Genomic DNA, 53,542 nt, shown 5'->3' on the forward strand with positions numbered 1-53,542 from the left:
GGTGAACCAGGGCGCCAACCCGATGACGTTCCTCGGGCTTGCCGGCGTGGGTGACCTGATCGTCACCTGCTCTTCACCCAAGAGCCGTAACTACCAGGTCGGGTTCGCACTCGGACAGGGCCTGAGCCTGGAAGAGGCGGTCACGCGCCTGGGCGAAGTCGCCGAGGGGGTCAACACCCTCAAGGTGCTCAAGGCCAAGGCCCAGGAAGTCGGTGTGTACATGCCGCTGGTCGCCGGGTTGCACGCGATTCTGTTCGAAGGGCGCACGTTGGAGCAGGTCATTGGTCTGTTAATGCGTGGCGAGCCGAAAACCGACGTCGATTTCATTTCCACCAGTGGTTTCAACTAAGCATCAGGGAGCTCGCATGAACGATCCGAAAATAGAAGCCCGGTACGAATCCATCCTGCTGCGGGTGTTGTGGATGGTCGTCTATGTAGTGATCTGGCAAGTGGCGCAGTTCATCCTGGGCGGCGTCGTGCTGGTGCAGTTGATCTATCGTTTGGTCTATGGCGCTCCGAGCGCCAGCTTGATGAACTTCGGCGACAGCCTGAGCCAGTTCCTGGCACAGATCGGTCGTTTCGGCACTTTTCACAGCGACCAGAAGCCCTGGCCGTTCGCCGACTGGCCGACGCCACGCACACTGGAGGGTGAAGCACCGCATGCCGTGGCGCCCGCACCGCATCCGGTACGAGATGAGGAACCCAAACTATGAAACTCTGGGTATTGCGTCATGGTGAAGCCGTGCCACACGGTTCGCGCGTCCACGATTCGGAGCGGGAGCTGACGGAGCGGGGGCGCGAGGAAGTGCTTCACAGCGCCGCGTTGTTGATGGGGCAGCCGCTGACTGCGATCTATGCCAGCCCTTACCTGCGCGCACAGCAGACCGCGCAACTGGTGCGCGAGACGTTGGGCTTCGAACCGGAAATCCGCACCGTCGACTGGCTGACCCCGGACTCCGATTCGGACAAAGTGGCCGAGCAACTGGTGTCGGTGAGTGACGTCCTGCTGGTCAGTCACAACCCGCTGGTGGGCAACTTGTTGAGCTACCTGCAACACGGTGCGGGATACCCGCCGGAAAAGGTGAGCACCGCCGGGTTGGCAGAAATCAAGGGTGATGAGCTTCTGGTCGGGTCGATGACGCTCGACAGCATCAAGCATCCTTAAAAAAATAACCAAGCACTTGCTTGGTTGACTACGCTTGCTCCAGAACAAAAAACACTGGAGCGAGTCGCATGTCTGCTGCTTTTCGTTTGCCACTGGACGTTTTCTACGAGCGTGAGGCCCGTCATCCCCGGCAGCGCTTCCTGGTGCAGCCTGTCGGAGGCGGCCAGGTCGAGACATTGACCTGGGCGGACGTCGGTCATCAGGCCCGTTGCGCAGCCCACTGGTTGCGCGCGCGGGAACTGCCCCAGGGCAGCCACATCGCCCTGATATCGAAAAACTGCGCGCACTGGATCATCGCCGACCTGGCGATCTGGATGGCCGGGCACGTGTCAGTGCCGCTGTACCCGAACCTCACCGCAGAGTCAGTTGCCCAGGTACTTGAGCATTCCGAAGCGGCGCTGGCGTTCATCGGCAAACTCGACGACTGGCCGGGGATGTCCCGCGGGGTCAACCCGCAACTGCCGACCATCAGCCTGCCGTTGCATCCGCCTGGCACCTTTGATTTCGCCTGGAGCGATCTGCTACGCAGCTCACCGATCCAGGACAACCCAAAGCCCGCTGCCGATCAACTGGCAACCATCATCTACACCTCTGGCACCACCGGCGTGCCCAAAGGGGTGATGCACAGCTTCGGCAACCTGGGGTTTGCGACCACTCGCGGCACCGGACTGTTCGGCCTCAATGAATCGGACCGGCTTCTGTCGTATCTGCCGCTGTGCCACGTGGCCGAGCGGATGTTCGTCGAGATGGCGTCGATCTATACGGGGCAAACGGTATTCTTTGCCGAGAGCCTCGACACCTTTTTGACTGACCTGCAAAGGGCGCGGCCAACGGCACTGTTTGGCGTGCCACGCATCTGGACCAAATTCCAGATGGGCGTCTACGGCAAAATCCCGGCCAAACGTCTCGACTTCCTGCTTGGCCTGCCATTTATCGGCAAGCGGGTCGGGCACAAGGTCCTGGTCGGGCTTGGGCTCGATGCCTTGCGAGTAGCCCTGTCCGGTGCTGCGCCGGTGCCGCAGACCTTGCTCCTGTGGTACCGCAAGTTGGGGCTGGATGTGCTGGAGGTCTACGGCATGACCGAAAGCTGCGGTTATTCGCATATCTGTTTGCCGGGGCAGAACAAGCCGGGCTGGATCGGCAAGCCTTGCCCGGATGTCGAAGTGCGGATTGACGACACGGGGGAGGTTTTGGTGCGCAGTGGCGCCACCATGCTCGGGTATTACAAGGAACCGGAAAAAACTGCCGACACCCTCACCGTAGACGGCTTTTTACGCACTGGCGACAAGGGCGAGGAGGACGCCGAAGGCAACCTGCGCCTGACCGGGCGCCTGAAAGAAATCTTCAAGACCAGCAAAGGCAAGTACGTGGCCCCGGCACCGATTGAAAATCGCCTGGCGGTGCATTCGCGCATTGAACAGGTCTGTGTGGTCGGCGATGGCTTGAGTGCGCCACTGGGGTTGTGCGTGTTGTCCGCGGTTGGTCAACAGGATGCCGGCGGGTCTGCGCGCGCCGGTTTGCATTCGAGCCTGGAAAAACTTCTGGAAGAGGTCAACAGCGCCCTCGACAAGCACGAACGTTTGCGCCGCCTGGTGGTGGTCAAGGACAGTTGGGCGGTGGAAAACGGCTTTCTCACGCCGACCTTGAAGATCAAGCGCAACGTGATCGAAGCGGCTTACGGCGGGCGCTTCGAAGAGTGGAGCGAGCGCAGCGAAGCCGTGTTGTGGCAGGATTGATGGACGAACAAAACCAATAAGGGAAATCTGCGATGAGCCTGTGGCGTACCACTCCCAACATCGAACAGTTGAACGCAATCCAGAAAAACACCATTGGCGAAGTGCTGGATATCCGTTTCGAAGCCTTCGACGAAGAGTCCCTGACCGCGAGCATGGTCATCGATCACCGCACTCACCAGCCTTACGGCTTGCTGCACGGTGGCGCCTCGGTGGTATTGGCCGAAACGGTGGGCTCAATGGCCAGCTACCTGTGTATCGACGCCAGCAAGTTCTATTGCGTGGGCCTTGAAATCAACGCCAATCATCTGCGTGGGCTGCGCAGCGGGCGGGTGACGGCGGTGGCCAAGCCGATTCACATCGGGCGCACGACCCATGTCTGGGATATTCGCTTGACCAGCGACGAAGGCAAGGCCAGTTGCGTGTCGCGCTTGACCATGGCGGTGGTGCCGCTGGGTGAGCAGCCGCCGGCACGTTGAGATCGGGTTCGCGCAGTTGGATCGATCCCTCACTGTAGAGACCGGTACATCCTTTACACATGAACCGGGGACATCGTTTACACCTTTTACAGGGGGAGAGGGGACTGATCGTGGGTTTCTTTAGAAATAATGCGACCTGACAGTGCTGGGGTGAATCCGTAATCAGCTCGACTCTTGGGTTAGCTCCCTCACCCTAACCCTCTCCCGGAGGGAGAGGGGACTGATCGTGGGTTTCTTTAGAAATACTGCGATCTGACAGTGCTGTGCGAATCCATAATCGACTCGATTTCTCAGGTCGATGTATGACACCAGACACCTCGGTCGGCCCCCTCTCCCTCTGGGAGAGGGCTGGGGTGAGGGGCAAACGATTCAACAGCCCCCCATGATTGATCTGACCTGACTGTCATCATTCCTGTCAGTTACGGTCATTGCTGCAAGATGTTTCCTTGCGGACAATGAACCCCTGTTCTCGCTCATGGATTTGCAGGTATGTCGCAACAGATATTTTTCGCCCACGCCAATGGTTTTCCTTCCGGGACCTACGGCAAGTTGTTTGCGGCGCTGGCACCCGAGTTTCAGGTGACGCATCTGGAGCAACACGCCCATGACCCGCGCTTCCCGGCGGACGACAACTGGTACAACCTGGTCGATGAGCTGATTCATCACCTGCAGCAGCAATCACAACCGGTGTGGGGCGTTGGCCACTCCTTCGGTGGCGTGTTGCACCTGCACGCGGCATTGCGTTGTCCCGAGCTGTATCGCGGCGTAGTCATGCTCGATTCACCGGTACTGACCCGCACCGATCAATGGGTCATCCGCGCGGCCAAGCGTTTCGGTTTCATCGACCGCCTGACCCCGGCCGGACGCACCCTGGGACGTCGCGAGGAGTTTTGCGACCTGGAAAGTGCCCGTCGCTATTTCGCCGGTAAAACCCTGTTTCGCGGTTTCGATCCGGAATGCTTTGATGCCTACCTGCAGCATGGCCTGCACCAGGTGGGTGACAAGCTGCGCCTGCGTTTCGACCCGGCCACGGAAATCAGCATCTACCGTGGCGTTCCACACACCAGTCCAGGCAGCACCCGGCAATTGAAAGTGCCCCTGGCGGTGGTGCGCGGGCACAATAGCCGCGTGGTGATGCGTCACCATTCCAGTTCCGTCGGCCGCCTGCCCCAGGGCGAGTCCCTGACCATGCCCGGCGGCCACATGTTTCCCCTTGAGCGACCGCTGGATACCGCCTCGTTGTTGAAAGATCTGTTCAACCGCTGGGATGGCCGCCAACAACAGGATTGCGCATGAACCACGTCTTCGAAGAAGTCCGCCTGAGCCTGCCGCACATCGAGCTGGCGGCGCACTTGTTCGGCCCGCAAGACGGTTTGCCGGTCATTGCCCTGCACGGCTGGCTGGACAACGCCAACAGCTTCGCGCGCCTGGCGCCCAAGCTCAAAGGCCTGCGCATCATCGCCCTGGACATGGCCGGCCACGGCCATTCCGGACACCGCCCGCCGGGTGCCGGATACGCCATGTGGGATTATGCCCATGACGTACTGCAGGTCGCCGAACAACTGGGCTTGCAGCGTTTTGCCCTGCTGGGGCACTCCATGGGTGCCATCGCTTCATTGATCATTGCCGGTTCGATGCCGGAGCGTGTCACTCACCTGGCGTTGATCGATGGAATCATTCCTCCTACCGACAAAGGCGAAAACGCCGCCGAACGCATGGGCATGGCCCTGCAGGCGCAGCTGGATCTGCGGGAAAAGCGCAAACCGGTCTATGACACACTCGATCGGGCCATCGAGGTGCGCATGAAAGGTCTGGTGGCAGTCAGTCGTGAAGCCGCCGGACTGCTGGCGCAACGTGGCCTGATGCCGGTGCCGGGCGGTTACACCTGGCGCACTGACAGTCGTCTCACATTGCCATCGCCGCTGCGTCTGACCACCGAGCAGGCCATGGCTTTCGTCCAGCGAGTCAGCTGTCCGGCGAAACTGGTGGTGGCTGCCGACGGCATGCTCGCCAAACATCCCGAGTTGCTGGAACGTCTACCCTTTAGCCATGAACAGCTGCCAGGCGGGCACCATTTGCACCTGAATGACGAAGCCGGTGCGGATCTTGTCGCAGACTGTTTCAATCGGTTCTTCGCCATTCCTTGACTTGCGCCGGGCAACTGTCGAGGCTGGGCGGGTTGAAAAGGGAGACAACCATGATAGATCTCTACACCGCGACCCCGAATGTCGATCGCGCCATCGGTGGAACTGCCTGGGCGCCGCAACGCCCCGATCAAGCCACTGTCGTCAAGGATGCCCAGGCCATGCTGATCCAATGAGTCTATCCGTGCGTTCCATCAGCCTGTTGGCGCTATGCTGTCTCAGCCCCCAGTTGTTTGCCGCCGATGTTCCGGGAAGTCAGGACCTGCCGATCGTGCCGCGCATGGCCGACGCGCAGATCGTCGACTATCGCCCCGCAGCCGAACTGGAGCGGATCTATCCCTTGGGCTCGATCCGCAAGATCAGCGGCCAGTTGCGCTTCGACGGTCAGGTCAGCACCCGTGGCAATGCCACTTCGGTGACCTACGAGCTGCCACCGGAACATTCATCGACCGAAGCCTTCACCGCCGCCCGCGAGGCGTTGCAGAAACAGGACGCGCAATTGCTGTTCTGGTGCCAGGCCCGCGATTGCGGTGAAAGCAGCCTATGGGCCAACGAAGTTTTCGGCAATGCCAAGCTGTATGGCTCCGACGATCAACAAGCCTATTTGCTGCTGCGGCTGGCCGCCCCCCGGGACAATACCCTGGTAGCGCTCTACAGCATCACCCGTGGCAATCGCAAAGCCTATCTGCACGTCGAACAGTTCGACGCCGCAGCGCCATTGGGCGATTTGCTGCCGACGTCGGCGACCTTGTTGCGTGAACTCAAGAGCACCGGCGAACTCGATTTCCCCAAACTGACTTCAGCACCTGATGACGCTTGGCTGCGTCTGATTTCTCGCGGACTGAACCTGGACACCACCCTGCGGGTCAGTGTTTCCGGAGCCAATGCCGAGGCCTGGCGTCAGGCGCTGATCGGCCAGGGCGTACGCGCGGCGCGCCTGGAAACCGGCAGTGTCGAAGGCTCTGGCCTGCACATCGTACTATTGCGGTAGGCTTTACCCGGCGAACGTGGGCGACACGTTCGCCTACTCTTTTGCTGACTGACTTTTTCGAGATTGCAGATGATCAATAACGATCGCCTTTTGGTGCAGATCCTGCTCGTGGTGCTGTTTGGCGCGAGCCTGTGGGTGATGGCGCCGTTCTGGTCGGCGATGTTCTGGGGCGCGGTCCTGGCCTTTGCCAGTTGGCCATTGATGCGTCTGCTGACCCGCTGGCTCAATGGCCGCGAATCCCTGGCGGCGGCATTGCTGACGCTGGGCTGGATGGTGCTGGTAGCAGCTCCCCTGGTATGGCTGGGTTTCAACCTTGCCGATCATGTGCGCGATGCCACGGCGTTCATCAAGGATGCACAGGTCGAAGGCCTGCCTGAAGCTCCGGCCTGGTTGGGCAGCATTCCGCTGGTGGGCGAGCGCCTGACGGGGATCTGGAACAGCATCGACCAGCAAGGTGCGGCGATGCTGCAATCGCTCAAGCCTTATCTAGGGCAGGTCGGCAACTGGTTGCTGGCGCGCAGCGCGCAGATCGGCGGCGGGATTCTCGAGCTGACCCTGAGCATCGTCTTCGTGTTCTTCTTCTATCGGGACGGGCCTCGGCTGGCGGCGTTTGTTCACGGCTTGCTGGAGCGCCTGATCGGTCAGCGTGCCGGCTATTACATCGAGCTGGTGGCCGGTACGGTGCAGCGGGTGGTAAATGGTGTGATCGGTACTGCGGCGGCCCAGGCCGTGCTGGCGCTTATTGGCTTCCTGATTGCCGGGGTGCCCGGGGCGCTGGTGCTCGGTATCGTGACTTTCCTGCTCAGCCTGATTCCCATGGGACCACCGCTGGTATGGATTCCGGCCACGGCCTGGCTGGCCTGGAAGGGCGAGTACGGCATGGCGGTATTTCTCGGCGCCTGGGGCATGTTCATCATCAGCGGCGTCGACAACGTGCTCAAGCCGTACCTGATCAGCCGGGGCGGCAACCTGCCGTTGGTGATCGTGCTGCTTGGGGTGTTTGGCGGGTTGATCGCCTTTGGCTTCATCGGTTTGTTCATTGGCCCGACGTTGCTGGCGGTGGCTTACAGCCTGTTGACTGACTGGAGCAAGACGCAAGCCCGCGTTGAAGATCGCAGGCCCTGAAGTCCTGAGGCGGGGGTGTCGAGAGTGTGTCGTGTCTGTATCGGGCTCGACACAATGGCCCCAAAGACTAGTCTTGGCTGAGTGTTCTCGACGATTTACCGATCATCGGGTCCCGCAGCGGCGCTGGTTCCGCTACAATGCGCGCCGATTTCGACTTGCCTGAGAGCCCACTCATGTCCGCCTGCCAGACTCCTATCATCGTCGCCCTGGATTTCCCCACCCGTGACGCCGCACTGAAGCTGGCCGATCAGTTGGACCCGAAGCTGTGCCGGGTCAAAGTCGGCAAGGAACTGTTCACCAGCTGTGCCTCGGAAATCGTCGGCACCCTGCGTGACAAGGGTTTCGAAGTGTTCCTCGACCTCAAGTTCCATGACATCCCCAACACCACTGCCATGGCCGTCAAAGCGGCTGCGGAGATGGGCGTATGGATGGTCAACGTACATTGCTCCGGTGGCCAGCGCATGATGGCTGCGTGCCGTGAAGTGCTCGACCAGCGCAGCGGTCCGAAGCCGCTGCTGATCGGTGTGACCGTGCTGACCAGCATGGAGCGTGAGGATCTGGCCGGTATCGGCCTGGACATCGAGCCGCAAGAGCAGGTTCTGCGCCTGGCGGCACTGGCCGAAAAAGCCGGGATGGACGGTCTGGTGTGCTCGGCAATGGAAGCCCAGGCCCTGAAAACGGCGCACCCGTCCCTGCAACTGGTGACCCCGGGGATTCGCCCGGCGGGCAGCGCCCAGGACGACCAGCGCCGGATCCTGACCCCGCGCCAGGCGCTGGATGCCGGTTCCGACTATCTGGTGATCGGCCGCCCGATCAGCCAGGCGGCAGACCCGGCCAAAGCGCTGGCTGCGGTGGTGGCCGAACTCGCCTGATCAATCGCTGAAAACCAAATGTGGGAGCGGGCTTGCTCGCGAAGAGGGCATGTCAGGCAACATTGATGTTGACTGACACACCCCCATTCGCGAGCAAGCCCGCTCCCACATTGGCAAATGGGTAGATCAAATAACGGTCATACCTTCAGAACCAACTTGCCGAAATTCTCCCCGCTGAACAACTTCATCAGCGTCTCCGGGAAGGTCTCCAGTCCCTCGACAATGTCTTCCTTGCTCTTGAGCTGCCCCTGGGCCATCCAGCCGGCCATTTCCTGCCCGGCCGCAGCGAATCGGCTGGCGTAGTCCATCACCACAAAACCTTCCATGCGTGCGCGGTTGACCAGCAGTGACAGGTAGTTGGCCGGCCCCTTGACCGCTTCCTTGTTGTTGTACTGGCTGATTGCGCCGCAGATCACCACCCGGGCCTTCATGTTCAGGCGGCTCAGCACCGCGTCGAGAATGTCACCGCCGACGTTATCGAAATACACGTCCACGCCTTTAGGACATTCGCGCTTGAGGCCGGCGATGACGTCTTCGTTCTTGTAGTCGATGACGCCGTCGAAACCCAGTTCATCGATGAGGAACTTGCACTTGTCAGCACCACCGGCGATGCCGACGACCCGGCAACCCTTGATCTTGGCGATCTGTCCGGCAATGCTGCCCACCGCCCCGGCTGCACCCGACAACACCACGGTTTCACCGGTCTTCGGCGCACCGACGTCGAGCAGGGCGAAGTACGCGGTCATCCCGGTCATGCCCAGTGCCGACAAATAGCGCGGCAGCGGCGCCAACTGCGGATCGACCTTGTAGAAACCCCGCGGCTCGCCAAGGAAATAATCCTGCACACCCAGTGCACCGTTCACGTAGTCCCCGACAGCGAACCCCGGATTATTCGAAGCGACGACTTTACCTACACCCAGGGCGCGCATGACTTCACCGAGACCGACCGGTGGGATGTAGGACTTGCCCTCGTTCATCCAGCCGCGCATCGCCGGGTCCAGGGACAGGTATTCGTTTTTGACCAGTATCTGACCCGCCGCCGGCTCACCAACCGGTACTTCCTGATAAGTGAACGTCTCACGGGTCGCCGCGCCTACAGGACGTTTGGCGAGCAGGAATTGGCGATTGGTCTGGGTAGTCATGACAGGCACTCAAGATGAATGGAGCTTTGTTGATAGCCCTTCAACGTCAATGCCGCAAGTTTGGCTGATGTGGCGAATGCAGGCTGATCCAGAGCAGTGATAGTTGGTACGGCAGTTCCATCACTGCAAATCATGGGTGTCCAACCGGGCTTCTGATAGTGCTGCCGTCGGCAGCGTGCCTGTCGCTAGACTGAAAACACGCTTTCCCCCGTTTTCTTTTTTCGAGGACACAGCAATGAGCATGACGTTTTCCGGGCAGGTAGCAGTGGTGACAGGTGCAGCAGCCGGTATCGGTCGCGCGACCGCCCAGGCGTTCGCCGCCGAAGGTCTGAAGGTGGTGGTGGCGGACATGGACGCGGCGGGCGGTGAAGGGACGGTGGCGCTGATTCGTACAGCAGGTGGCGAAGCGACCTTCGTGCGCTGCAACGTGACGCTGGAAAGCGATGTAAAAAACCTGATGGATGAAGTGATCGCCACCTACGGTCGCCTGGACTATGCCTTCAACAATGCCGGCATCGAGATCGAGAAAGGCAAGCTGGCCGATGGCACGCTCGATGAGTTCGACGCGATCATGGGTGTCAACGTCAAAGGCGTCTGGCTGTGCATGAAATACCAGTTGCCACTGTTGTTGGCCCAGGGCGGCGGTGCGATCGTCAATACTGCTTCGGTTGCCGGTCTCGGGGCAGCACCGAAAATGAGCATCTATGCAGCCTCCAAGCACGCGGTGATCGGTTTGACCAAATCGGCGGCCATCGAATACGCCAAGAAAAAGATTCGGGTCAACGCGGTATGTCCGGCGGTCATCGACACCGACATGTTCCGTCGCGCTTATGAGGCCGACCCGAAAAAAGGCGAGTTCGCCAATGCCATGCACCCGGTAGGTCGCATCGGCAAGGTCGAAGAAATCGCCAGCGCCGTGTTGTATCTGTGTAGTGATGGTGCGGCCTTCACTACGGGGCATTCGCTGGCTGTGGATGGTGGCGTGACGGCGTTCTGAAGACGGCTTGCAGGCCACGCCCCCGAATCGACATAAAAAAGCCACCTCATTCGGTGGCTTTTTAACATCCCATGATCAGTCGTAGATCACTTTCTTCTTCCAGTCCGCATCCGCCTCGACGTCCTTGAGGCCTTGGGTCAGTTGATTCACTTCGCCTTCCATCGGCGCTGTGCGGTCCATGACCTGGTCATTGGCCCGGGCCAGGAGTTTTTCCAGGTACTCCAGTTGTTCGGCGTAGAGCTGTGCTTCCTGTTGCTTGCGCAGGTATTGCACCCCACGTTCGAACGCCAGGCGCGCCTGGCCGGGCTGGTTCTGTTGCAGGCAGTGCTGGCCGAGGTTGTTGAAGAACTCGATGTGCAGCAGGACGAGGATGTGACGGACTTCGCGAATCCAGCGTTTGGCTTCAGTGGGCAGCAGGAAACCGTCCTGTGCGGCGCGGGTGATCTGGCCGTGCAGGGCTTCGAGTAAAAAGCGTACATCCTTGGCCTTGGCTTCGGTCTGGATCGGTGCCGGCGGGTTGTTGACCGGGATGGATTCACCCTGGGCGGCAAGGGTTTCCAGTTCGATGATTCGCGCCTTGAGGTTGGCACTGGATTTTTCCAGATTAAGCAGCCGATGGCACACGTTCAGTTCCAGGCGGGTCAGCAGCAACTTGAGCGCGGGTGTCATCAACTGGCCGGGGAAGGTTTCGGTGATCTCGCCGCAGCGACGCAAGCGGTCACTGAGTTCAGCCTTGGTACGGGCCTTTTCCAGCTTGTTGTTTTCCACTACATGGTTCATGTAGCCAATGACGATCAGCAGTGCGATCCCGGCTACGACTAGCAGGGTGATCATGAGTGGTGTCACCGGTAAGACCTCTTCTTATAGGTTTGCCTGTGAGTCCGGTGGCTTGCATATATGCGCCCGGGCCCGCACGACGGGAGGAATCGGACATCCCTGTAATTGTATCGGCCGCATCCCTGCTTCTATAAATGATGGCACCTACTATAGAGAGTGCCATCACTGGGCTGACTATAACGCCTTGAGAGGTGTCAGAATATAGGCGCCAGATGTCGACCAGCGGAAAATCCTCAGGGGCGCCCAAAAGCAGGTCGAAGTCATTGATTTAAATAAATTTATATCAGGGGGTTGACGACCTCTCAATCCATCCATAGAATGCGCGCCACTTGCAGCGTAAAGCACACAGCGAAACGAAGCAGGGAGTGAATGTTGTACGTGTGTCCCCTTCGTCTAGTGGCCTAGGACACCGCCCTTTCACGGCGGTAACAGGGGTTCGAGTCCCCTAGGGGACGCCAATGCGGGAATAGCTCAGTTGGTAGAGCACGACCTTGCCAAGGTCGGGGTCGCGAGTTCGAGTCTCGTTTCCCGCTCCAATTTTAAACAGCGTTGCCTTCGGGCAGGGCTGAGTGAAACCAGAACCAAGTCTTCGGATGCGGATCTGGGCACCGAAACACACACCATGTGTTCCGGGCAGCGTGTCCCCTTCGTCTAGTGGCCTAGGACACCGCCCTTTCACGGCGGTAACAGGGGTTCGAGTCCCCTAGGGGACGCCATTTGCGGGAATAGCTCAGTTGGTAGAGCACGACCTTGCCAAGGTCGGGGTCGCGAGTTCGAGTCTCGTTTCCCGCTCCAATTTCACAAAAACGCCGCTCATTGAGCGGCGTTTTTGTTTGTGCGTTTTTTGCGTCGCGTGCATGAAAAAGCCCCGGTTCTTTCGAATCGGGGCTTTTGCGTTTTTGCGTACAACCGTAGGAGCGAGCAGACTCCGGGCAGCGTTCCGACGATAGTCGGTAGCGATAACGCGGGATAGCGGGTACCCCGCGGCGCTCTTCAGTACTTCGCGAGCATGCTCGCTCCTGCAGTTCGAGCCTACCCAGTCTTTACAGCGTCGGATAGTCGATGTAACCAACCGGGCCCTTGGCGTAGAACAGTTCCGGACGTGCGTCGTTCAGCGGTGCGTCGGCCTTCAGGCGAGCCGGCAGGTCCGGGTTGGCGATGAAGGGTACGCCGAAGGCGACTGCATCGGCCTTGCCGCTGGCCAGCCAGGCGTTGGCGCTGTCCTTGGTGAAGCGTTCGTTGGCGATGTAGGGGCCGCCGAAGGCTTCCTTCAGTTGTGGGCCGAGGCTGTCGGCACCTTCTTTTTCCCTGGAGCAGATAAACGCGATGCCGCGTTTGCCCAGTTCACGGGCCACGTAGGTGAAGGTTTCGGCCAGGTTGTCATCGCCCATGTCATGGGAGTCGGCGCGCGGTGCCAGGTGCACACCCACGCGGCCGGCGCCCCAGACTTCGATGGCTGCGTCGGTCACTTCCAGCAACAGGCGTGCACGGTTTTCCAGGGAGCCTCCGTAGTTGTCGGTACGCTGGTTGGTGCTGCTTTGCAGGAACTGATCAAGCAGATAGCCGTTGGCGCCATGGATTTCCACGCCATCAAAACCGGCAGCCTTGGCGTTCTCGGCACCGGTGCGGTACGCGTCGACGATGTCGGCGATTTCCGCCGTCTCCAGGGCGCGTGGGGTCGGGTAGTCGGCCAATGGGCGAACCAGGCTGACGTGGCCTTTAGGCTGGATGGCACTTGGGGCGACCGGTTTTTCGCCGTTCAGGTACGAGTCGTGGGAAACCCGGCCGACGTGCCACAGCTGCAGGAAGATCTTGCCGCCGGCGCCGTGGATCGCCTTGGTGACGTTGGCCCAGCCGCGTACTTGATCATTGGACCAGATGCCCGGGGTGTCCGGGTAGCCGACGCCCATCGGCGTGACCGAGGTGGCTTCGCTGAGGATCAGGCCAGCGGAGGCACGCTGCACGTAGTACTCGGCCATCAGCGCGTTCGGTACGCGACCTTCGTCGGCGCGGCAGCGGGTCAACGGGGCCATGATGATGCGGTTGGCCAACTCAAGGTCGCCCAGTTTGATTGGATCGAAAATAGTCGTCATGCAATACAACCCTCGTGAGGTAATGGTCAATCAGTTGGTAGCAGGTGCCAGCTCGGGATTGCCGCTCTGGCGGAAAGTAATCAGGGTCACCAGCAGGGCGAGTACCGCCAGTGCGGCTGCGGCCAGTGGCACGCTGGTCAGGCCGAATCCGTGGGCGATCACGCTGCCGCCGACCCAGGCACCCAGCGCATTGCCGACGTTGAAAGCGCCGATGTTCAGGGTCGACACCAGGTTCGGAGCGGCCTTGCCGAAGGTCACCACGTTCACTTGCAGTGCCGGTACGGCGGCGAAACAGGCGGTGGCCCAGAGGAATAGGGTAATTTCCGTCGGAATCACGGCGACGCTGGTCCAGGTCAGTACGGTAGAAACCACGGCCATGGCGATGAAGACACCGATCAGTGTCGCGGCCATGCCTTTGTCCGCCAGCTTGCCGCCGATGATGTTGCCGACCGTCAAGCCCAGGCCGATCAGCATCAGGGTCCAGGTCACGCCACGGGGCGAGACGCCGGTGACTTCGCCCAATAGCGGCGCGACGTAGGTGAACAGGGTGAATACCGAGGCGGCGAACAGCGCGGTCATGCTCAACGACAGCCAGATTCCGGCACCCTTTAGCGCGGCCAGTTCGGCGCGCATGTCGAGCTTTTCTTCATCGCGCTTGGCCGGCAGGAAACGGATCAGGCCAATCAGTGCGATCACGCCGATCACGGTGACGGCCCAGAAGGTCGAGCGCCAACCGGCTTCCTGACCCAAGGCAGTACCCAGTGGCACGCCAAGGACATTGGCCAGGGTCAGGCCGGTGAACATCAGTGCCACGGCCGATGCGCGTTTGTTGGCTGGCACCAGGCCGGCGGCCACCACCGAGCCGATACCGAAGAACGCGCCATGGCACAGGGCTGTCACTACCCGGGCGAACATCAGCACGTTGTAGTCGCCGGCGACGGCACAGAGCAGGTTGCCGATGATGAAAATCCCCATCAACGCCACCAGGGCGGCCTTGCGCGGCAACCGGGCGGTGGCCAGGGCCATGAACGGCGCACCGATGGCCACGCCCAGGGCGTAACCGGTCACCAGCCAGCCGGCGCCGGGGATCGACACACCGAGATCGGCCGCCACGTTGGGCAGCAAGCCCATGATGACGAACTCGGTGGTGCCGATGGCGAAGGCGCTCAGGGCCAGGATGAGTAGCGAGAGGGGCATGGGGTTGATTCCTTTTCGGGCCGACTGACGTTAAGGGTCAGAGCTCATTACTGAAGGTTTTGAGGAATTCCTGAATGGTTTCCTCATTGCGTTTGAAAAAATGCCACTGGCCGACTTTGCGGCTGCTGATCAGGCCGGCACGTTGCAGGGTGGCCAGGTGTGCGGACACCGTGGACTGCGACAAACCGCAGCGTTGATCGATCTGCCCGGCGCAAACGCCGTGCTCGTTGCTGTGGGACTGGTCGGGAAATTCGACGGTCGGGTCCTTAAGCCAGTGCAGGATTTCTCGCCGTACCGGGTGTGCCAGGGCTTTTATTATTTCGTCGAGATTGATGGTCATGGTGTGGGCTCGTGATGAGTGAAACGCTATATCGCGATGAAGCGAACTTTAAATCGGTATTTCGCGATATACAAATATGATTTGGCTCTGACCAGCTCATGATTCGCTATATCGAGTTATAACGATATGTTGAGTGTAACAATGCAAGGGGGCAGTGCTAAGCTGCGCCCATGAACTATCTCGCACATCTTCACCTTGGTGGCCAGCGTCCCGGGCAGTTGCTTGGCAGCCTGTATGGCGATTTCGTCAAGGGGCGGCTGCAGGGGCAATTCGATCCGGAGATCGAAGCGGCTATCCAGTTGCATCGCAGCATCGACGTATTTACCGATCGCCATCCCTTGGTGGACGTCGCGCTGTCGCGGTTTTCCCTCACACGCCGACGTTACGCCGGGATTGTGCTCGACGTGTTTTTCGACCATTGCCTGGCCCGGGACTGGGCGCTGTATGCCGACCGGCCATTGCCGCTGTTCACCGCGGACGTTTACCGGGCGCTGTCCAGCGAACGGCAGTTGCCGGAGCGTCTGGCGAAGATCGCGCCGCATATGGTGGCCAACGATTGGTTGGGGTCGTATCAGCAATTCGAGGTGTTGGAGCAGGTGCTGCGCGGGATTTCGCGGCGATTGACCCGGCCGGAAGAGCTGGCGGGTGCGATGCAGGAATTGCGCGTGTTGTATGAACCGTTGAGCGAGGATTTCAGCTTGTTCTACCCGCAGCTTCAGGATTTTGCGCAGAACTATCCAACAGCATAGCCCTCCCTGTAGGAGCGAGCATGCTCGCGATGGTCGTTAACGATAACGCGGGGAGTCTGATTCCCCGCGGTGTGCTTGACTCCATCGTCGGAACGCCGCCCGGAGCATGCTCGCTCCTACAAGGGGTATGTGTTTATGCGGCGATGGCGGGGCGCATCGGTGCTCGTTGCGGTTCGACAATTTCACCGAACAACACCTTCTGCACCGCCTGCTGCGCCTCGAACGCCAGCGCCGCCCGTTCCCGGCCCTGGCAATCGATCGGCTTGAGCAGATGAATCTCCACGTCGCCGCGTTCATTGGCAAACAGACGCATCAGGTGCGAGAGCAGATCATCATCGCCAATGAACGGTGCCAGCGTATCGGGCTCACCGTCACGCACATAACGAATCGCCACCGGCTGCAGTGCCACCTCGGAGTCGATGGCGGCAGACAGCAGGCGACCGTGAAAGGTACGCAATGACCGGCCATCGGTGGTGGTGCCTTCCGGGAACATCAGCAGCGGGTGAGCCTGTTCCAGATGGCGAGTCATCTGCTTGCGGATCAACTGGCTGTCGCCCGACCCGCGCCGGATAAACAGGCTGCCAGCCTTGGCCGCCAGCCAGCCGGCCACCGGCCAGGTGCGCACTTCGGCCTTGGACAGGAACGACAGCGGCGTGAGCATGCCCAGCAGTGGGATGTCGGTCCAGGAGACGTGGTTGCTGACCCAGAGCATGGGTGTCTTTGGCAGTTCACCCTGAACAGTTACGTCAAAGGGCAGGGCATTGCTCAGGCGCGCCATGAAAAAACGCGACCAGCGCTGACGACGCTCCATCGCATGAGCCATTCCCAGGCGCTCGAACAAGCCGAACACGCAGGCCATGCTCAGGCCCAGTCCGACCACCAGCAGCACTCGCGCGATCCGCGCGTACACCCGTAACCGGCTCATTACACAGCCGCCTTGAAGTGCTTGGCATAACGCGGGCAGAGTTCGTCACGCTTGAGCAGGATGAACACGTCGGCGACCTGGAAGTCTTCGTCCCAGCATGGTTCGCCGCAGATTTTCGCGCCCAGGCGCATGTAAGCCTTGAGCAGCGGCGGCATCTCGGCGATTACGTTGGAAGGGATATCGAGGGTCGGCAGTGGATTTTTCGGCTCGGCCCGCAGGTGCTCGGTGCACAGGTAGCGTTCGCGCAGGCGCTGCATGATCGCGTGGGCCTGCACGCCGCCATCCTGCATCGGGATGCTCGCGCAACCCATCAGATAGCTGTAGCCGCCCTCATTCAGCACTTCGGCCAGTTCACCCCAGAGCACGGCGATGGTGCCGCCATTGCGGTAGGCCGGGTCGACGCAGGTGCGGCCGATCTCCAGGATCGGGCCTTGCAGGTGCACCAAACCGTGCAGGCTGAATTCTTCTTCGCTATAGAACTTGCCCAGGCTGCTCGCGGCGCTATGATCGAGCAAGCGGGTGGTCGCCACCAGGTGTCCGGTGTTCAAGTCGCGTACACCGATGTGTGCGCAGTGAGCGTCATAGTCATCCATGTCCAGACCCAGTTCAGCACCCTTGAGCCTGGCGTTGAATTCGCCGCTGAACACGTTGAAGCGCAAGGCCTGGGCTTGCTGCAATGCCTCGGGCCCGACCAAGCGTTCGGCTTGCAGGCGGCGTTGGTTGCCAGTGTCGCTGATACGGGCGATTTGAGTCATGACGAATCTCCGTGCAGGCTGCTCACCCGTCTTTGGGCTACAGCGAATCGACTTTCATTGTCTAGCCGTGTTGTGCAAGGTCAGGCTATGTAGCCCCGGTGTCATCGCCATTAAGCTTTGGTGATGCTTATATGACAGCTCACAAGGAGTCCCTTATGCCCTGGCAAACCCTGCTCAAACGCCGTGAACGCTTGCCCGCCAACCCCGACCTGGCCGAAGGTTTCGCGACGTTGCTACAACAATTGGGTACGGTCACGCCGTTCGAGTTGGCGGTGGCTGGCGGACGGCTGATGGCGACGCCGGGGCTGGCGTTTCTGGTGGGCTATCAAGCTGCGCTGCGCATGCTCTGGCCGAGCGCGCCGGCGAGCCTGGGCGCGTTGTGTGCGACCGAGCAGCGCAGCCTGCGTCCGGCAGACATGCAAACCCGGCTGACGGGTTTGCGCCTGAGCGGGCGCAAGGATTTCGTCACCGCTGGCGATGCCGCCGACTGGCTGTTGATCGCCGCGCGCAGTGAAGAGCCCGGCCAGGAGCCGCGCCTGAGTCTGGCGCTGATCTACCCCGATGAACCGGGCGCGCGGGTGGAAAAACTCCCGGCGATCCCGTTGATGCCCGACATCAGCCATGGCCGCCTGTTTCTGGATAACGCACTGTGTGAATTGCTCGCGGGGGATGGCTGGGATGCCTACGTCAAACCGTTCCGCACCCTGGAAGACGTCTATGTGTTGAGCGCGATGAGCGCATGGCTGTTCGGCGTCGGACAGGAGTGCGACTGGCCGCAAAACCTGCAGTTGCGTTTGCTGGCGTTGCTGGGCGGGTGTGCGGAAGCCAGCCGCCAGGCCCCGAACAATGTGGTCGGGCATGTATTGCTGGGCGGGTTGTTTGCGCAATTCGACGCACTCAAGGCTGAAGTGAACGAGGCACTGGCCGATGGACCGTCGCAATGGGCGGCGATGTGGCAGCGTGATCAGGCAGTGATGGATCTGGCGGCAGGGGCGCGGGGCAAGCGGTTGGCCAAGGCTCTTGCTGGATCAGCTGTGGATTGACTGGCCCCATCGCGAGCAAGCTCGCTCCCACAGGTTTTGAGTCGTACACAATATCCTGTCCACCCAAGAACCCTGTGGGCGAGCCTGCACGCGATAGCTATCTGTCAGGTAATACAAACCCCGGAACTGTCATCAACCTCGACTAGGCTCAGCAGGTCATTGCCAAAGAGCCCCCTCCATGCCTAACGGCTTGTCCCTGATTTGCATGTTGCTGCTCAGTCTTCCGGCAAGTGCCGAAAACTGGCCCGCCGAGCAATGGCCGACCGGCCCGACTATCACCGGGCCGGCGCTGCAAGCTCTGGAAACCTATGCCTTCCCACCCCGCAGCGAGGCCACCCGCGAAGGCATCCGTACCGACGCCTTGCTGGTGGTTCGCGACGGCCAGTTGATCTACGAACGCTACGCTGGCCCGACCAACGCCGACACCCCGCACCTGACCTGGTCGATCAGCAAAAGCCTGATGGCTACGCTCCTGGGTGTGGCTTATGGCGAAGGGCTGTTCAAGCTTCAGGACCCGGCGGCCAGATTCTACCCGCCACTGAAAAAACACCCGGACATGAGCATCGCCGACCTGCTGCACTGGGCCTCGGGACTGGACTGGCAGGAAGACTATGAATACGCACCGTTGAAATCTTCGGTGGTCGCCATGCTCTACACCCGTGGCCGTGGGGACATGGCCGCGTTCACCGCTGACCATGGACAATATTCGGCGCCGGGCCATGCGTTTCGTTACTCCAGCGGTGACAGCAATCTGTTGGCAGCGGCGTTGAAAACCATGGTTGGCCCGAGTCGCTATGCGGATTATCCATGGACGGCCTTGTTCGAACCCCTGGGGATTCGTCATGCAGTCTGGGAAACCGATGCCACGGGCACGTTCGTCGCATCGTCCTATGCCTACCTCACCGCCCGGGATCTGGCGCGAATCGGTTTGTTGATGGCCCGTGACGGACGCTGGGGCGATCGCCAATTGCTGCCCAGGGACTGGGTTGCGTTCAACCGTGAGCCTTTCGCCCGGTTTCAGCCAGGGCAGGATGAGGCAGTGCCAGGCGGTCACTGGTGGCTCAACCGCGCCGTGGGTGGCGCGTCAAAACCCTGGCCAGACGCCCCTGCGGATACGTTTGCCGCGCTGGGTCATTGGGGGCAGGCCATGTACGTGATACCCGGCGAGAAGCTGGTGATCGTGCGCTACGGCGATGATCGCGACGGCAGCTACCGGCACAACGAATTGCTCAAGCTCGCGCTCAAGGCCTTTGCCGGGAAGGTGCAGCCATGAGCCGGCAGGTTTTTGTTCGTCGCCATCCGTTCAGCACGTTTTTACTGATCTTGCTGATCGCCTTGCTCGGCTGGATCTGGCACGAACGGGTGGCTCTGTGGGCATTCCCCGACATCATCAGCGCTTACACAGCCAAGGAATACTGCTCGTGCCGATATGTAATGGGTAACGACGCCGGCTACTGCCACAGCTATGTAAAGCAGTGGCTGCCCACCAGTGGTTTTATCGATGACCCTGCCGGCAAGCGCATCACCGTCAGCGGCATGGGCCGCAGCAATAGCGCACAGTGGATGGGTGAGCGACAGGGGTGCCGATTGTTGCCTTGAAAAGCAAGATCAAAAAATCGCAGCCTGCGGCAATTCATGCTGGAACGTGTGCAGCGGCACTGATCCCTGTAGGAGCTGTCGAAGTCTGCGAACTTTTGATCTTCGGTTTGCAATAGCGCTGTGGGCAGTTAAGGTTCAGCACAGGTTTATCTGTCCCAATGAGTCTTTATGTTCAAGCGGTCCATCATCAAAACCCTCTCCGTCCTGCTATTGACCGGCGCGTCTTTGTCGGCGCAGGCCAACTGGTACCTGGACGGTGAATCCTCACGACTGTCGTTCGTCAGTACCAAAAACGCCAATATCTCAGAAGTGCAGCGCTTTCTGGTGTTGCACGGCAAAGTCGATCCCGACGGCAAGGCCGAGGTAGAGGTCGAACTGGAGTCGATCAACAGCGGCATTCCGTTGCGCGATGAGCGTATGCGCAAGGAGCTGTTCGAGATCCAGACGTTCCCCGAGGCGCTGGTGACCACGCAGATCGACCTGCGCCCGATCAACGACCTCGCCCCCGGCGCGCAGCTGGAATTGCGCCTGCCGCTGACCGTCAACCTGCATGGCAAGCAACATGAGTATCGCGCCGAACTGCTGGCGACCCGCCTCGATGACCGACGTTTTCAGGTGGTGACGCTCGAACCTCTGGTGATCAACGCCGAAGACTTCGACCTGGCGCCAGGCCTGGAAACGTTGCGCAAGGTCGCCGGTTTGTCGGCCATCAGTCTGTCGGTACCGGTGGGTGCGGTACTGATTTTCACGGCGCGCTGACATGGCCGGAGCAATCTTTCCATGGCGTGAAGGCAACCATTTCGAACTGCTGATCGATGGCCCGCAGTTCTTTCCGCGCATGCTGGTGGAGATTGCCCGGGCCCAGGAGCAGGTCGAGCTGGAATTGTATCTGGTGGAGGCCGGTGCCTGCGCCGAAGCCATGGTGCAGGCGCTGGTGCAGGCCGCCGAGCGTGGGGTGCGGGTGCGCTGCCTGTTCGATGATTACGGCAGCCTGGCCTTCACCTTGGCCCTGCGCCAGCGCCTGACGGCCGCCGGGGTGGAGCTGCGTTTCTATAATCGTCTGAACTGGCGGCGTTGGCTGGGCAATTTCTATCGCGATCACCGCAAGCTGTTGCTGGTGGATCAGCGCCTGGCAGTGGTCGGCGGCACCGGCGTCACCGATGAGTTCTGGACGCCTGGTGAAGAGGTCAGCGAATGGCATGAGGTGATGGTGGAGATCACCGGCCCGCTGGTCCTCGACTGGCAGTTGTTGTTCGACCGGCAGTGGATCGCCAACCGCCATCGCCGCGCGTGGAAACCGGCGTCGCATTTCGGCTTGCCGCGTCTGCCACGAGTGCCGTCGGCGGGTGAGGGCATGGGCCGGGTGGCCTATGCCGATGCCCGCCAGCACCGGGACATTCTGCAATCGTTGATTCGCGCGCTGAACAGCGGCCAGCAACGGATCTGGCTGGCCACACCGTATTTCCTGCCGACCTGGAAGGTTCGGCGCTCATTGCGCCGGGCCGCTTCCCGTGGTGTCGACGTGCGCCTGCTGCTGACCGGGCCGCGCACCGATCATCCGTCAGTGCGCTACGCCGGGCATCGTTATTACCCACGACTGCTTAAAGCCGGCGTGCAGATCTTCGAATACCAGCCGTGTTTCCTGCATTTGAAAATGGTCCTGATCGATGACTGGGTCAGCATTGGTTCGTGCAATTTCGATCACTGGAATCTGCGTTTCAACCTGGAGGCCAATCTGGAGGCACTGGACCCCGGGTTGACCCGGGCGGTGGCGGCAAGCTTCGAACGGGACTTTGCCTTGAGTCAGCAAGTCAGCCTGGAGGCATGGCAACGCCGGCCATTGTGGCGGCGGGTCAAGCAGCGGATGTGGGGGTGGGTGGATCGGCTGGTGGTCAATCTGCTGGATCGGCGCGGCTAGCGGGTACCCCGAAAACCAATGTGGGAGCGAGCAAACCCGCTCCCACAGGTTTTTGCGGCGTTTGATTGATTACAGCAGCTCAAAGCTCTGCTGCGTCACGTCCTGGGAATCCAGGCCGATCTGCACGTTGAACTTGCCCGGCTCCGCACCGTACTTGAGCTGGGTGTTGTAGAACTTCAGGTCATCTTCGGTGATGGTGAAGTGCACGACTTTCTGTTCGCCGGCCTTGATCATCACTTTCTGGAAGTTCTTCAGTTCCTTGATCGGACGGATCATCGAACCGGTCACGTCCTGGATGTACAACTGCACCACGGTCTCGCCGTCGCGCTTGCCGGTGTTTTTCACCGTAACGCTGGCGTCGAGTTTGCCGGTCTTGTTCAGGGTGGTCGACGACAGGGCCATGCCGCTCAGGCTGAAGTCGGTGTAGCTCAGGCCGTAGCCGAACGGAAACAGCGGGCCGGTGGTGTCATCGAAATACTGCGAGGTGTAGTTGCCCGGTTTGCCCGGCGTGAACGGCCGGCCAATGCTCAGGTGGTTGTAGTAGGTCGGAATCTGCCCCACCGAACGCGGGAAGGTGATCGGCAGCTTGCCTGACGGGTTGTAGTCGCCGAACAGGACATCGGCGATGGCGTTGCCGCCTTCGGTGCCGCTGAACCAGGTTTCCAGGATCGCGTCAGCCTGTTCCTTCTCTTCGAGGATCGACAGCGGACGGCCGTTCATCAGCACCAGTACCAGCGGTTTGCCGGTGGCCTTCAGGGCGCGGATCAGCTCGCGCTGGTTTTGCGGGATGTTCAGGTCGGTGCGGCTCGACGACTCGTGGGACATGCCACGGGATTCGCCGACAGCAGCCACCACCACATCGGCATCCTTGGCGGCTTTCACCGCTTCGTCGATCAGCACGTTCGCCGGACGCGGGTCATCCACTACTTCCGGGGCGTCGAAGTTGAGGAAGTTCAGGTAACCGAGGATTTTCGGGTCGCTGGTGATGTTGGCGCCACGGGCGTAGATCAGTGTCGATTTGTCGCCCAAGGCGTTGGTCATGCCGTCGAACAGGGTCACCGATTGCGCAGGACGACCGGCGGCGGCCCAACTGCCCATCATGTCGATCGGTGCCTTGGCCAGCGGGCCGACCAGGGCGATTTTCGCGTTTTTCTTCAGTGGCAGGGTTTCGTTCTGGTTTTTCAGCAATACCAGGCTGCGGCGCGCCACATCCCGGGCCTCGGCGCGATGCAGGCGGCTGTCGGCGTAGGTGTCGACCGGGTCATCCTCGGCCTTGCCGATGCGCAGGTACGGGTCCTTGAACAGGCCCATGTCGTACTTGGCGTCCAATACCGCACGCACGGCGTTATCGATGTCGCTCTGCTGGATCTCGCCAGCCTTGAGCAACCCCGGCAATTCCTTGCCGTACAGGGTGTCGTTCATGCTCATGTGGATGCCGGCCTTGATCGCCAGCTTCGCCGCTTCACGACCATCGGCGGCGACGCCATGCTTGATCAGTTCGAAAATCGCGCCGTGGTCGCTGACGGCCAGGCCCTTGAAGCCCCAATCCTTGCGCAACAGGTCGTTCATCAGCCAGGTGTTGGCCGTGGCCGGTACGCCATTGACCGAGTTCAACGCGACCATCACACCGCCGGCACCGGCGTCGATGGCGGCGCGGTACGGCGGCAGGTAGTCCTGGTACATCTTGACCGGGCTCATGTCGACCACGTTGTAGTCGCGCCCGCCCTCGACCGCGCCGTACAAGGCAAAGTGCTTGACGCTGGCCATGATGCTGTCGGCTGCGTTCGCGCCGCTGCCCTGGAAGGCCTTGACCATCACGCCGGCAATACGCGACACCAGGTAGGTGTCTTCACCGAAGCCTTCGGAGGTACGGCCCCAACGTGGGTCACGGGAGATGTCGACCATGGGCGCGAAGGTGATGTCGAGGCTGTCGGCCGCGGCTTCTTTGGCGGCGATGCGCCCGGACAGGCCAATGGCGTCCATGTCCCAGCTCGACGCCAGGGCCAGCGGGATCGGGAAAATGGTGCGGTGGCCGTGGATCACGTCGTAGGCGAAGAACATCGGGATCTTCAGGCGGCTGCGCATAGCCGCGTCCTGCATCGGACGGTTTTCCGGGCGGGTGATCGAGTTGAATGTGCCGCCGATGTTGCCCGCCGCGATTTCCTTGCGGATCATCTCCCGGGGCATTTCCGGGCCGATGCTGATCAGGCGCAACTGGCCGATTTTTTCATCGAGGGTCATTTGCTTCATCAGGTTGCTGACGAAGGCGTCCTTGTTTTCCAGGGGTGCGGGCGTCGTAGCGGCCAATACGTTATGACTGGCCAGGCTGACAAGCAGGCCCAGCAAACACAGCTTCTTCATGAATGTTTTTCTCAAGGGCTCAAACGGCGATACACACGCCGGCCAGCCAAAATTTAGGGAGCGACTATTGTTGTTCGGGTGCTGCTTGAAAAAACGACAGCCGAAACCCGCAGGCGTTTTCACGCAGGGCCTCTTTTTAGCCCATTGGCCCGTTGCAATCCAGAGGCGCGGCCGATTATGCCCCAAGAGCCGGTCGAGAGGGTCGCCGGTTGGTTTTTCCATGAAACAAGCAAGGGAGCGTCACTCAGATGAATCTACGAAAGTCCTACCGGTCGAGCCTGCAAGTTGCTGCGTTGCTGATGCTGGCCACGTTTCTGAGCGCCTGCGGCATCAACAACATCCCGACGCTCGATGAGCAGGCCAAGGCCGCCTGGGGTCAGGTACAGAATCAGTATCAGCGTCGCGCCGACCTTATTCCCAACCTGGTGGAAACCGTCAAGGGCTACGCCGCCCATGAGAAGGAAACCCTGACTGCCGTGATCGAGGCCAGGGCCAAGGCCACTTCGATCCAGGTGGACGCCTCGACCCTGGATAACCCGGAAAAGCTCAAGCAGTACCAGCAGGCCCAGGATCAGCTCAGCGGCGCCTTGAGTCGATTGATGGTGGTGTCCGAGCGTTACCCGGACCTCAAGGCCAACCAGAACTTCCTCGCCCTGCAATCGCAGCTTGAAGGTACCGAAAACCGCATCAGTGTTGCCCGGCGCGATTTCATCCTGGCGGTGCAGAAGTACAACACCGAGATTCGCACATTCCCCGGTCGCCTGTGGCACAGCGTGATGTACAGCAACCTGCCGGTGCGCGAGACCTTCGAGGCCACCCCGGGTTCGGAAAAGGCCCCTGAGGTCAAATTCTGAACCAACAGCTAATCAAGGAGCTGCCGCAGGGGGCGAAACCAGTGCACAGACGAGGTTGCCAATGCGAGCGTTGAAGATAGGCCTGGTGCTGTTGCTCTGGGCATTTACCCTGGCGGCCCGGGCCGAGCTGGTCTTCCCGGCGCTGACCGGGCGAGTGGTGGACAACGCCCAAATGATCGAGCCATCGGTGCGCGAGCAGCTGACTCAACAGTTACAGGCCCATGAAGCGGCCACCGGTGAGCAACTGGTGGTGGTCACGGTGCCGGACTTGCAAGGTAGCGACATCGCCGACTTCGGTTATCAACTCGGCCGGCACTGGGGCATCGGGCAGAAGGACAAGAACAACGGCGCACTGCTGATCATTGCCCGTGACGAGCGAAAATTGCGCATCGAGGTCGGTTATGGCCTGGAAGATCGCCTGACCGATGCCCAGAGTTCAGTGATCATCCATCAGGTCATCACCCCGGCATTCAAGGCAGGTCAATACGGCAAAGGCATCAGCGACGGGGTGGCGGCGATGCTGGTGGTATTGGGTGGCAACTCCCTGGATGAGCCGTCGACTGTCTACGAGTCCAGCGGTGATCCAGGTGACGATTTCATTTCACGCCATCCCGGCCTGTTCGTGTTTTTGCTGCTGCTGTTCATCCTGACCGTTTTTGTTGGCCAGATGCTCGGTATTCTTCCTGCCGGCCGCGGCGGTTCCGGTGGTTCCGGCGGCGGGTTTGGTGGTGGAGGTTTCGGCGGCGGCGGGGGAGGCGGTGGTTTCAGTGGTGGCGGGGGCAGTTTCGGGGGCGGTGGTTCGTCGGGCGGCTGGTGATGAAAAACAATAGCGCACAGGCATTTTCAAGACATGGCATTACTCACTGAACACGAGCAACGCAAAGTGGCCGAGGCCATCACCCGGGTCGAGCGCGATACCGACGCGGAACTGGTGACCGTACTGGCGGCCCGGGCCGACGACTATGCGTACATCCCGCTGCTGTGGGCCAGCCTCCTGGCGCTGGTAGTGCCAGGTGTCGTGCATTACCTGACGGGCTGGCTGACCCTGCACAGCTTGCTGTTGGTGCAGTGGGTCAGCTTCATCGTGCTGTGCCTGGTGTTTCGCTTGCCGAAAATCACCACCCATCTTGTCCCGCGTTCGGTGCGTCACTGGCGCGCTTCCAATCTCGCGCGTCGGCAATTCCTCGAGCAGAACCTGCACCATACGAAAGGCAGCACTGGCATGCTGATTTTCGTCTGTGAAGCCGAGCGCTATGTGGAAATTCTGGTGGATGAGGGCATCTCCAGTCGCCTGGACAACAAAAACTGGGACGAAATCGTCGCGGCGTTCACCCGGCAAGTGCGCCAGGGGCAGACATTGCAGGGCTTTGTCAGCTGCATCGAGGCATGCGGCGAGTTGCTCAAGGTGCATGTGCCGGTCACGCACGCGCGCAACGAGTTGCCCAATCGCCTGGTAGTGCTTGGGTAGGCAATTTCAGCGAATCTTTTGTAGCATTCGCTGGGACAACCCCCGCCGATTGTCCGGGCTCGGGCTTGTCTGCAACATCTCTCTCCAACAGCGAACGCTCTGCTACGGGCGTTCTGACGAGAGGGATAGCCTATGTCAAAGCATCAAACAATCGACGCTTCAGATGATGCCCCCGGCAATGCGGACACGCTGCCGGCGCAGCTGACCGCAAAAGAGACACAAACCTTGATGTGGTGTTCCAAGGGCAAAACTTCCTGGGAGATTGCCCGGATCCAGAATTGCTCGGAGTCCACGGTCAATTTCCATTTCTCCAATATCCGTCGCAAATTCGCCGTCAGGTCTCGCAGCGCGGCGTTGCTCAAAGCCATCGAGTCGGGAGCCATAAGCGTGGATCTCACGGAATCGCGAGGTACCGATGAGCCTGACTGATTCGGCCTACAACAGTATCAGCGGTCTCTTGTTGGGGCTGGGTATCGCGACACTACCCTCGATTGATGGCGAGGTCCTGTTCGGTGCATCGCTCGGGGCGTGGTTGGTAACCACAACCCGTAGCAATTTCAAGGCGTGGCAGCGTATCGGCTCCTGGTTGATGTCGGCGAGCGTAGGTTACCTCTTCACTCCGGTCGCTCAGCCGCTGGCTCCATTCCTGACGGCAGGGGTAACGGCATTTCTCTGTGCGCTCGTGGTTATTCCCATCAGCATCAAGCTGATGCAATGGATGGACGGTGCCGCCCTGGGTGACATCATTCGACATTTGAGAGGGCGAGGATGATGGGCAATCAAGCGTTTGCACTTGTCTTCATCACCGCTATTGCTCACTTGTTGAGTGCGTTCAGGTTGGCCTGTTATCAGCGCGACGAATTGCGTCATTGTTGGCGGGACAGGTTGCTGACCAGCCTGTGCGGAGGACTTTTTTGTGTTGCCGGCATGGATGTACTTCTGACATCTGTGCCGGTAAGTCCATGGCATTCAGTAGTGAGCATTTTGTTGTGCGTACTGATTATTCGAAATGACGGAAACATTGCTGTGCTGTGGCGTGCCCCGAAGTAACGTAATTCAGTTTAAATATGACTTCATATTTCTTTCGACTGTTTAAGTGTCGACAGAATTGATGCCATTTCTGACAGTTGCCGCTCCATGTCACGCAAGCGCCGTTTTTCCTCCAGAACATTTTGAATGGCACAGCGATCGTCTTCATCGAGCAATCGCCACATCGCGAGAATTGTGTTTTCTCGAGTTGCACTTTCCTGACTGTCCTCGACTGACTGGGCAGCAACAGGGCGCAAAACAGGGCCTTCACCGAGTAGCAGCCAGTCAAGAGAAACACCACGCGCTTGCGCAATGTCTACGCATAATGAGTATGGCGTGCTATCCCGACCTTTCCAGCTACTGAGGGTCTGTGGGCTGATCTGTAGCGCAGAGGATAAAGATGCGTCGCTTTTTGTGCCAGTAATTTGCTTTAAACGCGCCAAGACAGCTTGTGATTTTTTGCTACGCAATTTGAGCCTCTTCCTTTTGACATATGCTTTTTGAGTGCCTAACGTATGCGTAATGAGTACTTTTTTTCTTATGAGTAATCAATCATCAACTATGAGTCAGAAGAATACGATGTTGAAACTTCCTAATGGTAGCAGGGTGATTTCCTACGAGTTTGGTTCTTGCCTGACAGCTCTCTGCCCATTGCACTTGCGCTTGTCCGGCAAGCGTCATTCGCAAGGGCTGACCCTGTCGATCAACGCGTCAAGCAGTATTGCGTTTGATAATGTCGATTACCACCAGATCACCCGCAGGCACCCGGCATGAGCACTTACAAAATGGTGTGTCCGCACTGCCTGAGCCGGATGCGTATTCGAACCAGCGAAGGTCGCCATATTTTTCTTCGGGTGGCCTATTTGCAATGCACGTCGGAGCCTTGCGGCTGGTCGGTGCGCGCCGAGTTCGAAATGACCCATGAACTGTCTCCCAGTGGAATGCCCAACCCGGCCGTGCATTTACCCTGCGCCGGGCCAGACTTGCGACGTGCCGCCCGGCCTGTCAGCGAGTCATCGACTGATACGCAACAGGAGTCGTGAACATGATGGAGGTCGATGAAGGTCTGGAGATGAACGAGGACATGCTGGCCATGGCTCAGACATTTCTGGCTCGTCACGAGAGCGACGCTCTGCTCGATGACCAGGTGTTGTTCTGTCGTGCCGTAAAGCATTTGCAGAGTGTCGATGTACCCCTGCATGTCGCGGAAAGGCTGGTCAGCCATGCCTATGGAGTTCTCAAGTCAAGCAATGACCGTCGGCGTCTGGACGTCGCCGCGAGCTCTGAAACCGTTGCCGTGGTGACGGATCCGGTCAACGGACTTACCTGGGCGGTGCCAGTCGGTTTGATCGTCAAATACGTGATCAACTCGCCGAGCAATCGTAAACTTCGACTGGTAGAGCAGTGAAGTTTCAGCGCCTTTCTCAGGTCTTGGCCAGAGGCGCCAGGACCTGCCCAAAAATATCCCCGTGCCCAAAACTCCCGTCCAGCCTAAAATACCCGGCAATTCCTGATGCGCATTGCCCGAGGCCGTTTCTCCATGTCCGTTATCGCCACACCCGCCAGCCTCGCGCCGGATCACCACAGCCAGTTCATCGGCCTGCTGCAGTCGAGCCTTGAGCAACAGGCCTTCATTAAACTGGTGCTGGCCAAATACGTCGGTGATGAAGCGGATCTGCAGCGGATCATCATCAAGCCGGTGATCGTCAAGGCGCAGCCCTGCCTATCTTTCGTCTACCGCTACAAGACCCGCGACATTACCAAGAACCTGGCGCTGGCCGAAGGTGTGGCGAGCATTGCCGCGCTGTTGCCAGCGTCGTTCAAAAATGCGCATTTACTGGCGCTGACCGATGAAGCCCAGCTCGAATACAGCAAAAAGGGCAAGTCATCGCTATTCAAGAGCAAACCCCAGCAATTGCGTGAGGTGCCGTCAGCCGAACATAACCGCGAGAAAAACCGCTTTCTCGACCTGACCCGGCCGTTTCTGGCTGACCTTGGCGTGACCAACAAGCAGCATGAGCTGATCCCGGCCATGTCGCGCAAATGGAAACAGATCAACAAGTTCATCGAAGTCTTCAGCCATGCGCTGACCTCGTCGCCCCTGGCGCTGGACAAACCGGTACGCGTGGCGGACTTCGGTTCAGGCAAGGGTTACCTGACCTTCGCCATTCACGACTACCTGCGCAATACCCTGAAAGCCGAGGGTGAAGTGACCGGTGTCGAGCTGCGTGAAGATATGGTCACTCTCTGTAATGGTGCCGCCGCCAGGCTTGAGCATCCAGGGTTGGTGTTCAAGTGTGGCGACGTGCGCAGCGTGGCACCCAGCGAGCTGGAAGTGATGATCGCCCTGCACGCCTGCGATATTGCCACCGATTACGCGATTCACACCGGCATTCGTTCCGGCGCTTCGATCATCATGTGCTCACCGTGCTGCCACAAACAGATTCGCCTGCAGATACAGAGCCCGGCGTTGCTCAAGCCCATGCTGCAATACGGTTTGCACCTGGGGCAGCAGGCGGAGATGGTCACTGACAGTTTGCGTGCATTGTTCCTCGAAGCGTGCGGCTATGAGACCAAGGTGTTCGAGTTCATCTCGCTCGATCACACCAACAAGAACAAGATGATCCTGGCGGTCAAGCGCGCCGAGCCAGTGGACCCGGCTCAGCTGCTGGTGAAGATTGAGCAGTTGAAGGCGTTCTACCACATCAGCGAGCACTGCCTGGAAACCCTGCTGCGTTCCGACGGTTACCTGTGATTTTGTGGGAGCGAGCCTGCTCGCGATGGTGGCGGCACATTCAGCATAAATGTTGAATGTTATGGCCCCTTCGCGAGCAGGCTCACTCCCACATGGGGTTTGACCGCCGTCTTGCGCCCAAGCATCACCGTCACAATCACCCCGCCAGCAAACAGCCAGGTAATCGGCTCGACGTGTTCGCCAAAGAACAACGCTGAAAAGGCAATGGTGAAGAAGATCTGCAGCAACTGGATCTGACTGACCCGGGCAATGCCGCCCATGGCCAGCCCGGCATACCAGGCGAAGAAACCAATGAACTGTGAAAACAGCGAGACGTAACCAAAGGCCCACCAGGTCCTGTTGGAAATTTCGCCCTGATGTTGCAGGGCCAGATACACCACGGGTCCGATCAGCAGTGGAGTCGACAGTACCAGCGCCCAGCAGATTACCTGCCAGCCGCCCATTTCCTTGGCCAGCCGACCGCCTTCGGCATAGCCCAGGCCGCCCACCGCAATGGCACCGAGCATTAGCAAATCACCGGCTTGAATGCTGCCGGCACCGCTGATCAGCGCATAGCCAAGTACCAGTGCACTGCCGAGGGCGGCGCAGGCCCAGAAGGCTTTCGATGGACGTTCGTGGGACAGCCAGGCGGCATACAGCGCCACGCACAGCGGCTGCAATCCATTGACCAGTGCACCATGGGAAGCCGGCAAGGTTTGCATGGCCCAGGCTGACAACACCGGGAAGCCGAGTATCACCCCGGCAATCACCAGGGTCAGGCCCTTGATCTGCTTCCATGTGGGCCATTTTTCCCGTCGCCACAGCAATAGCAGCGCTGCCGGAATTGCAGCGAACAGCGCCCGGCCCAGGCCATTGAGTAATGGATGGAGTTCCTGCACGACAATCCGCGTGAAGGGCAGGGTGAGGCTGAAGATCACAACACCAAGCAGGCCGAGGGCCATGCCGGTGTTTTCGCGCGAGGACATGATGGCAACCAGAATCGCAGGGGGAGAGATGTCGTCATCTAGCCATAAACCCGGGGCTTTGGCGCGTACAGCTGGCTACAGAAATATCCGTACAGTTTGAGGCTACCGTTCCTATGGCTGGCGCAAAACCTGTGAGCGTGGCTTGCCCGCGAAGAACGATAACGCGGTCCATCAGGTAGTAGCCGGTTGTTACCCACCCCGCCGGATAAGGACTACCTTGAATACTCTTGCAGCCCACGCAATTCCCAGAGGAGTCCTCCCCATGGCGGCGAAAAAAATTCTCATGCTGGTCGGCGATTACGTTGAAGACTATGAAGTGATGGTACCGTTCCAGGCACTGTTGATGGTCGGCCATACGGTGCACGCCGTGTGCCCGGACAAAACCGCTGGTCAGACCGTGCGCACAGCGATCCATGACTTCGAAGGCGACCAGACTTACAGCGAAAAACCCGGTCACCTGTTTGCCCTGAACTTCGACTTTGCCAAGGTCAAGTCCGCCGACTACGACGCCGTGCTGATCCCGGGTGGTCGTGCGCCCGAGTACCTGCGACTCAACGAAAAGGTCCTGGAACTGGTGCGTGAGTTCGACAAGGCCGGCAAGCCGATAGCCGCCGTATGCCATGGCGCGCAATTGCTCGCGGCGGCGGGGATTCTGGAAGGCCGCGAATGCAGCGCCTATCCGGCCTGCGCACCGGAAGTTCGTCTGGCGGGCGGGACGTTTATCGACATCCCGGTGACGGACGGCCATGTTCAGGGCAATCTGGCCACGGCACCGGCCTGGCCTGCGCACCCGAACTGGCTAGCCGGCTTCCTCGGGTTGCTGGGCACCAAAATCACGCTGTAACGAGGGATCTGTCCATGTGCGAGCTGTACGTCAAAGCCGACCCGATCCTCTACGAATCGCGCTCTCGCTCGCTACGCATCCGCGGGGTGGTCACCACCCTGCGCCTGGAGAATCAGTTCTGGGACATCCTCAGCGAAATCGCCGAGGTCGACGGCATGAGCACCAACCAGTTGATCGCCAGGTTGTATGAAGAGGTGATGGATTATCGCGGTGAGGTGGTGAACTTCGCCTCGTTTCTACGGGTGAGTTGTACGCGCTATTTGAGTCAGCGGCGGGGGCAGGCACCTGGGCTTTCGGTGGTTCGCGCAGCGGCGAAGTAGGCAAGTTTGTGTGGTCTGTACCGGCCTCTTCGCGGGCTAGTCGAATCGGGGGATCACATCGAACCTGTGGGAGCGGCGGTGCGACGATTCGACTTGCCCGCGAAGAGGCCGGTACAGGCGACAAAAATCCTGGCCTGGTCTTTACTCTCAAGCGCGCAACTTCTCAATCGCCCAGGAGTAAGAGTATGTCCGGATGGTATGAAGTGAGTAAAAGCAGCAGTGGCCAGTTCAGGTTTGTCCTCAAGGCCGCCAACGCCGAAACCATTCTGACCAGCGAGCTGTACACCAGCCGCGCTGCCGCCGACAAAGGCATTGTCTCGGTCCAGGCCAACAGCCCGCTGGAAGAACGCTACGAGAAAAAAACCACCAAGGACGGCCATCCTTATTTCAATCTCAAGGCCGGCAACCACGAGATCGTCGGTAGCAGCGAGGCCTACTCCTCAGAAGCGGCCATGGACAAAGGCATAGCCAGTGTGAAGGCCAACGGACCGAGCAAGGTGATCAAGGACAAGACGCTGCCGGTGCTCTGACCCCACGCCCACAGCTCATATCCCATACACACCCTTGTGGGAGCGAGCCTGCTCGCTCCCACAAGGGCGCCCGGTACACTCGGGGTAACGAAGTTGGCAGCGGACCCCGCAGCACTACACTTCGACCGGGACCGTCAGTTTCGGGCTACCCAGCGCATGGGTCTTCGAATCAAAGAACCGCAACTCGATCCCGGTCCCCTCAAACACCTTCGCGTAATGCCGCTTCTGGTGCTGGATGAACGCCTTGCTGCGCGGATAAATCGAGATCGCGACGAGCTGCGGTTTCGCCATGCGCAAGGCATGGATGATGTGACTGTCCTGTTCGCCCAGCGCATGGCCGAAGATGCACAAGCCGTCACCGTGGCCAAGTAACTGGTCGTAGCAGAACGACAGGTAATCCGAACTGCGAATGGTCTTGAGCTTGTCGGTACTCGGGCCCTCATTGACGAACAATGGCACGTCGTCGAGGGTCTTGATCGTGTTGTTGATGGCGAAGCTACCCAGCAGCGTGCCCTCGGTCGACAGCAGCTTGCGCGCCGTGCCGTCCTGATTGCGCACCAGGTGCAGACCACCATGCAGATACAGCAGGCGGGTTTTGTCGGTGGCGGTGGCGCTCAGGTCAAAACCCGGTTCGGCACCCTGGAACAGGTCGGTGATCGCCTCGGGCCGGTGCTGCACCGCCCAGTAGTTGAGCAGGTCGTAGTTGGTGGTAAACACCGTGCGATATTGGCCCAGTTCCTGATTGATCGTCGCCAGCGTCAAAGGCACTACCAGCCGCCACGGGATGTGCACTGCATGCACAGTGTTGATCAGCGCTTCCTTGATCGCGTAATAGCGATTGCGTGGAGCCGCAGAGCTGACAGCCAGGGCCTTGTTGACCCTGCTGGTGGTTTTCAGCGCACCGAGGACCTGCTCGAAACTGCGTGTCTGCAGCGCATCGAACACGCTCAGTTCGGATTGGCTCAGGGGCTTTTCTTCGACCGTGCGAGCGTTCTCGAACAGCGAGTCGTAGCCGAAGTCGTCCCACACTGCGCGGCTGGCGCCGTTACCCACCAGCAAGCCGCTGAACGACGCGCTGCTGCGCAAGGCGTTCCAGTCTTCAAGTTGGGCATCGACATCCTGGAAATCGGTCATTGCGTTTTTCGTCTCACAGCAAAAGGTCCATGGGCGGCGACTTTATCACGAGCCGACGCCGGGACCACGGCACGGCTTGGGACGAAGAGCGGGGAGGGGATATGGCTCTGATGTCTGGATAACGATCAGAGCTTACCAAGCGCTGGGTGGAAGGCGCCGGATATGAAAAATTCGCAGCACTTGCAGCCGACCTTGGCGGACTCGATAGGGAATCAGATAGGGGCGGTCGGGCATTGCCCATTCTCTAGTACCAGGTATGCGCCCTTCGCGGCCCGTTGCTGGAAAGCGAGCCAGGTGATCGACGCTGGCGAGAACGGCCTGGACAAAGTCAGCGGCCGCTCCGGGATTCTCCATCGAGATGCAAGCGGCTTCGTCATCCAGGTTTTTTAATGCGGTACGCAGCCACTCAACGCGCATTGGTCGTCCACTTTTCAGCGACGGCATTGACCTCCTCGGCGCTCGCAAAATCTCCTTCATCGGCTTCGATCAATGCTTTCTGTAATTCCTCGATTTGCCAGGCTTCCCTTGCCAGGTACTCACGTAATGCATCTACGGCGAGAAACGATTTGCTGCGGCCTGTGGCTTTGGAAAGGCTGGCGAGCGTATTGGCAATTTCGTCTGGCAGGCGCAAGGACATGACGGACATGATGATCTCGATGTAGTGGTGTGTAATACAACATACTACAACGTATTAAGTGATGCTGTCAGCCGCTGGTCCGGGGTTTGGGCCAGCAGCCCGGAACTGGTGGCTGCACCGATGAAGTTTTCGGTGACCTGGCAGTCGCCACCCGAAGACCTGAGATAGACTGGCGCCCATTCATCCGTCAACCGAACAGGAGTTCCCATGACCCCGTCGCTATTAATGGCCGTACTCGCCTCAGGCTTCATCTACGGGATCACCCCGGGACCTGGTGTGCTGGCGGTGTTCGGGATTGGCGCAGCCCACGGGCGGCGGGCCGGGGCGGGGTTTCTCTGCGGGCATTTGCTGGGGGATGTGGTGTGGTGCAGCACTGCGCTGATCGCAATCGTTGGCGCGCGGGAAATCGGCAGCACGGCCTTCGATGTGCTTGGCCTGCTCAGCGGGCTCTATCTGTTCTGGCTCGGCTTGCGTGCAGTGCGCGCACGACGCAGCAGTGCCCAGACGCCACAAGGCCCGGCGCGGCAGCCGTTCTGGCACGGCATCCTGTTCGGCCTGACCAACCCGAAGGCATATCCCGTTGCAGTGGCGACCTTTACCGCGTTGCTGTCCAGCCGTGCGGAACTGCTGCATTGGTCGATGTTGCCATGGTTGATCGTACTGAGTTTTATTGGTGGCCTTTTGGCATACGCTATTCTCATCGGTATAGTCGGGGCGCGGCAGGTGCGCACCTTGTATCAACGCCATGAATTGGCTATCACCCGCCTGTGCGGGATAATGTTCATCGGTTTCGCCATCAATGCCCTGGTGCATGCCTTGCCGGGGTTGGTCAGCAACAAGGCTTGACGCTGATTCAGGATGCATCAGCGCAACCGTCAACGCATGGGCGTTTGCGCGGTCAGGGATGGATTGGGTCGCTGTACTGTCCGGAATCGCTCACTGCACCATGGCAATCAGAAACTCCGCGCCGCTGGCGAGCTACATCGACCTCCTGCTGGACGCCGTCTGTGCGGTGGACAAACAAGGTCGCTTCGTCTTTGTCAGTGCGGCCTGCGAACGCATTTTCGGTTACAGCCCTGACGAACTGGTGGGCCAGCCGATGATAGAGCTGGTGCACCCGGCCGATCGCCAGCGCACCCTGGACGCCGCTGGGGAAATCATGGGTGGCGAGCCCAAGTTCAATTTCGAGAACCGCTACCTGCGCAAGGATGGTCGGGTCGTGCACATCCTCTGGTCCGCACGCTGGTCGGAAGTCGATCAGTTGCGCATTGCGGTTGCCCGCGACATCACCGAGCGCAAGCAGGCCGAGTCAAGGCAGGTGGCGCTGTTTGCGATTTCCGAAGCGGCCCACGCGGCAGAGGATCTGCTGGCATTGTTCAAACGAATCCACATGATCATCGGTGAGTGGCTGCCAGCACTGAATTTTTCCGTGGCGCTGTATGACGAGCACTGCGCGCAGCTGAATTTCCCCTATCACGTCGATGACCACGAGCCACAACCGGAGCACCCGGGGTCCATCACCGGGCGACTGTGTGCCGAGGTCATCCGGCGCGGCCAGCCGATCCTGCTGACCCCGGACCAGGAACAATTGCCTGTGGGATTCGAAATGATCGTGACCGGCCATGAATCACCCTGTTGGCTGGGCGTGCCGCTCAATTCGCAAAACGGCACCATCGGCGCGCTGATCGTCAAAAGCATGCCGGGCGGCGAGCGCTACACCGAACAGGACAAAGAATTGCTGCAATATGTTTGCGCCCAGGTCGCCACTGCGATCGAGCGCCAGCAATTACACGCGCGTCTGCAGCACATGGCGCAATACGACCAACTGACCCAACTGCCCAACCGCGAACTGCTGCGTGACCGGCTCAATGCCTCGCTGGAAGTGGCGCGGGAGAACGGCGGGCGCATGGCGCTTCTGTACGTCGACCTCGACCGCTTCAAGCAAGTCAACGATACCCACGGCCATGCGGTCGGCGACCTGCTGCTGCAAGCAGTGGCCAACCGGCTCAAGGGCTGCGTACGCGAAACCGATACCGTGGCGCGCATTGGCGGCGATGAGTTCGTGGTGTTGCTGCACAGCATTCACGCCGCCGACGACACCGACATCGTGGTCGGGAAAATCCGTCAGGTTCTGGTCCAGCCCCTGCGGCTGGACGGGCACAGCCTGAATATCCAGCCGAGTATCGGCGTCGCCCGATACCCCGATCACGGCACCGAAGAAAAGCAGTTGTTCAGGCACGCCGACGAGGCCATGTATAGCGCTAAACGCGAACAGCACCTGCGACGGGTCTGAATCCAGGTCGCCGTTCGTCGCGGTGCGAAACTATTTTTCTAAACCTTTTGCATCGCGCAAATTCAGATTCTATGCGGGCGCAAGTTCGCCGCGATCATCAAAAAGAGGAAGAGAATCATGCCTAACTCAAGAAACTCGAACTCGGGAAATTTCGCCAACGATCGAACCAAGGCGTCTGAAGCAGGTCGCAAAGGTGGGAAAACTACCACCACGACTGTCGATAAAGAGCCTGCGAAACCCGATATGGGCCGCAAAGGTGGCCAAAAATCCAAGTAGTGGTGAACGTAGTTTTGATTGAGAAGCGGGGGCGAAAGCTCCCGTTTAAATTTACTCGAGGAGGGCGCGACCATGCACCGGATGGCCACCCGAATACGATGTACCAGTTTTGCCACGTTACTGGGCCTGTGTGCCAGCAGTGCCTTCGCCCAGTCCCCCGTCGAATTCATCGATGATGCCTCGGCCAAAGGCATCGCGGATATCGAAGCCAGTCGCCTGGCGCACCAGAAGTCCGAATCCAAAGAGGTGAAGGACTACACCATTGTCGTCATCAACGACCGCACCACCGCCAACCAGCACCTGGCGAAAATTGCCAGACAACTGGATTTGCCGGTGGCCCCACGGGAACAAGTGGTGGAAAAGGCCAAGACCCTGATGCCCGAAGTCATGGAAGGCTCGAACTTCGATCAGGCCTATGCGGCCAGCCAGGTCAAAACCACCCAGGAAGCCATCGAGCAGCTTGAGCAAACGGCGCAAACCACCGATGTGCCGCAGATCAAAGCCTTTGCCGAGGAAACCCTGCCAAAGTTGCAAAATCACCTGCAAATGGCCAAGGCACTCCAGGCCAGTCGTTGATCGTCAGCGGGTGGCCCGGGGGCCACCCGCAAATCGCGATCAGCAGTTATTCAGGTCCTGCTTGCCTTCTTCCTGGACAACCATGCCGCCCACGGAAACGGTCTGGCCTTCACCCAGTTTGCGATACTGCTTTCTCAAGGCTTCGAGCTGCTTGAGGTCAAGCGCTTCCAGCCCCAGCATCGCGTTCTGCGCCTCCTTGGTCACCCGCAGTAACTCGTCGACCTTCAAGTGCAAGATGTCGGTATCGCGGTTTTGCGTGTTCTGAATCAGGAACACCATCAGGAAGGTAATGATGGTGGTCGAGGTGTTGATGATCAGTTGCCAGGTATCGTTGAAATCAAATATCGGACCGCTCAGGCCCCATAGAAAAATCAACAGGATCGCCCCCAGGAACGTCTTGGGACTGCCAGCCCACAGGGCGAGTTTTTGTGCGACTTTTGCGAACTTCATGGCCGTGTTTCCTTATGAGAGGGCGCCTGAAATTCAGACACTGGCGGCGGGATGAAAATTCGACTGTTTGTTACTGACTGTTGCATGATCGCTTTCGAAACCTTTGGCGGTGCCCGTAACGGTATCGTAGCGGTCCGCTGACATGGCATCGAAAAGGAGAACGCAATGAGTTGGTCCGCCAGACAATACGTCGCTTTTGAAGATGAGCGCACCCGTCCCGCCCGCGACTTGCTGGCGGCCATCCCGGCCGCAGACGTGCGCTCGGCCATCGACATCGGTTGCGGCCCGGGTAACTCGACCGAGTTGCTGGTGGAGCGCTTTGCCAACGCCACGGTGCGCGGTCTGGACAGTTCCACCGACATGATCGAGGCCGCCCGCAAGCGTTTGCCGCAATTGCAGTTCGATATCGCAGACATCGACACCTGGAGCGACAGCGGCCCGTTCGACGTCATTTTCGCCAACGCGGTATTGCAGTGGGTACCCGATCACGCAACGTTGTTGCCTGCGCTGGTGAGCAAGCTTGCACCGGGCGGCAGCCTGGCGATCCAGATGCCGGACAACCTCAATCAGCCTTCCCATCGCTTGATGCGTGAGGTGGCGGCTGATGGCCATTGGGCCGCAAAACTGGCAAGCGCTACCGGGCAACGCACGGAAATGGCCGATGCCGCTGGCTACTATTCGATGCTGAAATCTCACTGCAGTCGAGTCGATGTATGGCGCACCACCTACCACCATCCGCTCGCCGACGGAGCCACGGGAGTGGTGGAGTGGTTCAAGGGCAGCGGCCTGCGGCCGTTTCTCGAGCCGCTGGATGAGGTGGAGCGGGCTGAGTATCTGAAACAGTATCAGGCGGCCATCGAGCGGGCTTATCCGGCACTGGCCGATGGCTCGGTGCTGTTGCCGTTTCCGCGGTTGTTCATCGTCGCGACCCGCTGATACCTGAAGGGGTAGGGCACGCCGAGCGTCGTCTGCCCCCTTGCCTCATCCATCAGCGCTGAACACTGAGCAACATCATCATGGGTCGCTCACGTTCTTCGGCCAGTGCCGGTTGCGCTGCTACCTCGGCATCCGTCGGTCCCCACTCGTCCACACGCAGGATGTTGAAGCCCGCGCCAATCAGCAGGTTGAGCAAGGTGCCGAGGGTCCGGTGCTGCTTGATCACGCCGTCCGCCAGCCAGTTGGTCACGCGCTCACCTTCCAGTTGATAGCTATCCACGGGCCAGCTCTTGCGGCCCTCGGTATCGATGATCCACCCAGGATTGCGCGGCGCCATGAAGATCGGATGCTCGATGGAGAACACGAAGCGCGAACCGGGCTTGAGGGCTGCGTGGATAGTCGTGAATAGCCTCGGCAAGTCCTTGATGTAATGCAGGGCCAAAGAGCTGTAGGCCAGGTCGAAACTGGCGGCCGGCAGATCGAGGTGCTCCATGTCCGCACGTTCGTAGCGCACGCTTGATGCCGAGGTGGTCTTGCGTGCCTGCTCCAGCATCTTTTGCGAAACGTCCAGGCCGAGTACGCTGCCGACGCCTTGCTCGCTGGACCAGCGACAGAACCAACCGTAGCCGCAGCCCAGATCCACGACCTTCAGGCCTTGCATGGGTGGCAACATCGCTCTGAGTGCAGGCCATTCGGGTGCTGCATCCAGGCCGCCGATGGAGCGGGCCATCTGGCTGTAGCCGTGGAAGAAATCGGGGTTGTCGTAGATGTTTTGAGTCATGCAAAAGTCCATGTTCCGGGAAACGAGGCAGGCCCGAACATAGTAGTGGATCAAGCCTTTGGCAGAGGTTCGTGCATGAGGTTAAGCCTTGGGCCTGAGTTACATTGGTGAAATGTGAAAATCATTGCTTAGTGGGCGCTTCTGATTTTTTGGCCTGCCAGGATCGTTTCATCCACGAACTGCGTTGTTAAATCACTCCATCGGGCGGTCACTCGTTCAGGGCGATTCAGTAGTGCCTCCTGATCTTCCGCAGCATGTGCATTGTGCACCGCAGGTTCGGGAGTCTGAGGAGCGCGTGTAGTTGCGTGAGTGGGAGCAATAGAGGGTTGAGCCATCGGTGACCTGTTAACTGTAACTGGTGGCGTGCTCAGGTTCGATCTTAGGAGTGATGAACGGGAAAGTGTAGAGGTATCGACAAGTGAAGCTACCGACGCACCCCGTAGGGTTACTCTTGCTGTTTCTGCTAATGCCCCCCTCAAGGCAAACGTCAAGCTGGCTGTCCCTGCTGCCACACTCGCAGCTGCCAGAACGGGGGAGGAAGTTGCAACCGCTGCCGTAGCGAAAAGCACGCCGGCTCCCCCCGACCCAAGCGCCAAAGCTCTCGCCCCGTTTAAATGAGCAAAGTTTTTCACTGAATTAGCTATGCCCATGAGCGAGAAATATCCACCTGCGGTCCCCGCAAGGTGAATCGCAATGGCCGGAACAGCGACGCGTCCTGTTGGATCGCGACGATTTATGGGGTCTGCGCCACAGTACATGTAGGGGTTTACTCCACCCGCCCCGAATGGGCTCAACCTGTCGGGACTGTGGAAACGCATCAGCGCCGGGTTATAGGCCCGATAGCCATTGCCCAGCATGTACCAGCTAGTACGAGATTCCCGCAACTCGCCATTGAAACCCAGCTGGGTCGAAACTGGGCGGCCAGCTGAGAGGTGCCCGTAGGTGGTGTATGTTATCGCGTGTGCGTCACCCTGACTCACTTCTGCCTGAACGGATTGACTCTGGTTGGTGGCGAGTAGAATCGTATGTCGGCTTTTTATCGATTTGGGTGACATCATAGGGTTTGCACCTACGTGTTAAAGAGGATGGTGTGGTTGTTTTACAGTAATTGCTCTGACGTCTGTACTAGCAGAACTGATAGTGCTGGGTCCTGTAGTGAGCTTTCCTGTTCGACATGTTTGGTCCAATCCACCAGATCCAGGCTCAAAAAACCGGCCATCACGACCGGTTTCTCGTATCTCTACACAACCCCCCGAGGGGCAGACGTGGCAGCTTGCGCCAGTAGAGCGAGCCACTCAGAAAAACCAGCTGCGATCATCTTCCAGTTTCTGGCTGCACTGCTTCAGTTGCGCCTGGTAGTTGCGCTATTGTTGTTCCACTTTGCGCGCCACTTGTATCAGCCAAGGCTTGCTGAGATGGGAGCCGCGACTATAGTCGCCACGACCTTCGTGGTAGGCCAGATACTGACTGCTCCTCGAACGCAGAGCGCACGGCCTCCACAACACGTTCTGCAATATGCTCATCTTCTAGCAGCGGATACGATTTCTTTAGTTTGCCGGACACTATCCAGCCGTTCTCCTTGATGGAGCGGATAATGCGGTTCGCGTCCTGGTCCGGCATTTCCACAACCTCTTTCAACTGCTCCTGAGCGCGCTGAAAAATCACCAATACTCTGGCTTCATCCGCCATTTCCTTTCGAATCGTATGTTCGACGACGCGAGCGGTGTACAGGACGTGTTCGGTCAGATCGGGATATCGCCAAGTGAAGCAGGCGTCCTCGTATTCATCGAAGATGAAGTTGCTGGGTGTCCCGTCCTCGTAGGTCACCAGTTCGCCGAACCGATAGGCCGTCGCGTAGCGTCGCATGAACGGTCGCGAAAACACTTCGAGTGTACGATCGTAGCCCGCCCTGAAGTCGATCGAGCTTGTGATGGTGGCTGATACCGGCAATATCGCACCGTCAGGCACTGCCTTATCCCGAATCAGGGTGTCGTTGATCAGGAACCGATGAATCCGGCCATTGCCATCGCGCATCGGATGGATGTACACGAAACCAAATGCCAACACGGCGGCACGTGCTATTGACTCCGCGCCACGGGTTGCGACCTCAAACTCGTTGAGCCCTGCCAATAGCCCGGCAAGATCCGCAGAATGAGGAGCAATGTAATGCACGATGTCCTCGCGCATTGTGGCCTGCCCCACAAACTCAGGAGAGCGACGTAATCCCAGTCCGATCGCGTCACGTCCCAGGATGCCGGCTTGCATGGACGTCAGGCTGTCGTTGCTCAACGGGTTTTCTATATGGCCGCAGTGTTGAGCAATAACATGGGCAAACCGCTGGATGCGGTCGGCCTGGTCGGCTTCCTTTTCGATGAGGAAGCTTGCGCGCGATTCCTTGAATGTCAGCCAACTGGCCGTACGCATCAGGATATCTGGGCCAAAGGTTTGGTCCAACTCATCCAATGCCTCGCGCAGATCAAATTGCAGAGCTTCCTGCACTGGCGCTGTTCGACGAACCACGGGGCAAAAACCAGCTGTGCCTGGCAGGTTGTTATTGATCCGCCAACGCCGCGTTCGCAGTGCCTCACGTCGAGTCAGGTAGTTTTGGGGAGAAAGTGCCTGAACATAAGCGCCATTGGTCACGTCAGGCACATCCAGGCGTTCGCCTGTCAGCCATTCATAAAAGAAGCCCGTGCGCCGGGCGTACTGTCCGAAAGGTTCACGTCGACACCAGTCCTCGATAGGCTGCGGGCCTATGGCCGCAAACAGGCGAGCAAAGAACTCAAGATGAATCTCTTCGTACTTGAGGCCGAACTCGAAATGACCTGCGAAATCGTCCGTGGGGCGATACCTTGGTGGATACCGGTTCTCCACCTTCCCGCCACTTTCACGACTGACTCGCACAGTGCCTATTATCGACTCAACGCGCAGTGGCTGTGCCAGAGCGATGTTGTGACGGTTCGCGAGGGTCTGAAAACCGACTTGCATTGACGAAATCCTTTATCGAGGCAAGAAAAAGGCTAACAAGAAAGCGATTTTATGGCAAAACGTTAATTTCTTCAGTGTAAAATCACTAATGCTGAAGGAAATTTGATACTAAATATGGTGTCTGCAAGAAAAACGTTAACAGGACCTAAGGTAGTCGGTATCCGGCGCCAGCGCTCGGTCACCGATCAGCGGAAGATGGACGAAAATGCGGACGGGGATTTTTGTCGAAGAGTCGCCAATTTAGCCAACGGTCTAATTCCAGCAAATCCAAACAAAAAAAGGCCTTCAAGACTAATGCCGATCAGTTAGGGACAATTCCTGAGGGAGTGAAACTTAGTGGCGGAACGCCGCATCGCCCCGTTGGGTCGCGAAGCGGCCCGAGAAAATGGGACTGCTGCGCAGTCCAGCGGGGGCAAGCCCCCTCGCCACAAAGGTTCGCTCCCATAAGGGTTGCGGTGTTTGATGCCTTAACTGATCAGCATTAGGCCTTCAAGACCGGTTTTATATCTCTACACATCCACCAGGGGGCAGCCCTTGAGCTTGCGCCCGTGGACGCGTTACTCAGAAAAACCAGCTGCGATCATTCTCCAGTTCCTGGCTGCACTGCTTCAACTGCGCCTGGTAGTTGCGTGATTGTTGTTCCACTTTGCGCGCCACTTGAATCAGCCAAGGCTTGCTGAGATGGGAGCCGCGACTATAGCCGCCACGACCTTCGTGGTAGGCCAGATACTGGTTGTAAGCGTCCCATTTGGAGATCCCGAGTTGGCGCTGGGTGCCGGTGGTGTACCAGCCGATGAACATGATCGCGTCATCGAAGTTGTCCCGTGAGCCGCCATTGCCGGTGCCGTCCTTGTACTCGCCCCACACAGGATCCTGCGCTTGTGCGTAGCCGTATGCGGAACTGACCCGGCCCCAGGGGATGACCCACAGCAGGTAGTCGCGAGGGGGGAGGGCATCGGAAACAAAACTGCTTTCCTGCTTCATGATCGCCATCGCCACAGGTAGAGGCGTGCCCCATGCCTTCTGCATGTCCAGGGAGTCTTCGTACCAGTCCGGGTATTCACGATAAATGTTGCAGAGGTTGTTCTGGTCTTTGGGTGGCGCCGTTGCGCAGCCCGTCAAAATCATCAGAAACAGCAAAAATATCCACGTTCGCCTTTGCTTCATTCATAACATCTCTGAAAGGAGTAGGGCGCCGTCAGTCCATGTATGCGGCTCCTGATTCCTATGGACCAAAGCACCGACAGCAATGTCTGATGCCTTCCTGATCGACCGGGTCACCCGATACGCAAGATGGGTTTGTAACGTCTTGCTACCGTTGAGCCAACACACTTGCGCTCAAAAAACCGGCCACTTGGGGCCCAGAGGTACATCACTGAAACAAAGTCATCCGCTCTGTTGCAACATCTTGAGCGCCGCCGAGGCGAGCGCCGGCGGAAAAGCACCCCGCAATGTCAGGGACTTCCACGCCCCAGGCGTGTTTTTCGTCGCCCATTGAAATCGCAATCGGGTAAAGCATGTTGATCGTCCTCCGAGGACTCGGTGCTTCGGGCCCGTCAGAGCAGCGCCGTTTCAATCGGCGCCGACATACCAGGATCGTCGATCCGGGTTCCCGCGCCGAGCTCGGCGAGGCGCCGTGCAATCTCGCTCGCCTGCCGCTGGGCGAGCGCCGCGCAGCCCTCGATATTGATCAATGCACGCCGTTCCACATCGAACACCAGGGCGATGGACCCCACCAGGCCCACAGGTGGCATCAGGATGGGAACGGCCAAGCCCATGGCGCCGGCCTCCAGTTCTTGTTCTGAGAGGTAGTACCCCCGCTTCCGTACGTCGGAGAAGTGGGCCTTCTGCGCAGGCCAGTCGGCACCCAGCCGTTGGAGGTCGGGGTCGTCCCTATGCTTTTCACAGATCTTGCGCAGGCGCGCCGGTGGCAGGAAGGCGAGCATGGCCTGCGACGGCGCGCCGCGAAACATTGGCATCGGATGTCCTCGCGCGAAGGCCTCACCCGCAGGGTAGCGGCCGACCTGCTGGTGCACATTGACTACTTCATCGTTGTACATGCGGCAAAGGAAGCTGGTGAATCCGGTTTCCTCGGAGAGGTGCTGCAGGGGATCGCGTGCCGCTTTGAGCAGCGGGTCCGACTGACGAATCCGGTAGTCCAGCATGATGATCCGCGCTCCCAGCGAGTAGTGGCCGGAGTAATTGGCCAGGAAGCCGGCCGTCGACAGTTCGCGCAGGTAGCGGAAAGCCGTGGGGCGAGACAGTTGAAGGCGCGCAGCGACCATCTCTGCTGTCAGCAGGGTATCGCTCTCGGAAAATAGATCCAGCACATCGGTCATTCGGACAAATTTGCTCATCGAGCGGGGGACTCCAGGGTGATTGCCGTCGGTCGTATGTAAAATCTCAATATTTGACACTTTACGTTATTTTCCTCATATTCTCCAAAACAACAACATAGAGGCTTAGCCCATGCCCAAGACTTTTGAACCCATCCGGCGCCTTCATCATTTTGCATGGCGATGCCGCGACGCAGAGGAAACCCGCGCCTTCTACGAGGACATCCTGGGCTTGCCGCTGACCCACGTCGTTCTTGCCGACAGCGTGCCCAGCACGGGGGAGAACTACCCCTTCGCGCATCTTTTCTTCAGTCTGTGCGATGGCTCTTCTATCGCTTTCTTTGACCTTGGCGACGACACGGCGGCGCAGCCTTCCCCCAACACTCCGGCCTGGGTCAACCATCTTGCCCTGAAGGTCGACTCGATGGGCGCCATGGAGCGGGTTCGACAGAAACTCGAAAGTGTCGGCATCGAGGTCCTCGGCATTACCGACCACGGATTCGTACGTTCGATCTACTTCTTCGACCCCAATGGCGTTCGCCTTGAGTTGACGATCGACATGTCGGATGAGCCAGTCTCTAATTCTGATATTGAAACAGCTCATGTGGAACTGAGCAAGTGGATGTCCGAAAAGGCCGCCCGGCGCGCCGTAACGGTCTGAGTTGCTGAAGGAGACGTCGGATGACTCAAGATATTGAACACCAGTGGGTGCATGTGGGCTACCCCGAGTCCAGCTTGGTCACGGAGAGCTACGGCTTCGTCGGCAGTCAAGGCGTCGTCAATCTGGAGGGAGTGCTGATCCGGCCACGCGAGGGCGGGCGCCATACCGTCTTCTTGATGATGCACCCCAGTTCCACGCTGCAGCTGTTGCCACTGCCGGGCGCCATGGCTCAAGCGGGTCACTCGGTGCTGTGCATGGGAAGCCGCTATGCCAAGAACGACACCGCGCTGATCTACGAAAAAGTTGCGCTGGACCTTGGCGCCTGCGTGCGTTATGCCAAAGAGGTCTTGGGCTACAAGAAGGTGATCCTGCTGGGCTGGTCCGGCGGCGGATCGCTGAGCCTGTTCTATCAGTCGCAGGCCCAGCAACCGACCATCACTCACACGCCTGCCGGCGATCCGGTTGACCTCACCGCAGCCCAGCTCTGGCCGGCGGACGGCTTGGTGCTGGAAGCGGCGCATCGTTCGCGAGCACGCTGCCTCGCCGACTGGATCGATCCTTCGGTACTCGACGAAGGCGACCCCACCCGCCGCGATCCGCGTCTGGACATCTACTCGTCAATCCAGCCGGTGCGCGCTCCTTACCCCGCTGACTGGCTCGCCGAGTACCGTGCGGCCCAGGTTGCCCGGATTCGGCGCATCACCGTGCGAGTGCGCGAAACCCTGGACGAACTGCGCCGCACGGGCGGGGCCGAAATGGAACGCGGCTTCGTGACCCATCGCACCATGGCCGACCCTCGCTTCCTCGATTTGCGCATCGATTCCAACGACCGGGCCCCCGGTTGCTACCTGGGCGTTCCGGAAACCGTTAACAGCGGACCGGTCGGCCTGGCGCGCTTCTCGATGCTGCGCTCCTGGTTGTCGCAATGGTCACTGGATGACTCGCAGGCCGACGGCGAAACCTGCGCCCGCGCAATAACTGTGCCGCTGCTGGCCATCGAACATGGTGGCGACGACGCCGTCCCGCAGCCCGACATGCGCCTGCTCTACGAGGCCTGCGCCAGCACCGACAAGCGCTTCGAGTTGCTGCCCGGTGCCAACCATTATTTCAAGGGTCAGCCGGAACACCTGAAAAAGGCTGTCGCCTTGATCGGCGGCTGGGCTGAACAGTACGAGAGGAGACTCCCATGACAACTCCACTTTCCGGTCTGCGCGTGATTGAAATGGGTACCCTGATTGCGGGTCCCTTTGCTGCCAAGACACTGGCGGATTTCGGTGCCGACGTCATCAAGATCGAACCGCCCGAAGGCGGAGATCCCTTGCGGACATGGCGCACGCCCGAGGGCGAGACTTCGGTGTGGTGGCATGTGCAGTCGCGCAACAAGCGCTCGCTGGCTCTGGACCTCAAGCACCCCGAGGGGCAAGCCCTGGTGCGTCGCCTGGCCATGGAGGCCGATGTGCTGATCGAGAATTTTCGACCAGGCACGCTGGAGGGCTGGGGGCTGGACTTCGAGACCCTCTCGCGGCTCAACCCACGCCTGATCATGCTGCGCATCTCCGGCTACGGACAGACCGGTCCGATGCGTGACCAGCCCGGCTTCGGTGTCATCGCAGAGGCGATGGGCGGCCTGCGCCACATTACCGGCGAGCCTGGCCGCGCACCGATACGGCCCGCCATCAGCATCGGTGATTCGCTGTCAGCCTTGCATGGCGTGATCGGCCTGCTGATGGCGCTCTACCACCGCGACGTGCGCGGCGGCCAGGGCCAAATGGTGGACGTCGCCCTCTACGAATCGGTATTCAACATGATGGAGGGCGCCATTCCCGAATTCGATCGCTTCGGCATGATGAGGGAACCGGCGGGTAGCGCGTTACCTGGTGTGGCCCCCACCAATGCCTACCCCTGCGCAGACGGGCAGTTCGTGCTGATCGCCGGCAATGGCGACAGCATTTACCGCCGGCTCATGGCGCTGGTTGGACGCAATGATCTTGGCGTGGCCCCGGAACTCGCTAGCAATCCGGGACGAGTCAAGGCCATGACTGTGATCGACGAAGCCATTGCAACATGGACCCGGCAGCATTCGCTGGTCGATGCACTGCAGGCGCTCGCAGATGCCAAGGTCCCCGCCGGCCGAGTGTTCACGGTGGCCGACATGATCGACCACCCGCAGTTCCTGGCGCGCGAAATGGTGCCCGAGGTCTCCCTCGCTGACGGCTCCACTTTGCGCGTCCCCGGCATCACCCCAAAGCTCAGTGCCACGCCGGGGCAGATCACGAGCATGGGCCCTGACCTCGGTCAGCACACCACCGAGGTCCTGCGCGCTGCAGGTGTATCGGAAGAAGACATCCATCGGCTGCGCGAGTCAGCAGTGATTGCTTGAGGAAAACGACCACATGAAGAATCTACAAATCCTGGGTATCTGCGGCAGCTTGCGGCGTCAGTCCTACAACCGTAGTGGCCTGCTCGCGGCGGCAGAGAACATGCCCTCGCATATGCGAATGGTCGAAGGCAGCCTGCGGGGCATTCCTGTATATGACGGCGATGTCGAGGAGCAGGGCATTCCGGCAGAAGTCCTGCGTCTGGCCGAAGAAATCCGGTGCGCCGACGCGCTGCTGATCGCCAGCCCCGAGTACAACTTTTCGATCAGCGGCACCCTCAAGAACGCGATCGACTGGCTGTCCCGCACGACGCCCCAGCCCTTCAAGAACAAGCCGGTGGCGCTGCTGTCGGTCACCCCCGGTCCTGTCGGCGGCGCGCGGCAGCAATACGAACTGCGCAAGGTCCTGGGCTGCCTGGAAGCCATCGTGCTGCCTCGTCCGGAGATCTTCATCGGTCTTTGCGCCCAGCGGTTCGACGCCGACGGCAGGCTCGTGGATGAAACGACCCGCGGGCTACTGGGCGCGCAGATGCACGCCTTGAACGAATGGATCACACAGGTCACCCCGCGCGATAGATAACTGCGATTCCCAAAACTGCGATCCCAATAACAACAATCCGGGACAAACCATGAACACATTCAGCAAAGCTATTCGAGCAGCCCTTGGCTGCACCCTCTTGGTGGCGCTGCCGGCCATGGCAGAGGACACCATCAAAATCGGCATGATCACCGACAAGGTCGGGCCGGCGAAACCGTATGCCGAGCCGGTCTCGGCCGGTGTCACCTTCGCGGTCAAGCAACTCAACGCCAAGGGGGGGCTGCTCGGCCGCCAGATCGAACTGCTGGTGGAGGACGACCAGGGCCGTCCGGACATTTCGGCCACCGCCGCGCGCAAGCTCGTGGATGCTGGCGCGGTGTTCATCCTGTCCAATTCGCTGACTCCGGCGACGCAACAAGTGCAGACTGTGACGGTGGAAACGAAGACGCCCCAGTTGGCCCCGAGCAATAGCGGCGACACCTTGACGACCCAGCTCAGCAATCCCAACTTCTGGCAGACCGGCCCGCTGGGGTCGACCCAGATCGCCACGCTGCTGTCCTATGCGGCCAACAAGAAGTACGTCAAGGTGGCCGTGGTGTCCGACAACACGGAGCTGAGCCAGCTCACCACCAAGTCATTCAAGGCCGGTCTCGAGAAGGCCGGCATGCAGGTCGTCGCCGAGGAGATGATCTCGCGCGGTACCACCACGGCCGAGCCGCAGATGCAGAAAGTGCGCGCAGCCAATCCGGAGGCCATCTTTCTCACTGGCTTCCTGACGCCTGAAAACGCCCTCATCCTGCGTGCCTATCGCCAGCTGGGCATGAAGTCCGCCTTGTTGGGTAACTTCAACTTCTCGACGCCGCAAACCGCCGCAGTGGCCAAGGGCTTGCTAGACGAGCTTGTCTTCGTCGATGCATTTGATCCCGCCAAGCCAGAAGTCGCCCGCTTCGTCGAATCGTTCAAGAAGGAAGTCGGCAACGAGCCCTACAACCTCAATGGCTACGGATACGACGGGATGATGCTGGTCGCCGACGCGATCCAGCGCGCCGGCAGTACCGACAAGGAAAAGGTGCGCCAGGCCATGCAGGCAACCAGGGACTATGTCGGCGTGATGGGTGCAACCGGTACCGGCTATGGCTTCGCCGACGACAAGCGAACCGGCTTCGATCCCAATGGCATGGTCGTGCGCGTCTACACCGGCGACAAGCAGGGGCCGGTCGTTCACACCGGTACCAAGTAAGCCCCCAGGCTACTGTAAGGAATCCTATGAACGACTTTCTGGAACTGCTTGTCAGCGCCGCCGCCAGCGGCTGCATATATGGTCTGGTGGCCCTGGCCTATCTGTTGATCAACCGGCCTACCGGCATCATCAATTTCGCGGTGGGTGAGTGGGCCATGGTGGCCGCCTTCGGGGCCTTCGTCGCGCTCTCGCTCATCGAGATACCCTATCCGCTGGCCATGGTCCTGGTGCTGCTGTTGATGCTGGTGATCGGCTGGCTCACCGAACGGCTGGCGGTGCGCCCGCTGGTGGAGAAAGGCGCGCCCCATGTGGCGCCCGTGCTTGCGCTGCTGGGCATGCTGGTGGTGTTTCGCGAGTTGATCTCCATCGGCTTCGGTGCCGATCCGCAACCGGTGCCGCCTGCGCTGGGCTTCGGACGATTCGAACTCGGGGTGCTCGCGGGTTCGTACCAGAGCTTCTTCATCATCGCGGCCACCGCACTGGTCTTCGTCGGCGTGTGGTACTTCTTCGAACGCACACTGACCGGCAAGTCCTTCGAGGCGGTAGCGATCGATCGTCGTGCCGCCGCGCTCATGGGCATTCGCCTCGGGCGCGTGACCGCCGCATCCTTCGCGGGTGGCGCGGCGGTTGCCGGGCTGGCTGGCATGTTGGTCTCACCCAACATTTCGGCCCACTACATGATGGGCATGCCGCTGGCGGTCCAAGGCTTCACCGCGTTGGTGATAGGCGGCGTCTGCCGCGTCGAAGGGGCTCTGCTGGGCGGACTCGTGCTGGCCCTGGTAGAGCAATTCACGGTGCGCTACGCCCCCATCCCGGCCGGCCTGGCAATGGGTGTCCCGCTGGTCCTGCTTATCCTCTTCCTACTGGTGCGCCCCACCGGATTGCTACAGGCCCGGGAGGCTCGTATATGAAATCCCTCGTACGCTACATCGTCGCCGCCCTCGTGCTATCTGGCCTGGCCTTTGTCCTGGGCAGCTATCAGATGGACGTGTACCGCAAGTTGCTGCTGTGGATCACGTTGGCCCTGAGCTACAACTTCCTGTTCGGCATCTGCGGTCAGGTTGCGTTCTCGCACATTGCCTTCTACGGCATCGGCGCCTACTCGGTGGTGATCTTCATCACCCAACTGGCCCTGCCTTTGCCGCTGGCTGTCATCGCCACGGTGGCGGTCTGCCTGGCGCTGGCGCTGATCGTCGCCATTCCGGCCACTCGCCTGGCCGGCTTCTACCTCTCGCTGGCCACGCTGGCCTTCGCTCAGCTATTCATCGTGGTGCTGAACGAAGGTGGAGCCGTGACCGGTGCCACTGGCGGCCTGACCAACTACAGCCTGCCAGCGATGTTCGGTGTCACCGTCACCGGCCCCTGGTATACGGTGGTGATCGTGTTGCTCCTGCTTGCAACCTTTGCCACGTTGTGGCGTCTGGACCGGTCCTGGTTTGGCCGTGCCTGCCGCGCAGCCCGTGACAACCCGGAAGCCGCCGTCGCCATGGGCGTGGACGTGCGCCGCACCAAGGTACTGGCCTACACCATCACCAGTGCGCTGGCCGGTGTGGCCGGGATGGTCTACGCCTTCGTGGATAACACCGTCAACCCGGCCATCTTCAGCCAGGAGGCCGTGTTCCAGTTGCTGTTCATGGTCGTCGTTGGCGGCGCCGGCCGGCCGGCCGGCGCCATCATCGGCACCACCGTGCTGTACCTCATGCCACTGCTGCTGTCGCCCCTGATCGGACATCATCATGCACTGGTGTTCGGTCTGTTCATGGTACTCGTCGTGATCTTCCAGCCGCGTGGCCTGATCGGCATTTGGGATCGTGTCGCAAGGCAATGTCGTCAAGGGCAAGGTCGCCAAGGGCAAGTACAACTTCGGAAGGTGCAGCCATGAGCGCCAACAATCCCCTCCTGCAGGTGCGCGGCCTGGGTCGGCGCTTCGGCGGCCTGCATGCGGTCGCCGACCTTGATCTTGACGTCTACCCGGGCGAAATCCTCGGTGTAATCGGGCCCAACGGGGCCGGCAAGAGCACCACTTTCTCAATGATCGCCGGGGCGCTGTCACCCACCAGCGGCGAGATCGTCTTTGATGGACAGCCCATGGGCAAGGTGCGTCCCCACGGCTTTGCGCCGCGCGGGATTGTGCGCACCTTTCAGCACAACAAGCCTTTCGAGAGCATGTCGGTACGCGAGAACGTGATGGTGGGCATGCACAGTCGTATGCCGTCGTCGCTCTGGCAGATCCTGGCAGGGACTGGTTCGTCCGCTCGTGCGGAGCGCCAAGCCGCGGCCAAAGCGGACTCCCTGATCGATTTCGTTGGCTTGTCGGAGTTTCGCGATGCCGACGTCGCCACACTGTCTTTCGGACAAGGCCGCCTGCTCGAGATCGCCCGCGCGCTGGCAGCGGAGCCCCGGCTGATGTTGTTCGATGAGCCCGCCGCCGGACTGACCGCTGCGGAGTGCCGCCGTCTGGAGGAGATCGTGCGCACGATTGCCAAACGCGGCATCTCGGTGTTGCTGATCGAGCACGACATGCGCTTCTTGATGTCCCTGGCGGACCGCGTGGCCGTACTGAACTTCGGGCGCAAGATCGCCGACGACACCGCAGCCGAGGTCCAGCGGCACCCGGAAGTGGTACAGGCCTACCTGGGCAACTTAAAGGATCTGCAGAATGCTTGAAATACGCAACCTCTCAGCAGGCTACGGCCACGGCCCGGTGATCGACGATCTCAGCCTCTCGATTGCGCGAGGCGAAACAGTTGCCGTGCTGGGCCCCAATGGCGCCGGGAAGTCCACGCTCGTCAACGCGCTGTCCGCAACCTTGCCGGTGCGCAAGGGCCAGGTCCTGCTCGAAGGATCTGATCTGGTAGCACTCACCAGCGATGCGATTGTGCGACGCGGTCTGGTGCAAGTGCCGGAAGGGCGACGCATGTTCGCGCCGATGTCGGTGCTGGACAACCTCATGCTCGGTTCCATCACGCTGCCCGGCGGCAAGCAGGCGGCCGAGGAGCAGTTGCAGCGGGTCTACGAACTGTTCCCCAGGTTGGCGGAGCGCCGCCATCAGGCGGCAGGCACCCTGTCCGGGGGCGAGCAGCAGATGG

Annotated in this window: 64 protein-coding genes, 4 tRNA genes and 2 pseudogenes (2 of these 70 running past the window's edge); 49 read left to right on the forward strand and 21 right to left on the reverse strand. The window is 59.9% G+C overall.

Annotated elements, in window-relative coordinates:
* The 11 genes from KW839_RS23645 to pyrF all read left to right on the forward strand — a co-directional run.
* Positions 1-349: the 3' portion of an NAD(P)H-dependent glycerol-3-phosphate dehydrogenase gene (locus tag KW839_RS23645; RefSeq protein ID WP_218425654.1), read on the forward strand. The gene continues 677 nt to the left of window position 1, outside the view; 349 of the gene's 1,026 nt are visible here — the last part of the coding sequence; the start codon falls outside the window, past its left edge; its stop codon occupies positions 347-349.
* Between the two features lie 16 nt (positions 350-365).
* On the forward strand, positions 366-713 hold the full coding sequence (locus tag KW839_RS23650) for a DUF4389 domain-containing protein (protein WP_218425655.1): 348 nt from the start codon (positions 366-368) through the stop codon (positions 711-713).
* A complete protein-coding gene (gene sixA / locus KW839_RS23655) occupies positions 710-1,165 on the forward strand; it encodes a phosphohistidine phosphatase SixA (protein ID WP_060540743.1) in 456 nt (151 codons plus the stop codon). Before KW839_RS23650 ends, sixA begins: the two co-directional genes overlap by 4 nt.
* Before the next feature lie 68 nt (positions 1,166-1,233).
* On the forward strand, positions 1,234-2,901 hold the full coding sequence (locus KW839_RS23660; RefSeq protein ID WP_218425656.1) for an AMP-binding protein: 1,668 nt from the start codon (positions 1,234-1,236) through the stop codon (positions 2,899-2,901).
* 32 nt (positions 2,902-2,933) lie between these two features.
* Entirely contained in the window at positions 2,934-3,377 is a 444-nt protein-coding gene (locus tag KW839_RS23665; protein ID WP_042560476.1) for a hotdog fold thioesterase, read from the forward strand.
* Between the two features lie 489 nt (positions 3,378-3,866).
* Positions 3,867-4,673, forward strand: coding sequence for an alpha/beta fold hydrolase (locus KW839_RS23670; RefSeq protein ID WP_218425657.1), 807 nt, complete (start codon positions 3,867-3,869; stop codon positions 4,671-4,673).
* On the forward strand, positions 4,670-5,524 hold the full coding sequence (locus tag KW839_RS23675; RefSeq protein WP_218425658.1) for an alpha/beta hydrolase: 855 nt from the start codon (positions 4,670-4,672) through the stop codon (positions 5,522-5,524). Before KW839_RS23670 ends, KW839_RS23675 begins: the two co-directional genes overlap by 4 nt.
* Before the next feature lie 50 nt (positions 5,525-5,574).
* On the forward strand, positions 5,575-5,697 hold the full coding sequence (locus tag KW839_RS27760; protein WP_256352807.1) for a hypothetical protein: 123 nt from the start codon (positions 5,575-5,577) through the stop codon (positions 5,695-5,697).
* 8 nt (positions 5,698-5,705) lie between these two features.
* On the forward strand, positions 5,706-6,512 hold the full coding sequence (locus tag KW839_RS23680) for a DUF4892 domain-containing protein (RefSeq protein WP_060540739.1): 807 nt from the start codon (positions 5,706-5,708) through the stop codon (positions 6,510-6,512).
* Between the two features lie 69 nt (positions 6,513-6,581).
* On the forward strand, positions 6,582-7,637 hold the full coding sequence (locus KW839_RS23685) for an AI-2E family transporter (protein WP_060540738.1): 1,056 nt from the start codon (positions 6,582-6,584) through the stop codon (positions 7,635-7,637).
* A gap of 173 nt (positions 7,638-7,810) precedes the next feature.
* A complete protein-coding gene (gene pyrF, locus KW839_RS23690) occupies positions 7,811-8,509 on the forward strand; it encodes an orotidine-5'-phosphate decarboxylase (RefSeq protein WP_218425659.1) in 699 nt (232 codons plus the stop codon).
* Between the two features lie 137 nt (positions 8,510-8,646).
* Here pyrF and KW839_RS23695 read toward each other — a convergent pair whose 3' ends face one another.
* Positions 8,647-9,651, reverse strand: coding sequence for an NADP-dependent oxidoreductase (locus tag KW839_RS23695; RefSeq protein WP_060540736.1), 1,005 nt, complete (start codon positions 9,649-9,651; stop codon positions 8,647-8,649).
* A 235-nt stretch (positions 9,652-9,886) separates the two neighbouring features.
* Here KW839_RS23695 and KW839_RS23700 point away from each other — a divergent pair, with 235 nt between their 5' ends.
* Positions 9,887-10,648, forward strand: coding sequence for an SDR family oxidoreductase (locus KW839_RS23700; protein WP_218425660.1), 762 nt, complete (start codon positions 9,887-9,889; stop codon positions 10,646-10,648).
* 75 nt (positions 10,649-10,723) lie between these two features.
* On the opposite strand, the gene KW839_RS23705 is transcribed toward KW839_RS23700, so the two are convergent.
* Positions 10,724-11,482, reverse strand: coding sequence for a hypothetical protein (locus KW839_RS23705; RefSeq protein ID WP_218425661.1), 759 nt, complete (start codon positions 11,480-11,482; stop codon positions 10,724-10,726).
* Between the two features lie 385 nt (positions 11,483-11,867).
* On the opposite strand from KW839_RS23705, the gene KW839_RS23710 reads away from it, so the two are divergent.
* The 4 genes from KW839_RS23710 to KW839_RS23725 all read left to right on the forward strand — a co-directional run bounded on the left by KW839_RS23710 (position 11,868) and on the right by KW839_RS23725 (position 12,280).
* Positions 11,868-11,943: transfer RNA gene (locus KW839_RS23710), tRNA-Glu, on the forward strand.
* Positions 11,944-11,945: 2 nt separating this feature from the next.
* Positions 11,946-12,021 (forward strand) — tRNA-Gly (locus tag KW839_RS23715).
* Positions 12,022-12,125: 104 nt separating this feature from the next.
* A tRNA-Glu gene (locus KW839_RS23720) sits at positions 12,126-12,201 on the forward strand.
* Between the two features lie 3 nt (positions 12,202-12,204).
* Positions 12,205-12,280 (forward strand) — tRNA-Gly (locus tag KW839_RS23725).
* A gap of 248 nt (positions 12,281-12,528) precedes the next feature.
* On the opposite strand, the gene KW839_RS23730 is transcribed toward KW839_RS23725, so the two are convergent.
* The 3 genes from KW839_RS23730 to KW839_RS23740 are packed head-to-tail and all read right to left on the reverse strand — an operon-like array spanning position 12,529 to position 15,115.
* A complete protein-coding gene (locus KW839_RS23730) occupies positions 12,529-13,578 on the reverse strand; it encodes an alkene reductase (protein WP_060540733.1) in 1,050 nt (349 codons plus the stop codon).
* 30 nt (positions 13,579-13,608) lie between these two features.
* Positions 13,609-14,775 carry an MFS transporter gene (locus tag KW839_RS23735; protein ID WP_218425662.1) on the reverse strand — a complete coding sequence of 389 codons (1,167 nt, stop codon included), beginning with the start codon at positions 14,773-14,775 and terminating at the stop codon, positions 13,609-13,611.
* 37 nt (positions 14,776-14,812) lie between these two features.
* A complete protein-coding gene (locus KW839_RS23740) occupies positions 14,813-15,115 on the reverse strand; it encodes a helix-turn-helix transcriptional regulator (RefSeq protein ID WP_060540731.1) in 303 nt (100 codons plus the stop codon).
* A 170-nt stretch (positions 15,116-15,285) separates the two neighbouring features.
* Here KW839_RS23740 and KW839_RS23745 point away from each other — a divergent pair, with 170 nt between their 5' ends.
* On the forward strand, positions 15,286-15,864 hold the full coding sequence (locus KW839_RS23745) for an ACP phosphodiesterase (RefSeq protein ID WP_060540730.1): 579 nt from the start codon (positions 15,286-15,288) through the stop codon (positions 15,862-15,864).
* A gap of 133 nt (positions 15,865-15,997) precedes the next feature.
* Here the strand turns inward: KW839_RS23745 and KW839_RS23750 are convergent, their stop codons facing one another.
* Entirely contained in the window at positions 15,998-16,789 is a 792-nt protein-coding gene (locus KW839_RS23750) for a 1-acyl-sn-glycerol-3-phosphate acyltransferase (protein WP_218425663.1), read from the reverse strand.
* Positions 16,789-17,544 carry an L-ornithine N(alpha)-acyltransferase gene (olsB, locus tag KW839_RS23755; RefSeq protein ID WP_060540728.1) on the reverse strand — a complete coding sequence of 252 codons (756 nt, stop codon included), beginning with the start codon at positions 17,542-17,544 and terminating at the stop codon, positions 16,789-16,791. Before olsB ends, KW839_RS23750 begins: the two co-directional genes overlap by 1 nt.
* A 155-nt stretch (positions 17,545-17,699) precedes the next feature.
* Here olsB and KW839_RS23760 point away from each other — a divergent pair, with 155 nt between their 5' ends.
* From KW839_RS23760 to KW839_RS23780, 5 genes are all read left to right on the forward strand, one after another.
* Positions 17,700-18,587: an acyl-CoA dehydrogenase family protein gene (locus KW839_RS23760; protein ID WP_218425664.1), complete on the forward strand. Its 888-nt coding sequence runs from the start codon at positions 17,700-17,702 to the stop codon at positions 18,585-18,587.
* 178 nt (positions 18,588-18,765) lie between these two features.
* Positions 18,766-19,860 carry a serine hydrolase gene (locus KW839_RS23765; RefSeq protein WP_218425665.1) on the forward strand — a complete coding sequence of 365 codons (1,095 nt, stop codon included), beginning with the start codon at positions 18,766-18,768 and terminating at the stop codon, positions 19,858-19,860.
* On the forward strand, positions 19,857-20,186 hold the full coding sequence (locus tag KW839_RS23770; RefSeq protein ID WP_218425666.1) for an amidase: 330 nt from the start codon (positions 19,857-19,859) through the stop codon (positions 20,184-20,186). Before KW839_RS23765 ends, KW839_RS23770 begins: the two co-directional genes overlap by 4 nt.
* A gap of 168 nt (positions 20,187-20,354) precedes the next feature.
* Entirely contained in the window at positions 20,355-20,945 is a 591-nt protein-coding gene (locus KW839_RS23775; protein WP_060540724.1) for a YceI family protein, read from the forward strand.
* A 1-nt stretch (position 20,946) separates the two neighbouring features.
* Complete coding sequence (locus tag KW839_RS23780; RefSeq protein WP_218425667.1) at positions 20,947-22,104, forward strand: phosphatidylserine/phosphatidylglycerophosphate/cardiolipin synthase family protein; 1,158 nt, start codon at positions 20,947-20,949, stop codon at positions 22,102-22,104.
* 69 nt (positions 22,105-22,173) lie between these two features.
* Here KW839_RS23780 and bglX read toward each other — a convergent pair whose 3' ends face one another.
* Positions 22,174-24,465, reverse strand: a complete 2,292-nt coding sequence (bglX, locus tag KW839_RS23785; protein ID WP_060540722.1) for a beta-glucosidase BglX — start codon at positions 24,463-24,465, stop codon at positions 22,174-22,176.
* Positions 24,466-24,713: 248 nt separating this feature from the next.
* On the opposite strand from bglX, the gene KW839_RS23790 reads away from it, so the two are divergent.
* From KW839_RS23790 to KW839_RS23815, 6 genes are all read left to right on the forward strand, one after another.
* Complete coding sequence (locus tag KW839_RS23790; RefSeq protein ID WP_060540721.1) at positions 24,714-25,319, forward strand: LemA family protein; 606 nt, start codon at positions 24,714-24,716, stop codon at positions 25,317-25,319.
* Positions 25,320-25,380: 61 nt separating this feature from the next.
* The gene (locus KW839_RS23795) at positions 25,381-26,136 is read left to right on the forward strand and encodes a YgcG family protein (protein WP_218425668.1); all 756 of its coding nucleotides are present in this window, start codon (positions 25,381-25,383) and stop codon (positions 26,134-26,136) included.
* A 33-nt stretch (positions 26,137-26,169) separates the two neighbouring features.
* Entirely contained in the window at positions 26,170-26,787 is a 618-nt protein-coding gene (locus tag KW839_RS23800) for a TPM domain-containing protein (protein ID WP_060540719.1), read from the forward strand.
* A gap of 132 nt (positions 26,788-26,919) precedes the next feature.
* Positions 26,920-27,216: a helix-turn-helix domain-containing protein gene (locus KW839_RS23805; protein ID WP_060540718.1), complete on the forward strand. Its 297-nt coding sequence runs from the start codon at positions 26,920-26,922 to the stop codon at positions 27,214-27,216.
* Positions 27,203-27,559 carry a putative holin gene (locus KW839_RS23810; protein WP_060540717.1) on the forward strand — a complete coding sequence of 119 codons (357 nt, stop codon included), beginning with the start codon at positions 27,203-27,205 and terminating at the stop codon, positions 27,557-27,559. Before KW839_RS23805 ends, KW839_RS23810 begins: the two co-directional genes overlap by 14 nt.
* Entirely contained in the window at positions 27,559-27,837 is a 279-nt protein-coding gene (locus KW839_RS23815; protein ID WP_082457499.1) for a phage holin family protein, read from the forward strand. Before KW839_RS23810 ends, KW839_RS23815 begins: the two co-directional genes overlap by 1 nt.
* Positions 27,838-27,860: 23 nt before the next feature.
* Here the strand turns inward: KW839_RS23815 and KW839_RS23820 are convergent, their stop codons facing one another.
* Positions 27,861-28,286 (reverse strand): helix-turn-helix domain-containing protein, encoded by a 426-nt coding sequence (locus tag KW839_RS23820; protein ID WP_082457497.1) that lies wholly within the window; start codon positions 28,284-28,286, stop codon positions 27,861-27,863.
* Between the two features lie 109 nt (positions 28,287-28,395).
* On the opposite strand from KW839_RS23820, the gene KW839_RS23825 reads away from it, so the two are divergent.
* The 4 genes from KW839_RS23825 (at position 28,396) to KW839_RS23840 (ending at position 30,571) form a co-directional block, all read left to right on the forward strand.
* Complete coding sequence (locus tag KW839_RS23825; RefSeq protein ID WP_156465481.1) at positions 28,396-28,590, forward strand: hypothetical protein; 195 nt, start codon at positions 28,396-28,398, stop codon at positions 28,588-28,590.
* Positions 28,587-28,859 carry an ogr/Delta-like zinc finger family protein gene (locus KW839_RS23830; RefSeq protein ID WP_082457496.1) on the forward strand — a complete coding sequence of 91 codons (273 nt, stop codon included), beginning with the start codon at positions 28,587-28,589 and terminating at the stop codon, positions 28,857-28,859. The genes KW839_RS23825 and KW839_RS23830 overlap by 4 nt, the downstream gene beginning before the upstream one ends.
* A gap of 2 nt (positions 28,860-28,861) precedes the next feature.
* Positions 28,862-29,224 (forward strand): hypothetical protein, encoded by a 363-nt coding sequence (locus KW839_RS23835; protein WP_060540716.1) that lies wholly within the window; start codon positions 28,862-28,864, stop codon positions 29,222-29,224.
* Positions 29,225-29,356: 132 nt separating this feature from the next.
* Complete coding sequence (locus KW839_RS23840; RefSeq protein ID WP_060540796.1) at positions 29,357-30,571, forward strand: SAM-dependent methyltransferase; 1,215 nt, start codon at positions 29,357-29,359, stop codon at positions 30,569-30,571.
* A gap of 59 nt (positions 30,572-30,630) precedes the next feature.
* Here the strand turns inward: KW839_RS23840 and KW839_RS23845 are convergent, their stop codons facing one another.
* Complete coding sequence (locus KW839_RS23845; protein ID WP_218425669.1) at positions 30,631-31,536, reverse strand: DMT family transporter; 906 nt, start codon at positions 31,534-31,536, stop codon at positions 30,631-30,633.
* 262 nt (positions 31,537-31,798) lie between these two features.
* On the opposite strand from KW839_RS23845, the gene KW839_RS23850 reads away from it, so the two are divergent.
* From KW839_RS23850 to KW839_RS23860, 3 genes are all read left to right on the forward strand, one after another.
* Entirely contained in the window at positions 31,799-32,380 is a 582-nt protein-coding gene (locus KW839_RS23850; RefSeq protein ID WP_060540714.1) for a DJ-1/PfpI family protein, read from the forward strand.
* Positions 32,381-32,394: 14 nt separating this feature from the next.
* Entirely contained in the window at positions 32,395-32,700 is a 306-nt protein-coding gene (locus KW839_RS23855; protein WP_060540713.1) for a ribbon-helix-helix domain-containing protein, read from the forward strand.
* Positions 32,701-32,885: 185 nt separating this feature from the next.
* Positions 32,886-33,230 carry a YegP family protein gene (locus KW839_RS23860; RefSeq protein WP_218425670.1) on the forward strand — a complete coding sequence of 115 codons (345 nt, stop codon included), beginning with the start codon at positions 32,886-32,888 and terminating at the stop codon, positions 33,228-33,230.
* A gap of 114 nt (positions 33,231-33,344) precedes the next feature.
* Here the strand turns inward: KW839_RS23860 and KW839_RS23865 are convergent, their stop codons facing one another.
* The 3 genes from KW839_RS23865 to KW839_RS23875 all read right to left on the reverse strand — a co-directional run bounded on the left by KW839_RS23865 (position 33,345) and on the right by KW839_RS23875 (position 35,010).
* Positions 33,345-34,364: a DUF4917 family protein gene (locus KW839_RS23865; protein ID WP_218425671.1), complete on the reverse strand. Its 1,020-nt coding sequence runs from the start codon at positions 34,362-34,364 to the stop codon at positions 33,345-33,347.
* A gap of 132 nt (positions 34,365-34,496) precedes the next feature.
* Positions 34,497-34,781, reverse strand: a complete 285-nt coding sequence (locus KW839_RS23870) for a type II toxin-antitoxin system RelE/ParE family toxin (RefSeq protein ID WP_218425706.1) — start codon at positions 34,779-34,781, stop codon at positions 34,497-34,499.
* Positions 34,771-35,010, reverse strand: coding sequence for a CopG family ribbon-helix-helix protein (locus KW839_RS23875; protein ID WP_218425672.1), 240 nt, complete (start codon positions 35,008-35,010; stop codon positions 34,771-34,773). The genes KW839_RS23870 and KW839_RS23875 overlap by 11 nt, the downstream gene beginning before the upstream one ends.
* A gap of 198 nt (positions 35,011-35,208) precedes the next feature.
* Between KW839_RS23875 and KW839_RS23880 the strand changes: the two genes are divergently transcribed.
* From KW839_RS23880 to KW839_RS23895, 4 genes are all read left to right on the forward strand, one after another.
* The gene (locus KW839_RS23880; RefSeq protein WP_060540708.1) at positions 35,209-35,847 is read left to right on the forward strand and encodes a LysE family translocator; all 639 of its coding nucleotides are present in this window, start codon (positions 35,209-35,211) and stop codon (positions 35,845-35,847) included.
* A gap of 100 nt (positions 35,848-35,947) precedes the next feature.
* Positions 35,948-37,294, forward strand: coding sequence for a bifunctional diguanylate cyclase/phosphodiesterase (locus KW839_RS23885; protein WP_060540707.1), 1,347 nt, complete (start codon positions 35,948-35,950; stop codon positions 37,292-37,294).
* A gap of 117 nt (positions 37,295-37,411) precedes the next feature.
* Positions 37,412-37,570 carry a KGG domain-containing protein gene (locus tag KW839_RS23890; protein ID WP_080995118.1) on the forward strand — a complete coding sequence of 53 codons (159 nt, stop codon included), beginning with the start codon at positions 37,412-37,414 and terminating at the stop codon, positions 37,568-37,570.
* A gap of 72 nt (positions 37,571-37,642) precedes the next feature.
* Entirely contained in the window at positions 37,643-38,146 is a 504-nt protein-coding gene (locus KW839_RS23895; RefSeq protein ID WP_060540706.1) for a DUF4142 domain-containing protein, read from the forward strand.
* A gap of 39 nt (positions 38,147-38,185) precedes the next feature.
* On the opposite strand, the gene KW839_RS23900 is transcribed toward KW839_RS23895, so the two are convergent.
* Positions 38,186-38,596, reverse strand: a complete 411-nt coding sequence (locus KW839_RS23900; RefSeq protein WP_060540705.1) for a low affinity iron permease family protein — start codon at positions 38,594-38,596, stop codon at positions 38,186-38,188.
* A gap of 165 nt (positions 38,597-38,761) precedes the next feature.
* On the opposite strand from KW839_RS23900, the gene tam reads away from it, so the two are divergent.
* Positions 38,762-39,532, forward strand: coding sequence for a trans-aconitate 2-methyltransferase (gene tam, locus KW839_RS23905; protein ID WP_218425673.1), 771 nt, complete (start codon positions 38,762-38,764; stop codon positions 39,530-39,532).
* Positions 39,533-39,584: 52 nt separating this feature from the next.
* On the opposite strand, the gene KW839_RS23910 is transcribed toward tam, so the two are convergent.
* From KW839_RS23910 to KW839_RS23935, 7 genes and pseudogenes are all read right to left on the reverse strand, one after another.
* Complete coding sequence (locus tag KW839_RS23910; protein ID WP_218425674.1) at positions 39,585-40,313, reverse strand: class I SAM-dependent methyltransferase; 729 nt, start codon at positions 40,311-40,313, stop codon at positions 39,585-39,587.
* Between the two features lie 128 nt (positions 40,314-40,441).
* Entirely contained in the window at positions 40,442-41,371 is a 930-nt protein-coding gene (locus KW839_RS27930; RefSeq protein ID WP_218425675.1) for an RHS repeat-associated core domain-containing protein, read from the reverse strand.
* 237 nt (positions 41,372-41,608) lie between these two features.
* A pseudogene (locus tag KW839_RS27770) lies at positions 41,609-41,782 on the reverse strand (hypothetical protein); the annotation flags it as partial.
* Positions 41,742-43,301 carry a Fic family protein gene (locus KW839_RS23920; protein ID WP_218425676.1) on the reverse strand — a complete coding sequence of 520 codons (1,560 nt, stop codon included), beginning with the start codon at positions 43,299-43,301 and terminating at the stop codon, positions 41,742-41,744. The gene KW839_RS23920 and the pseudogene KW839_RS27770, both read right to left, overlap by 41 nt.
* 561 nt (positions 43,302-43,862) lie before the next feature.
* The gene (locus KW839_RS23925) at positions 43,863-44,468 is read right to left on the reverse strand and encodes a hypothetical protein (protein ID WP_060540701.1); all 606 of its coding nucleotides are present in this window, start codon (positions 44,466-44,468) and stop codon (positions 43,863-43,865) included.
* Between the two features lie 226 nt (positions 44,469-44,694).
* Positions 44,695-44,820 (reverse strand): annotated as a pseudogene (locus KW839_RS27775) (type II toxin-antitoxin system HicB family antitoxin); the annotation flags it as partial.
* A 37-nt stretch (positions 44,821-44,857) separates the two neighbouring features.
* Entirely contained in the window at positions 44,858-45,658 is an 801-nt protein-coding gene (locus tag KW839_RS23935; protein WP_218425677.1) for an IclR family transcriptional regulator, read from the reverse strand.
* A 112-nt stretch (positions 45,659-45,770) separates the two neighbouring features.
* On the opposite strand from KW839_RS23935, the gene KW839_RS23940 reads away from it, so the two are divergent.
* The 9 genes in view from KW839_RS23940 to KW839_RS23980 are tightly spaced (at most 49 nt apart) and all read left to right on the forward strand, a layout consistent with a single transcriptional unit that may run on beyond the window.
* On the forward strand, positions 45,771-46,298 hold the full coding sequence (locus tag KW839_RS23940) for a VOC family protein (RefSeq protein ID WP_060540699.1): 528 nt from the start codon (positions 45,771-45,773) through the stop codon (positions 46,296-46,298).
* Positions 46,299-46,318: 20 nt separating this feature from the next.
* Positions 46,319-47,488: a S9 family peptidase gene (locus tag KW839_RS23945; protein ID WP_060540698.1), complete on the forward strand. Its 1,170-nt coding sequence runs from the start codon at positions 46,319-46,321 to the stop codon at positions 47,486-47,488.
* Positions 47,485-48,678: a CaiB/BaiF CoA-transferase family protein gene (locus KW839_RS23950; RefSeq protein ID WP_060540697.1), complete on the forward strand. Its 1,194-nt coding sequence runs from the start codon at positions 47,485-47,487 to the stop codon at positions 48,676-48,678. The genes KW839_RS23945 and KW839_RS23950 overlap by 4 nt, the downstream gene beginning before the upstream one ends.
* Before the next feature lie 13 nt (positions 48,679-48,691).
* Entirely contained in the window at positions 48,692-49,255 is a 564-nt protein-coding gene (locus tag KW839_RS23955) for an NADPH-dependent FMN reductase (RefSeq protein ID WP_060540696.1), read from the forward strand.
* A 49-nt stretch (positions 49,256-49,304) separates the two neighbouring features.
* A complete protein-coding gene (locus tag KW839_RS23960) occupies positions 49,305-50,453 on the forward strand; it encodes an ABC transporter substrate-binding protein (RefSeq protein ID WP_218425678.1) in 1,149 nt (382 codons plus the stop codon).
* 26 nt (positions 50,454-50,479) lie between these two features.
* Entirely contained in the window at positions 50,480-51,364 is an 885-nt protein-coding gene (locus KW839_RS23965) for a branched-chain amino acid ABC transporter permease (RefSeq protein WP_218425679.1), read from the forward strand.
* Positions 51,361-52,335 (forward strand): branched-chain amino acid ABC transporter permease, encoded by a 975-nt coding sequence (locus tag KW839_RS23970; protein ID WP_218425680.1) that lies wholly within the window; start codon positions 51,361-51,363, stop codon positions 52,333-52,335. Before KW839_RS23965 ends, KW839_RS23970 begins: the two co-directional genes overlap by 4 nt.
* Entirely contained in the window at positions 52,332-53,120 is a 789-nt protein-coding gene (locus KW839_RS23975) for an ABC transporter ATP-binding protein (RefSeq protein ID WP_218425681.1), read from the forward strand. The genes KW839_RS23970 and KW839_RS23975 overlap by 4 nt, the downstream gene beginning before the upstream one ends.
* Positions 53,113-53,542, forward strand: partial view of an ABC transporter ATP-binding protein gene (locus tag KW839_RS23980; protein WP_060540691.1) — the 5' portion only. 296 nt of this gene lie beyond the right edge of the window; only the first 430 of its 726 coding nucleotides appear in the window; the start codon lies at positions 53,113-53,115; the stop codon falls past the right edge of the window. The genes KW839_RS23975 and KW839_RS23980 overlap by 8 nt, the downstream gene beginning before the upstream one ends.

Origin of the sequence: Pseudomonas sp. PDM31 (assembly GCF_019218965.1) — a bacterium.
Lineage (GTDB): Bacteria > Pseudomonadota > Gammaproteobacteria > Pseudomonadales > Pseudomonadaceae > Aquipseudomonas.

Coding starts and splice junctions, on each gene's coding strand:
- KW839_RS23970 (WP_218425680.1), top strand. CDS start 51,361: ATGAAATCCCTCGTACGCTACATCGTCGCCGCCCTCGTGCTATCTGGC.
- KW839_RS23975 (WP_218425681.1), top strand. CDS start 52,332: ATGAGCGCCAACAATCCCCTCCTGCAGGTGCGCGGCCTGGGTCGGCGC.
- KW839_RS23650 (WP_218425655.1), top strand. CDS start 366: ATGAACGATCCGAAAATAGAAGCCCGGTACGAATCCATCCTGCTGCGG.
- KW839_RS27930 (WP_218425675.1), bottom strand. CDS start 41,371: ATGATGTCACCCAAATCGATAAAAAGCCGACATACGATTCTACTCGCC.
- pyrF (WP_218425659.1), top strand. CDS start 7,811: ATGTCCGCCTGCCAGACTCCTATCATCGTCGCCCTGGATTTCCCCACC.
- tam (WP_218425673.1), top strand. CDS start 38,762: ATGAGTTGGTCCGCCAGACAATACGTCGCTTTTGAAGATGAGCGCACC.
- KW839_RS23800 (WP_060540719.1), top strand. CDS start 26,170: ATGGCATTACTCACTGAACACGAGCAACGCAAAGTGGCCGAGGCCATC.
- KW839_RS23810 (WP_060540717.1), top strand. CDS start 27,203: ATGAGCCTGACTGATTCGGCCTACAACAGTATCAGCGGTCTCTTGTTG.
- KW839_RS23900 (WP_060540705.1), bottom strand. CDS start 38,596: ATGAAGTTCGCAAAAGTCGCACAAAAACTCGCCCTGTGGGCTGGCAGT.
- KW839_RS23765 (WP_218425665.1), top strand. CDS start 18,766: ATGCCTAACGGCTTGTCCCTGATTTGCATGTTGCTGCTCAGTCTTCCG.
- KW839_RS23855 (WP_060540713.1), top strand. CDS start 32,395: ATGTGCGAGCTGTACGTCAAAGCCGACCCGATCCTCTACGAATCGCGC.
- KW839_RS23840 (WP_060540796.1), top strand. CDS start 29,357: ATGTCCGTTATCGCCACACCCGCCAGCCTCGCGCCGGATCACCACAGC.
- KW839_RS23790 (WP_060540721.1), top strand. CDS start 24,714: ATGAATCTACGAAAGTCCTACCGGTCGAGCCTGCAAGTTGCTGCGTTG.
- KW839_RS23695 (WP_060540736.1), bottom strand. CDS start 9,651: ATGACTACCCAGACCAATCGCCAATTCCTGCTCGCCAAACGTCCTGTA.
- KW839_RS23845 (WP_218425669.1), bottom strand. CDS start 31,536: ATGTCCTCGCGCGAAAACACCGGCATGGCCCTCGGCCTGCTTGGTGTT.
- KW839_RS23955 (WP_060540696.1), top strand. CDS start 48,692: ATGAAGAATCTACAAATCCTGGGTATCTGCGGCAGCTTGCGGCGTCAG.
- KW839_RS23835 (WP_060540716.1), top strand. CDS start 28,862: ATGATGGAGGTCGATGAAGGTCTGGAGATGAACGAGGACATGCTGGCC.
- KW839_RS23670 (WP_218425657.1), top strand. CDS start 3,867: ATGTCGCAACAGATATTTTTCGCCCACGCCAATGGTTTTCCTTCCGGG.
- KW839_RS23860 (WP_218425670.1), top strand. CDS start 32,886: ATGTCCGGATGGTATGAAGTGAGTAAAAGCAGCAGTGGCCAGTTCAGG.
- KW839_RS23815 (WP_082457499.1), top strand. CDS start 27,559: ATGGGCAATCAAGCGTTTGCACTTGTCTTCATCACCGCTATTGCTCAC.
- KW839_RS23870 (WP_218425706.1), bottom strand. CDS start 34,781: ATGCGCGTTGAGTGGCTGCGTACCGCATTAAAAAACCTGGATGACGAA.
- KW839_RS23935 (WP_218425677.1), bottom strand. CDS start 45,658: ATGAGCAAATTTGTCCGAATGACCGATGTGCTGGATCTATTTTCCGAG.
- KW839_RS23660 (WP_218425656.1), top strand. CDS start 1,234: ATGTCTGCTGCTTTTCGTTTGCCACTGGACGTTTTCTACGAGCGTGAG.
- KW839_RS23770 (WP_218425666.1), top strand. CDS start 19,857: ATGAGCCGGCAGGTTTTTGTTCGTCGCCATCCGTTCAGCACGTTTTTA.
- KW839_RS23960 (WP_218425678.1), top strand. CDS start 49,305: ATGAACACATTCAGCAAAGCTATTCGAGCAGCCCTTGGCTGCACCCTC.
- KW839_RS23740 (WP_060540731.1), bottom strand. CDS start 15,115: ATGACCATCAATCTCGACGAAATAATAAAAGCCCTGGCACACCCGGTA.
- KW839_RS23760 (WP_218425664.1), top strand. CDS start 17,700: ATGCCCTGGCAAACCCTGCTCAAACGCCGTGAACGCTTGCCCGCCAAC.
- KW839_RS23865 (WP_218425671.1), bottom strand. CDS start 34,364: ATGACCGATTTCCAGGATGTCGATGCCCAACTTGAAGACTGGAACGCC.
- KW839_RS23745 (WP_060540730.1), top strand. CDS start 15,286: ATGAACTATCTCGCACATCTTCACCTTGGTGGCCAGCGTCCCGGGCAG.
- KW839_RS23825 (WP_156465481.1), top strand. CDS start 28,396: ATGTTGAAACTTCCTAATGGTAGCAGGGTGATTTCCTACGAGTTTGGT.
- KW839_RS23925 (WP_060540701.1), bottom strand. CDS start 44,468: ATGAAGCAAAGGCGAACGTGGATATTTTTGCTGTTTCTGATGATTTTG.
- KW839_RS23750 (WP_218425663.1), bottom strand. CDS start 16,789: ATGAGCCGGTTACGGGTGTACGCGCGGATCGCGCGAGTGCTGCTGGTG.
- KW839_RS23675 (WP_218425658.1), top strand. CDS start 4,670: ATGAACCACGTCTTCGAAGAAGTCCGCCTGAGCCTGCCGCACATCGAG.
- KW839_RS23940 (WP_060540699.1), top strand. CDS start 45,771: ATGCCCAAGACTTTTGAACCCATCCGGCGCCTTCATCATTTTGCATGG.
- KW839_RS23685 (WP_060540738.1), top strand. CDS start 6,582: ATGATCAATAACGATCGCCTTTTGGTGCAGATCCTGCTCGTGGTGCTG.
- KW839_RS23775 (WP_060540724.1), top strand. CDS start 20,355: ATGTTCAAGCGGTCCATCATCAAAACCCTCTCCGTCCTGCTATTGACC.
- KW839_RS23890 (WP_080995118.1), top strand. CDS start 37,412: ATGCCTAACTCAAGAAACTCGAACTCGGGAAATTTCGCCAACGATCGA.
- olsB (WP_060540728.1), bottom strand. CDS start 17,544: ATGACTCAAATCGCCCGTATCAGCGACACTGGCAACCAACGCCGCCTG.
- KW839_RS27760 (WP_256352807.1), top strand. CDS start 5,575: ATGATAGATCTCTACACCGCGACCCCGAATGTCGATCGCGCCATCGGT.
- KW839_RS23850 (WP_060540714.1), top strand. CDS start 31,799: ATGGCGGCGAAAAAAATTCTCATGCTGGTCGGCGATTACGTTGAAGAC.
- KW839_RS23730 (WP_060540733.1), bottom strand. CDS start 13,578: ATGACGACTATTTTCGATCCAATCAAACTGGGCGACCTTGAGTTGGCC.
- KW839_RS23795 (WP_218425668.1), top strand. CDS start 25,381: ATGCGAGCGTTGAAGATAGGCCTGGTGCTGTTGCTCTGGGCATTTACC.
- KW839_RS23780 (WP_218425667.1), top strand. CDS start 20,947: ATGGCCGGAGCAATCTTTCCATGGCGTGAAGGCAACCATTTCGAACTG.
- KW839_RS23965 (WP_218425679.1), top strand. CDS start 50,480: ATGAACGACTTTCTGGAACTGCTTGTCAGCGCCGCCGCCAGCGGCTGC.
- KW839_RS23700 (WP_218425660.1), top strand. CDS start 9,887: ATGAGCATGACGTTTTCCGGGCAGGTAGCAGTGGTGACAGGTGCAGCA.
- KW839_RS23880 (WP_060540708.1), top strand. CDS start 35,209: ATGACCCCGTCGCTATTAATGGCCGTACTCGCCTCAGGCTTCATCTAC.
- KW839_RS23920 (WP_218425676.1), bottom strand. CDS start 43,301: ATGCAAGTCGGTTTTCAGACCCTCGCGAACCGTCACAACATCGCTCTG.
- KW839_RS23665 (WP_042560476.1), top strand. CDS start 2,934: ATGAGCCTGTGGCGTACCACTCCCAACATCGAACAGTTGAACGCAATC.
- KW839_RS23705 (WP_218425661.1), bottom strand. CDS start 11,482: ATGATCACCCTGCTAGTCGTAGCCGGGATCGCACTGCTGATCGTCATT.
- KW839_RS23945 (WP_060540698.1), top strand. CDS start 46,319: ATGACTCAAGATATTGAACACCAGTGGGTGCATGTGGGCTACCCCGAG.
- sixA (WP_060540743.1), top strand. CDS start 710: ATGAAACTCTGGGTATTGCGTCATGGTGAAGCCGTGCCACACGGTTCG.
- KW839_RS23830 (WP_082457496.1), top strand. CDS start 28,587: ATGAGCACTTACAAAATGGTGTGTCCGCACTGCCTGAGCCGGATGCGT.
- KW839_RS23950 (WP_060540697.1), top strand. CDS start 47,485: ATGACAACTCCACTTTCCGGTCTGCGCGTGATTGAAATGGGTACCCTG.
- KW839_RS23910 (WP_218425674.1), bottom strand. CDS start 40,313: ATGACTCAAAACATCTACGACAACCCCGATTTCTTCCACGGCTACAGC.
- KW839_RS23895 (WP_060540706.1), top strand. CDS start 37,643: ATGCACCGGATGGCCACCCGAATACGATGTACCAGTTTTGCCACGTTA.
- KW839_RS23885 (WP_060540707.1), top strand. CDS start 35,948: ATGGCAATCAGAAACTCCGCGCCGCTGGCGAGCTACATCGACCTCCTG.
- bglX (WP_060540722.1), bottom strand. CDS start 24,465: ATGAAGAAGCTGTGTTTGCTGGGCCTGCTTGTCAGCCTGGCCAGTCAT.
- KW839_RS23875 (WP_218425672.1), bottom strand. CDS start 35,010: ATGTCCGTCATGTCCTTGCGCCTGCCAGACGAAATTGCCAATACGCTC.
- KW839_RS23735 (WP_218425662.1), bottom strand. CDS start 14,775: ATGCCCCTCTCGCTACTCATCCTGGCCCTGAGCGCCTTCGCCATCGGC.
- KW839_RS23805 (WP_060540718.1), top strand. CDS start 26,920: ATGTCAAAGCATCAAACAATCGACGCTTCAGATGATGCCCCCGGCAAT.